This window comes from Solibacillus sp. NPDC093137 (assembly GCF_050280445.1).
GTDB classification, from domain to species: Bacteria; Bacillota; Bacilli; order Bacillales_A; family Planococcaceae; genus Solibacillus; species Solibacillus isronensis_B.
This window is the reverse complement of record NZ_JBNNVH010000001.1, coordinates 1,908,410-1,966,080: the sequence shown is the minus strand read 5'-3', so window position 1 is coordinate 1,966,080 and position 57,671 is coordinate 1,908,410. Positions and strand designations below refer to the sequence as shown.

Here is a 57,671-nt window from a genome sequence, read left to right as displayed (position 1 = left end):
CCCAATCTGGAAATGCGGCAGAGCTTTATAACCACGCTTATAAGGAGCAAATGCAACCCAGGAATCTTTTGGCGGGTTTACAGTACGGCGGGCATGTTTCGCAACATGACCGAAAAACTCTTCACCTGTTTGTGCACTGAAATACCCTGTAAACGTTTCTGATAGTTCATTAAACTTCGGTCGGATAATTGTTGTTAAAGCTTCCATACGTTCATCTAGACCGTCAATATCAAATACTTGGAAGTCTTCTTTAGTCCATTTGACAATACTCATTTTTATAATTCCTTTCGATTTAATGTTTATTTTATTAATTTTTTGGGAAAAAATCTTGTAATAGAAACTTTATACCAATGGAAAACATTAAGGGTGAGGCTAGAAGTCTTAATGAATTACTCATATTATCCAGTTTGGTTAAAGTCTGAAAAATTATGATGAGGAAGTGATTTATTATGAAACAGATGATTAAGATTATACGCAAAGTTGATATTGAAAAGCAATACGAAGAGATTTTAATGTTGGAAATGGATTATGAACTAGCAACACTCTATGCGGCGATGAATGACAAAAATCAATCTGAAATTGATAAATCTAAAAAACGATTAACAGAAATTCAAGAGGAATTAAAGGGTTTACATGCATATGCGTAACAAAAAAACTTTTCCAAAATAAAAAATCACTTGCCGACGTAAGAAAGCAAGTGATTTTTTGTTATAATAAGGATACTTTAGAAATGCTCAACATTTTTACATATATATAAACTAGCGATTGTTGTCGGAAGGTGGATGAACGATGGATATAAGAAAACTGGATGAATTTGCAAAAGAAATAATTTTTGAAGCAGGAAAAAATATTCGAGCAGCATTTTCCTATAATATTGAAATCGAAACAAAGTCGAATCCCAATGATTTAGTAACGAATATAGATCGGGAAACGGAATTATTTTTTATTGAAAAAATAAAGGCATTTAATCCGGACCATCGTATTTTAGGTGAAGAAGGAATGGGCGAAAAGGTTGAAAATCTGGAAGGTGTTGTATGGATTATTGATCCAATTGACGGCACGATGAATTTTGTGAAGCAGCATCGTCATTTCATGATTACAATCGGTATTTATGTTGATGGTATCGGGGTATTAGGTTACATATTTGATGTAATGAGGGAAGATTTATTTAATGCAATTGCAGGTGTAGGGGCATGGTATAATGATTCTCCCCTGCGTAGGTTGCAGCCGGTGAAAATCGAAGAGGCGGTAATCGGCATCAATGCAAACTGGGTTACGCCGAATAGTCGCATCAATCATGAAAAAATTATCGAACTTGTTCGTACGGTGCGCGGTACACGTTCTTACGGTTCGGCTGCTATGGAAATCGCCTTTGTTGTAAGCGGGAAGCTGGATGCCTATATGTCCATGCGCCTTGCACCTTGGGATATTGGCGGGGGAGTCATTATTGCAAAAGAAGTAGGGGCCATTGCGACAAACTTAGAAGGCAAAGATTTCGATTATTTATCGAAAGATACATTCCTAATCGCCAACCCTTCTATTCATCAGTTAATTTTGAATAAATATATTGAAGAAAAAAATAAATAAGTAGGTATGACAGAAGTAGAAATTAATCGGAGAAGATAAAAACTCTCTGTAAGAAAAAGATATTTTATAAAATTGATTGAAATGGAGGGCGACTCCAGCGGGAATAGCGTGACGCCTGAGACTACAGGCGTCACGCCCGCGGAAAGCGTCCCGGAATGGAAATCAATTTTGAAGCACAGCAAAAAACCCCCATTTTTCTCGCAGAGAAAGATGGGGGTTTTGGATTATGTCACCGAAGTTTTTATTTCTATAGTAAACCTTGATCTCGGAATTTACGTTTTGTCTTAAATGCCATACCGAAAATTCCACACATAACGATAACACCTAAAATAACACCGATCCAGCCTGTTGTTTCATATTTTGGCCCTGTCATGAAAACAAGTGAAAATGCAAAACCAATACTAATCATTGAAAGAATCGCAGCTAATGCGTAAATAAACATTACAAATTTTGCTTTATTCATCGTTCATACCTCCATATACTTTTTATATGTGACAATAAATGTAATTAATTATTGTGAAAAGACATTTAATCTTTCATGTGCTATAATATCACAGTTAAACAATTGAAAAAAGAATATGGAGTGGAATAATGACAAATTTACGTCAAGATATTCGTAATATCGCAATTATTGCTCACGTTGACCATGGTAAAACAACGTTAGTAGACCAATTATTAAAACAATCAGGGACTTTCCGTTCAAACGAACGTGTTGAAGAACGTGCAATGGACTCTGGTGACATAGAGCGCGAACGTGGAATTACGATTTTAGCAAAAAATACTGCAGTAGATTATAACGGTACTCGTATCAACATCCTTGATACGCCTGGACACGCAGACTTCGGTGGAGAAGTAGAACGTATCTTAAAAATGGTGGATGGCGTTTGTTTAGTTGTCGATGCGTATGAGGGTTGTATGCCTCAAACACGTTTTGTATTAAAGAAAGCATTGGAACAACGTTTAACACCAATCGTTGTAGTAAACAAAGTAGATAAAGATTCAGCTCGTCCACTGGAAGTAGTAGATGAAGTTTTAGAATTATTAATCGAGCTAGGTGCAGATGAAGATCAATTAGAATTCCCAGTTGTTTATGCTTCTGGTGTAAATGGTACAGCATCTTTAGATCCAGACCCAGCAAATCAAGAAGAAAACATGACTTGCCTATTCGAGAAAATCATTGAAGCAATCCCAGCACCAATTGATAACTCAGAAGATCCATTACAATTCCAAGTAGCATTACTTGACTATAATGACTTCGTTGGTCGTATCGGTATCGGTCGTGTATTCCGCGGTAAAATTTCAGTAGGTCAACAAGTTTCTCTAATGAAATTAGACGGTACAGTGAAAAACTTCCGTGTAACAAAAATCTTTGGTTTCTTCGGTCTTAAGCGTGAAGAAATCGAAACAGCAATAGCTGGTGACTTAATCGCGGTTTCAGGAATGGAAGATATCAACGTAGGTGAAACAGTTTGTCCAGTTGACCACCAAGAAGCGTTAACACCATTACGTATTGATGAGCCAACATTACAAATGACATTCTTAGTAAACAACTCACCATTCGCAGGTCGCGAAGGGAAATGGGTAACTTCTCGTAAAATTGAAGAGCGTTTACTTGCACAATTACAAACAGACGTATCTTTACGTGTAGAAGATACAGAATCACCGGATGCATGGACAGTTTCTGGTCGTGGTGAGCTTCACTTATCGATCTTAATCGAAAATATGCGTCGTGAAGGTTATGAATTACAAGTTTCTAAACCACAAGTAATCATCCGTAACATCGATGGCGTTAAATCTGAGCCGATCGAGCGCGTACAAATCGATGTACCTGAAGATTCAGTAGGTTCTATTATTGAATCAATCGGTACTCGTAAAGGTGAAATGCTAGATATGATTAACAACGGTTCTGGACAAGTACGTTTAATCTTTAACGTACCAGCACGTGGTTTAATCGGTTATACAACTGAGTTCATGTCAATTACAAAAGGTTTCGGTATGATGAACCATACATTCGATCACTACGCTCCAGTAGTAGCAGGTAAAGTTGGCGGCCGTCACCAAGGTGTATTAGTATCTATGGAAAACGGTAAAGCTACAACTTACGGTATGATGGGAGTAGAAGACCGTGGTACATTATTCATCGAGCCAGGTACTGAAGTATACGAAGGTATGATTGTTGGTGAAAATACACGTGATGCTGATATTACTGTTAACATTACAAAACAAAAACAAAAAACAAATATCCGTTCAGCGAATAAAGACCAAACGAATGTTATTAAAAAACCTCGTATTTTATCACTTGAAGAAGCATTAGAATACTTAGGTGATGACGAGTATTTAGAAGTAACTCCAGAATCAATCCGTTTACGTAAACAGATTCTTGATAAAGGTGAACGTGAACGTGTTGCTAAAAAGAAAAAGAACGCTGAGTTAGAAGCTTAATTGGCGTCATTAAGGAAAGGTTGAGTGATGTTGAATATTACGGCTGTGTTTGGTAGCTATTTAAATTTAGTATTACTGGCAACGGTATCTACAAATGAAAGTGATTACGTGTTTAATCGTATGTCTGGAATTACAAGATATTTATACGGAAATTTACCGAGCTACGAAATAGCTGGCTATGCAACATTCGTTCTTGTATTCCTTATGTCGGCAATTGTATACAAACTTGGTTTTGCAAAAAAACTTTCATTCGGCAGAAATGTCATCATCTATACTTTCCTGTTTATAGGGTGTATGGTGTTAACGTTTTTAGCTCTATTTTTACCGATGATTGAAGGTTTAATTGTAGCTGCGTTAATTCTGATCATTTATAAATCACGTTTATGGCGTGAAAAACGAGAAGAAGCGAAACAGCTAAGTTAATAGAGAGGGGGATGTGTTAATTTGGACACATTCCCTTCTTTTTTAAGTCGGTTTAATTGAAAACACTTTATTCGGAGCGTTATAATTCATTACTGGGGATAATAACTAAAATGGAGTAGAAAAAATGAACCTTACTAAAAAGCAAATTTTTATCATTGTTGGATTAGCGCTAATTATTATATCTTGCGTTATTTTTATACCTGCAGTATTATCGGCGAAAAATGAAGATAATGCAGCAGCGGAATTAAGTGAAATTTATAACGATCAATTTGTCGTTACAAAATCTACGGCACCTGCAATCGGTGATGATTTTGAAGTGACGGTCCAGTCTGAAACATCAAAAACAGTGTATGATTTTGAAGTAAAAGACGGTAAATATTTTGGCGAATATTTTGGTGAAAATGTAAACATGCAGGTGAATGAACTGATTCAACCAATCGTTGGGGAAGAGATATTAGTTATGTCGAATGTCTTCCAGGAAGGCTTGGAAGAACAGACAGCACTTGAAAATGTGAAAGCGGAAAAAGCTACTGTGCACTTATTAGTGGACGCTGAAGTTTCAGAAGCAACAGCACAGCAAATTGCAGATGCTGTAAAAGCACAATTCGGCGAAATACCAGTGACTGTTGAAGCGTATGTTGTTGATGAAGAGCGTGTTTTTGAAGGGGTAAAAACAGAAGTATTAAACTTCTTCCAGTTAAGCAAAATCAATGGAAAAAGCTTTGTCGACTTTAAATTCCACGAACAGTCTTTTGAATATTAATAAAAATGCGACGAGCTCTTTATGAGCCCGTCGCATTTTAAAATTCTTCATCAAATTTCGATGATGTTCGGAAAAAGCGGAATTTTCCTGTTGCTATTCGTTTACGGGTGTTTTCGGAAATACGTTCCGAACATGTTGGGCACATAAACGTATGGATTGGACGATTGCGTAATTTTTTTGCTAAAGGTAAATCGTTTGGTAGTTCATGTAGTGTATCGCAAATGACACATTTTACACGCATGACGAAATCCTCCTATTGAATACGAATCGCACGCACATTTTTTATTGGATTTTCAACATTTGAACCATCAGCAAATAGCACATGTACTGGTCCATCTTCTAAAAGTGGCTTTCCTTCTTGGCTGAATTTAAAAATGAAACTTTCAGCCTGCTGTAATGGAAATGCAAATTCCTCGTCTGTTGTACATTCAAAAACAACTTCATTTGCTCCATCAGCAAGTTCGGCATTTTTCAAAAATGGTTTGATTTCCATTCCGAATGTGCCCGTCATCATGCCTTTACGGTCAAATTTACGTTCTGTTTTCAATGTAGGCGGAAATACTGCACCTTCCATAATTTCACGCGACCAGTGTGCACCCATGTCACGTAAATATTTTTCGTTATTTTCTTCAACTTTTTCTGAAACAAAATATGTATTCAGATCCAGTTTACGATCATCAAAAATCCATACAGTAGGATCTAATGTTAGTTCAAATTTAACCGCGCCTTTAATTGGAATGATTGTTTCGGTCATTTGTAAGTCCCCCTTCACTATGTTCCTTCATAATTATAACGCGATTCCTCATAGAAAGAAATATAATTGAATTGAATGCAAAACATACAAAGACACTTGCATTTTTGAATGTAAAAAGATACACTTTACTAAGATAGAATCGAAGAAATATCATAGATGGGGGCGTCCTCATGGATACGAAAGCACAAGCTTCCTTTCAGGAAAAAGCATTAGAGCTGTTAACTGCGGATGCAGATAAAATTGCTCGATTAATTCGCGTACAAATGGATAATTTGACAATGCCATCTTGTCCGTTATATGAAGAAGTTTTAGATACACAAATGTTTGGTTTATCGCGTGAAATTGAATTTGCCGCGAGACTCGGGCTGATCGAACGTGAAAAAGGCAAGCAAATTCTTGATTCGTTAGAGAAAGAGCTTTCTTTATTACATGATGCGTATACAGACAAATAAAAGAAAACTCAAACGCTACATTGCGGTTTGAGTTTTTTTTTCAAAGATGAGGTTTATAACATGAAACAATATTTTAAAAATTATTTTCGCAATTTTGATTATGGGTTGATGTTCGTTTACATTTTGTTAATGTTATTTGGACTTGTCATGATCTACAGTTCGAGTATTTGGGTTTCTATTATTCAATATGATGCAAATCCGAACTTTTATTACAATCGGCAGCTCGTCAATATAATTTTAGCGCTGATTTTGTTTACGGTCGCTGTCATTACGCCATATAAAAGATTATCCAATAAATCTATATTAGGTCTTTTGCTGGCAATTATGTTTATACTAGAGTTATGGCTTTTAATAGCCGGCAAAAATGTTAATGGTTCCAGAAGTTGGATCAGCCTGTTCGGCCTTATGAATTTCCAGCCGTCAGAATTTGCCAAACTCTTTATTATTATTTTCTTTGCGGGAACTTTTTACCGTAAAAGTATGAACAGGGGTTCGATGCAGCTGTTAACATTTGATGATGTGTCGTATCCGCTGGGTATGTGGTTATTTATCGTACTTGTTGTCGGTTTTGAAACCGATCTCGGTGCACTAGTTATCATTGTAGCCATTGCACTTGTTGTTGTAATTACGAGCGGACTTAGAGGTAAGACGCTCGGCAGAATATTTGGACTGCTTTCGGCTTTAGGGGTTGTCGGAATAATCGGGATTTTAATCTTTAAATGGGACACGGTTTTTAACGCAAGTCGAAGAGGCCGTATTACTTCCTTTATAGACCCTTTCAGTGATCCGCTTAATTCCGGTTATCATGTAGTCAACGGATATTATGCAATCGGAGCAGGAGGTTTGGAAGGTCGAGGGCTCGGGCAGTCGATTCAAAAGCTGGGGTATGTACCGGAACCGCAAACCGATTTCATTATGGCGATCATTGCCGAAGAGTTAGGGATTTTTGGTGTATCAATTGTTATTCTTGGTTTAGGCTTTATTGTGATGCGCGGTTATTATATCGCGATGTCAACAAAAGATCCGCTTGCACGAATGTTAGCGGCGGGCATTTCTACATGGATAGGATTACAGACTTTTATTAATTTAGGTGGATTATCGGGACTTATCCCGTTAACCGGAGTAACGTTACCTTTTATAAGCTATGGCGGTACTTCTATATTATTGCTCTCAGTGGCAATGGGGATACTTATTAATGTATCCACACATCACAAATTGGAAAAAAGAAAGTAATTGGGGGTTAAGGAGAAATGAAGTCGATTCAAAAGATTTTAGTTGCAAACCGAGGCGAAATTGCAATCCGTATTTTACGCGCCTGTAATGAGTTACATATTAAAACAGTGGCAATTTATTCTCGTGAAGATAGCGGATCTTATCACCGCTATAAAGCAGACGAGGCATATATCGTTGGCGTAGGTAAAAAACCGATTGATGCTTATTTGGATATTGAAGGCATCATTAAGATTGCAAAAGAGGCAAATGTGGATGCGATTCATCCTGGTTACGGTTTTTTATCGGAAAATGTTGATTTCGCGCGCCGTTGTGAAGAAGAAGGTATTCAATTTATTGGACCGACTTCTAAGCATCTTAATATGTTTGGCGATAAAGTTAAAGCGCGTGAACAGGCAGTTTCTGCGCAAATTCCGGTTATTCCGGGTACAGACGGTCCTGTAGCAAACTTGGAGGAAGTAGAACAGTTCAGTGAAACATACGGCTTCCCGATCATGATTAAAGCGGCTCTTGGTGGTGGCGGACGTGGAATGCGTTTAGTAAATTCCAAAGAAGAACTGCAATCAGCTTATGATCGTGCAAAATCTGAAGCAAAAGCGGCATTTGGCTCGGACGAAGTATATGTGGAGAAGGCGATTATTAAGCCGAAGCATATTGAAGTTCAAATTATCGGAGATACACACGGTAATATTGTGCATCTATATGAACGTGACTGTTCAATTCAACGACGTCACCAAAAGGTAGTGGAAATTGCACCTTCAAATTCTATTTCTGAACAGCTCCGCAATGAGATTTGTGATGCAGCTGTTAAGTTGATGAAAAATGTCGGCTATATTAATGCAGGTACTGTAGAATTTTTAGTTGCAGACAATCAGTTTTATTTCATTGAAGTAAATCCGCGTATTCAAGTTGAACATACGATTACAGAAATGATTACCGGACTTGATATTGTGCATGCACAAATTAAAGTAGCAGAAGGGCTTGACCTTCATTCGAAAGAGGTCGGAATTCCTGTACAGGACAAAATTCCGCTGTTCGGTTACGCGATTCAGTCTCGAGTAACAACGGAAGATCCTGCAAATGACTTTATGCCGGATACAGGGAAACTGATGGTATACCGTTCAAGTGGCGGTTTTGGTGTTCGTCTGGACGCAGGAAATGGTTTCCAGGGCGCTGTTGTAACACCATACTATGATTCCTTGCTTGTAAAAATTTCGACATGGGGAATGACGTTTGAAGAAGCCGCGGCAAAAATGGACCGTAACTTACGTGAGTTCCGTATTCGAGGTGTGAAAACGAATATCCCGTTTTTGGGTAATGTTGTAATACATGAAAAATTTATAAAAGGTGAGTTTGATACGAGCTTTATTGATACGACACCGGAATTGTTTGAATTCCCGGAACGTAAAGACCGTGGAACAAAACTATTAAACTATATTGGAAATGTCACATTAAATGGATTCCCGGGTGTTGAAAAACGTACAAAGCCGATTTTTGTACAGCCTGATAAGCCAAAAGTAGATATTCTAATTCCTTCACCAGAAGGTACAAAACAAATTCTTGATGCACGAGGTGCAGACGGACTTGTGAAATGGATTAAAGAGCAAGAAGATGTATTACTGACAGACACGACATTCCGTGATGCCCATCAATCATTGCTTGCAACGCGTGTACGTACGCAGGATATGCTTGAAATTGCAGACGAAACATCTCGTCTAATGCATGACTATTTCTCGCTTGAAATGTGGGGTGGGGCAACATTTGATGTTGCATACCGTTTCTTAAGCGAAAATCCTTGGGACCGTTTGGAAAAACTTAGAAAGAAAATTCCGAATGTTCTGTTTCAAATGTTGTTACGCGGAGCGAATGCGGTAGGTTATACGAACTATCCGGATAATCTGATTCGTGAGTTCATTCAGGAATCTGCATCTTCAGGTGTGGACGTTTTCCGAATTTTCGACTCGCTTAACTGGATTAAAGGAATGGAAGTAGCAATCGATGAAGTGCGTAATAGCGGAAAAGTAGCGGAAGCGGCAATCTGTTACACAGGCGATATTTTAGATGACAGCCGCGCGAAATATACGGTTCAGTACTACAAAGATATGGCACGTGAACTAGAAGCGACGGGCGCTCATATTTTAGCAATTAAAGATATGGCGGGACTGCTTAAACCACAAGCTGCATATCGACTTATTTCCGAGCTTAAAGATGCGACTAGTTTGCCAATCCACCTGCATACACATGATACGAGCGGAAACGGCATTTACTTATATGCGAAGGCAATTGAAGCAGGTGTTGATATTATTGATACAGCACTAGGTTCAATGGCCGGTTTAACATCACAGCCAAGCGCCAATTCATTGTACTATGCAATGAAGGGTTCTGAGCGTACTGTACGGGCAGATATCGATAGCCTGGAAAAATTGTCTTACTACTGGGAAGATGTTCGCAAATATTATGTTGATTTCGAAAGCGGCATGAATGCACCACATTCTGAAATTTATGTACACGAAATGCCGGGCGGTCAATACAGTAACCTGCAGCAGCAAGCAAAAGCAGTCGGTTTAGGCGACCGTTGGGATGAAGTGAAGACAATGTATTCCCGTGTAAATCTAATGTTCGGTGATATTGTAAAAGTAACACCGTCATCAAAGGTAGTAGGGGATATGGCGTTATTCATGGTACAAAATGATTTAACGGAAGATAATATTGTTGAGCGTGGACAAACGATTGATTTCCCTGAATCTGTTATTGAATTTTTCCAAGGTTATTTAGGACAGCCGCATGGCGGATTCCCGGTGGAAATTCAGAAAGTTGTATTAAAGGATCGTACGCCTATTACAGTTCGTCCTGGAGAATTGTTGCCGCCGGTTGATTTCGATCAGCTGACAGCAGAATTAACTGAAAAGTGTGGACGAGCACCGTCTAAACAAGACGTTCTCGCATATGCGCTTTACCCGAAAGTATTTGAGCAATATACTGATGCTGTGAATGCATTCGGCGATGTTTCTGTACTCGATACGCCTACATTCTTCTATGGATTGAAAATTGGTGAAGAAATTGAAGTAGAAATCGAAAAAGGAAAGACACTGATTGTTAAGCTTGTATCAATCGGCGAACCGCAGCATGATGGAACACGCATTATTTATTTTGAACTGAATGGCCAATCTCGTGAACTGGTAATTCAAGACTTAACGGTAGAAGTAGACGGCAGCATTGCACTGAAAGCCGATCCGTCAAACCCGAACCAAATCGGTGCAACAATGCCGGGTACTGTTCTAAAAGTCGTTGTTAATAAAGGAAGCACAGTAAAACGTGGCGAGCACTTATTAATTACTGAAGCGATGAAAATGGAAACAACAGTCCAAGCGCCGAAAGACGGTATTGTAAAAGAAATCTATGCAAAAGCAGGAGATGCAATTTCAACAGGCGATCTGCTTATTGAATTAGAATAGGACAAGTAACCGAGTCTAAATGAAAAGAGCCGGAAATTTTGGATTCAAAATTTCCGGCTCTTTATTTTATATATACTTTATCGACGTGAGCTTTACAGTGGAGTAACGAAAGGGAGAGTGCTAATTGCATTCTCCCTTTTCTAGTAACTATAAACCTAATTAATTTATTTCGACCTTGAAACTAGCATAATCAAATAACATAATAAACCGAATAGAAGTGTAATTAATAACGAGTGCATTAATGAAACGAATAAGTGAAGTTTTAACAGGACTACAAGCATGCCGGCAATCACTTGTAAAATTACAAGTGAAAGAGCGATTGTCCAGCCCCAGAAAATAATCCGCTGGTTTTTGTAGTTTCTGATAACATGGATAGCAATATAGGCAATCCAAATTACGAAGATTAACACTGCAAAACGGTGCCCCATCTGAACCCACTCATACATATTGTACGGCATCGTCATTGGTTGATCGTTACGGCAGAACGGCCAATCTGGACAGACTAGACTTGCATCGGTATGACGTACAAGAGCCCCGCTATAAACAACTATATATGAATATAAAGTAACGCAAATAGTATGTATTTTTAATTTCCTGCTCATGTACAATCGATCGGCATCAAACTTTTTGTCGACTTCAAATACAATCAAGGTAAGCAGCAGTACAGCCGCAAATGAGATTAATGAAATCCCGAAATGTAACGCTAAAATAAAGTCACCTTGTCCCCATAATACTTGGGCAGCCCCAATAAGTGCCTGAAGAGCAAGGAAGAACAGTGCTAAAAACCCTAAAAGCTTAACTTCACGAATATGGCCTAGTGCGCGCCATGTCCAAATAACAAGAATTAGGATAAAAATGGATACTGATCCTGTTACAAGACGGTGAGAAAATTCAATTAATACTTCTGTTGTAATTTCTTTCGGTATTAATGAACCGTTGCAGTCCGGCCAGTTTCTTCCACAGCCCAAACCGCTATCGGTCTTTGTAACAAGTGCTCCACCTTGAAGGATGAGCAACATGCCGAGGGTAGACAAAACAGCAAACCATTTTAAAAATTTGTAATATTTTTGATGCATAAAATGAGCTCACCTACTTTAATTTTCGCTTCGCTACAAAGAGCGTCTCTAATTTTAGATAATAGCGAAAATAACTGAAAAATACAACCATAATAGGGATTAGGTTGTAAACGCAACCATTTTTTCACAAATTGTTCATAAATTCGTCTTCTTGTATTCACAAATATTGGCAAAAAATACATTACTATATAGTTGTTGATAAAGATTTCTGCATGTTTCGTCAAGTTTGTCGTGAAGTAGTTTGAAATTTCATGAAACGTCTAGAAATCCTATCCAAATTTAGATATAGTTATGGTAACGGAATATGCTTACAAATTTGAAAGGAGAAGTAAGTTATTGGACCTTTTTGCCAAAACCCCGTCGAACTATAGATATTTTTAGCACAATTACTCTTTAAGTTTTCTTGCACTTATAAAGATAGGAATCTGTACTTCACATTACTGAAGACTTAAAGAAGAATCGAAGTTTTCTAGATATTTTGCTTATTTTTCTAGCAAAATAGTATAAACTAGAATTTAGCAGTAAAATGGGATATAAGTAAAAATGTCTCAGTAATTTCAAAATCCTACTTATTGCGTAAGCGGATTTTTGTAACCGATACCAGTGACTGCTGTCAGCATGTGAGGACTTATAAATTTCTGAACCGTATCATTTAAGTGAAACTTTACTCAAATATATTAGAATTTTTCCAATCGAATCTGTATTTGACTTAACGCGATTAGAAGAACAGGAGACTAATCAATATTTGAATATAAAGGGAAGCAGCAAGTAGTGGGCGGCTAAAAGATCGGGATTCTTTCCAGTACAGTATTGCACTGTACAAGAATTCACATAGACATAACCGCAGTCATGGTTACACATGAAAATACAACAAAGAAAGAGGGGTTTATTAAGCTATGATGAAAGGGCTTAAAAAATGGCGTTTATTCTCGTTATTAACAGTAATGACAGTATTCCTTTCAGCATGTGGTGAAGAGTATATCTCGACGCTTCGTCCATCTGGTCAAGTCGGTAAAGAGCAATTAAACATCTTATATTTATCCATAGCTATTATGGCATTAGTCGTTATTGTCGTATCGACAATTTATTTAGTTGCTTTCTTTAAATTCCGCCGTTCAAAAGTTGGCGAAGACCATATGCCGAAGCAAGTGGAAGGCAGCCATACTTTAGAGGTGATTTGGACAGTTATTCCAATTATTTTATTATTAGTCTTAGCTGTTCCAACGCTGCACTATACGTATAAATTTTCGAATGTTGCTGCAATGGACGAAGTAGACGAAAGCGGTAACAATACTGCACTTACAGTAAATGTTACGGCAAAGTTATACTGGTGGGAATTTGAATATCCAAACCAAGGAATTATTACAGCACAGGAACTGGTTGTTCCAACTGATGAAAAAGTATACTTCAACTTAATCGCATCTGATGTAAAACATTCATTCTGGATTCCGGCTATTGGCGGAAAGATGGATACAAACGTTGATGGCATTAACAAATTCTATTTACAGTTTGATAGAGAATCAGCCGGTTTAAACGATGGTGAAGGCGTATTCTATGGTAAATGTGCGGAGTTATGTGGTCCTTCACATGCTTTAATGGACTTCAAAGTAAAAGCACTTGAGCCGGAAGCATTCAACGCATGGGTTACAGCAATGCAGGCTACTGAAGGTGCCACAGCAGATAAAGAGTCATCTAATTTAGGTGAAGCAACATTTGCCAACTCTTGCTTAGGATGTCACGCAGTGTCCGGAGTTGCAGGCAATGGATTAGGTCCTAACTTAACAACTTTCGGCGACCGTAACCGTGTTGCTGGTTACATGGAACATACAGTAGAAAATACGGCAGACTGGATTTATGAACCTTCTAAATACAAACCAGGAAATACGATGCCGGATAAACTTGTGACAGAAGAGGAAGCACAAGCAATCGCTGACTATTTAATGTCATTATCAGTTGAAAAGTAATATTTACATTAGAGAGAAACATTGAAGGAGGTTAAAGGTGTGAGCTCTGTTACACAGAAAAAGGGCTTTGGAGCACATGTATGGGACTATTTAACAACGGTCGATCATAAAAAGATCGCAATCATGTATTTAGCAGCCGGTACTCTGTTCTTCGCAATTGCAGGATTTGAAGCGTTACTGATGCGTATCCAATTAATGTTCCCTGAAAGTACATTCATTTCTGCAGGCCTATTTAACGAACTATTAACAATGCACGGCACAACGATGCTATTCTTAGCAGCAACACCAATAATATTTGCCTTTATGAATGCGGTCGTACCACTTCAAATTGGAGCGCGTGACGTTGCATTCCCGTTCTTAAACTCATTAGGATTTTGGCTATTCTTTATTGGTGCAGTATTCCTTCACCTTTCATTCTTTTTAGGTGGAGCACCTGATGCAGGTTGGACTTCTTATGCATCATTATCTTTATATTCACCGGGCCACGGTATTGACTTCTATATTCTTGGTCTGCAAATTTCGGGTGCAGGTACGTTAATTTCAGGTATTAACTTCATCGTAACAATCATTACGATGCGAGCACCTGGTATGACGTTCATGCGTATGCCTTTATTCACTTGGACGACTTTAGTAGCAAGTTCACTAATTTTATTCGCATTCCCTCCACTTACTGGCGGATTGTTCTTAATGTTAGTTGACCGTATGTTTGGGGCAAACTTCTTTGATCATACAATGGGTGGTAATACAATTATTTGGGAGCACTTATTCTGGATTTTCGGTCACCCTGAAGTATACATCTTAGTACTGCCGGCATTCGGTTTATTCTCGGAAATTATTCCGGTTTTCGCTCGTAAACGTTTATTTGGATACTCATCAATGGTATTCGCTACAATTTTAATCGGTTTCTTAGGGTTCATGGTATGGGCCCACCACATGTTCACAGTTGGTTTAGGTGCTACTGCGAACGCCATTTTCGCTGTTGCTACAATGGCGATCGCTGTTCCGACTGGGATGAAAGTCTTCAACTGGATCCTTACAATTTGGGGTGGTTCGATTAAAGTAACGGTACCGATGCTGTATGCACTTGGATTTATTCCTTCATTCGTTGCTGGTGGAGTTACAGGGGTAATGCAGGCAACTGCACCACTTGACTATCAGCTGCATGATTCATACTTTATCGTAGCGCACTTCCACTACGTTATCGTAGGTGGTATCGTAACAGGTTTATTCGGTTCAGCGCATTTCTACTGGCCAATTATGTTTAACCGTGCATTAAATCCTAAACTGGGAATGATTACTTTCTGGATGTTCTTTATCGGATTCCACTTAACGTTCTTCATCCAGCATTTCTTAGGATTAATGGGTATGCCACGTCGTGTATTCACTTACATGGAAGGTCAAGGTTGGGATTTATTCAACTTTATCTCGTCAATCGGTGCTATTATGATGGGAATCGGGGTAGTATTATTAGTAATTGATGCAATATTATCGATTAAATCAGAACCGGTTAACCGCCGTGATTACTGGGGCGATGGTCGTTCACTTGAGTGGGCGCTTGAAACACCGCTGCCATTCTATAACTTTAAACAAACACCACTAATTCGTGGTTATGATCCTTATTGGATTGAAAAAGAAGAAGGCAACAAAGAAGGTATGGTTTATGCTGAGCCGTTAGGTGAAATCCATATGCCAAATAATTCAATTCTGCCATTTATTATGTCAATCGGAATGATGATTGCCGCATTTGGTGCTCTATACAGCCCGTGGGGAGATCAAGTTCAGGCTGGTACAGCGACAGGAACAACACCTGCCATTTCTTTAGCATTGATTATTGGTGGTCTAGGATTAACAATTGCATGTATGATCATTCGATCGTTCAAAGACGATTTAGGATTCCACGTAACAGTTTCTGAAATTGAACAGGTGGAAGCGGATTTAGCTCACTACCGTGCAACAGGTAATAAAGGGGGTAACAAGTAATGGATCTTAATCAAAAATTTACTCCACAAACTTGGCCGAAACACCCTGAACAAGCTACTTTAGAAGGGAAAAACAAGTTAGTTGGACTTTGGATTTTCCTGGCATCGGATACAGTATTATTCGCGAGTGTATTTGCTACATATATCGCGCTTAAAGACAGCGGTCCGGCAGGGATGGAATTCTCGGCAAAGGAACTTTATGAATTACCGTTGGCGTTTGTAATGACAATGTTATTATTAACATCTTCATTAACCTCTGTATATGCGATGTACCATATGAGAAACTTTAACTATTCCGGTGTTCGTACATGGATGGGGATTACAGTTTTATTAGGGTTAGGCTTTCTTGCATTGGAAATCTATGAATTCCAGCACTATATACACATCGGGTTTGGTTATACACAATCGGCGTTCTCTTCTGCGTTCTTTACGCTCGTAGGGATGCACGGTTTGCATGTTATTATCGGTTTAGTTTGGATTACGGGATTAATCATCCGCAATAGTAGCCGTGGATTGAACCTATACAACGCACCGAAGTTCTTTGCAGCTTCACTGTATTGGCACTTCATTGACGTTGTATGGGTATTCATTTTCACAGTAGTCTATCTGATGGGAGTGGTTGGATAAAATGGGACACGAAACTCATGTAGAAGTACGTACTCAGGCGCAATTCGAATATGACAGAGAACATGCCAAAGCGCATATGCGTAAACAAGTAGTAAACTTTGCGATCATGATTTTCCTGACTTTTATCGCATTTGCCGCTGTACTGGCTGACTTTGCTCCAACATTTATCATTCCGATTATTTTATTATTGGCTGGAGTACAAGTAGTACTGCAACTTTATGCTTTTATGCACTTGGAAGATCGCACAACACATATGGTTGGTGTAATTGAGTTCTTCATCTGGAGTGCAGCCTTCATCGCGTTCACGTTCTTCCTGGCGTTTACGACAATTATTTGGTGGGGGAATTAAGCGCATAACAATTGACGTCCTTAGCAAATGCTGGGGACGTTTTTTGTTTATAGGTATGTTTGCAAAGTGAGCTATATAGTTACATAAGAAATTTGGGAGTTTAAGCGGAAGGTGCAGACTCCTGAGAATCAGCAAATTTAAATTTATGACGAAAGCAAAAGACACAAGCGCCTAGCGGAAAATCCACTTAATAGGGACGAGTCCCAATGCCCACGGAAAGCGTCCACCCACCATGGAAATTAACCTCTTAATTAGATGGGAAGGTTGACTTAGCTTCATATTAAATAATGTACGGTCTAACCTATATGTAAAATACATGTTTGATTCAAACAATTGTCATAGTTCTTTCATTGATGTTGGAGAAATTGCCATCTATAATAAAATTACTGATGTTTAAAGGAGCATGGTCATATGCCAATAAGTATATTCGGTTTTCAAGCATTATGGAGCCCATATTTATTCGGGTGTTTACTATTTGTAACGGCTTTCTATTTTTTACTGACTGTTACATGGCGAGATAAGTTTAAATTGAGTGAACCGTTAAAGAAAAGTGAAGCAGCTTATTTTGTACTGGGAATTATTTCTTTTTATATAATTAAAGGTTCTCCAATTGATTTGCTTGGTCATATTATGTTTACGATGCATATGACGCAAATGGCATTTTTATTATTATTAGTGCCGATATTCTTTATTAAAGGAATTCCTTGGTGGGTTTGGAAAGTGGTTGTGGAAGCACCTGTTATGCGGACAATTTTTAAAATTTTTACAAAACCGCTCGTTTCGATTATCGTCTTTATTGGCTTATTTTCGGTATATCATTTACCATCTGTATTTGACACGATTAAATTAAACGAAATATACCACCTGGCTTATACAGCGATTTTGTTTATTTCAGCTATTTTTATGTACTGGCCATTATTGAATAATGTTGATGGACAGCATGAAATGAAGAATATGACTAAATTGGCGTATATTGCCTCGAATGCAGTGTTAATAACACCAGCCTGTGCGCTTATTATATTTGCTTCGAGCCCAATGTACGGTACATACAGTGATAGTGACATGTGGCTGAAGGCGATGGAATTATGTGTTCCTTCCACTACATTATCAGGACTTACATTATCTGGTCCGGAGTTGTTCTCAAGTATGGATTTATTGAGCGATCAGCAGGTTGGCGGAGTATTGATGAAAATTATTCAGGAAATTATATTTGGCGTTATCTTATTTAAAATTTTCCGTAAGTGGTGGAATACAGAGCGTTCAAATCAGCAGGAAATTACAGATAATGCTTTAAAAGAGTTTCAAAATAGAACACAGTACTAATAAGATGTTAAACTGTGTACAAATGGAGCAATCAACATAGTAATGTTGTTCATATTGATAGATTAAGTAAGAATGGAGATTTGAAAATGAATTTACCTATATTACCCACTATAAGCACGACGTTTATTGTCCTTAGTGCAGTGCTCGTAGCAATTGGCTGGGTATTGATCGCGAAGAAAAATGTGGAAGCACATAGAAAAGTAATGTTGGCAGCGGGTGTTTCGGCACTGGCATTCTTTATCATTTATGTATCACGAACTGTGTTCATTGGTAATACGGCCTTCGGTGGACCGGATGAGCTGAAAATATATTACACAGTCTTTTTAGTTTTCCATATTACATTAGCAACAGTTGGGGCAGTATTCGGTCTGACTAGTATAGTTTCTGGTCTTAAATCAAAGCTGAAATTACACCGCAAAATTGGTGCGATTACAAGTATTATTTGGTTCTTCGTAGCGATTACTGGGGTTATTGTATATTCACTGCTTTATGTTATTTATGAAGGCGGCGAAACGACGTCTGTCTTTAAAGCAATTTTAGGATTTTAAATTTGAAGGCTTCCTATATTTAGATATAGGGAGCTTTTTTGGCAAATAAAAAAAGCTGGGTTGGGTTGCCAGCTTTTAAAGGGATTAAATACCGTATGCTGATAGCTCTCTGCGAACATCTGCCAGTACTTTTTCACACTCTTTTACAAGATGTCCCGGGAATACCTCATCTGTGTATTCAACACCGTGTGGATAATAGTATTTTCCAATTGCAGGTTTGTTGATATTTAAAGTTGCATTATGTGCACCTACATCACCCGATACTGCATTACAAAAAACACGTAAATAAAAACGACCTTCACGTACATCATAGCAGCGGTCAAATGTCATTCGGTCATAGTCCCATGCACCGTGGCACTCTAAACCGAATTTGCCCATTACTGTCGTTAAAACTTCTTGATCAACTTTAACATGTTCGAGTTGTGTGTTTTCAAAATACATTTCTTTATCCTCCCTTTGCCTATCGTACATAAGTTTACGGTCAATTCTAATAATAGAACAAAATGGTAATTGATGCAATGACAACATTGTGTCATAGTGTCCAAAATTGGTATAATTATACTACCCAAAATAATGGTGGAGGATTTTAATGAAAGTTTTATTTCGCATATTAATTATTGCAACTTGCATCGGGATTGTTCTTTATTATTCAAATGAAGAATCCTCTCAAACCGAATTATTGGAAGGCCCGCCAAGCATTACGAAACCTGTAGTCGAACTGGAACCTTCCATGCCGACTGAACAGTTTCTTCCGCGACCAGCTACCGGTATTTCTACACTAATAGGGAAAACATCGAAGGAAGTATTGGAAACATATAGTACTCCGAAGCGAATCGATCCAACGGAATATGGGTACGAATGGTGGATTTACGAGGCAGACAATGGGCTGTTAATGGTCGGTATGAAGGAAGATCGAGTAAATCAGATTTATACAAATAATAGTGAATTTGATATCACACCGTTTGTAATCGGTGAGCCATTGGACGATATTTATCGTACGACAGTATTGGGGCAGGAAATAACAGTTGAACTCGAGGAGAATATTTATATATTTGCAATGAATGAACAAGATTTACATGATCGCATTCTAGTAAAATATGATAATCTGTATGCGCAATTATACATAGATCACGATACGAATCAATTATACAGTGTCCGTTTTCTCGATGGGGAAACACTCGTATTACATAAGCAGTATGAAATGCAATTTATAGGAGAGCTCTTTGAAGCAAGTACCCCTTCCAGCTATATGCAAATTGATATTAATTTGGCGAACCGGAGACAATTGACGGATTTGGCAAACTCCTTGCGTGTGCAATTTGGATTGCCTGCTTTACTCCCGTCTGATACGCTCGCTTCCTTGGCGGATTATAATAGTGAACATATGTTTTTAGGGATGATGGATTCCCAAGTGACAGATGATGAATATAAGATTGAAGACCAGTTGAATGAAATGCAGCAGGGTTATGAGCAGCATGGTGTCAATGTGGCAACAAATTATAAAGATGCCATTGAGGTGATTCATGGCTGGATGAACTCGAAAGAACATCGCACATTGCTTACGGATGAAGAATTTACGCATATCGGTTCTGGAGCATTTATGAATTACTATACACAGCTGTATGTGAAACAAAAATAAAAATAAATAAAAATTAAACGCTGCGATATGTAGCGTTTTTTTTTTGTCTTCATAAAGTATGGTAAGGAGTGAAACCGTGCAAATTGGAGAATTGATTAAAGATTGGCCGTGCACTATGAAGGGCTCCATTAGAGTGGAAATAAAACGAGTGGAAGACGATGCGAATCTTATTTTGCCTGGAGATGCTTTTATCGCCAGGAAGGGAAATAAGTCGAGTGGTATTTCGTATATTGATAGCGCTTTGGAGAAGGGCGCAGCAGCAATTGTAGTAGATGATGAAAATTACTTTAATGAAGCCGATTTACCTGTACCGATTATTTGGGTACCGAATTGTTTGAGTTTTATCGCCTATGCGAGTGCAAAAATTTATAATTTCCCCGCAGAAGCATTGACCGTGATTGCGGTAACAGGCACTAACGGCAAAACAACTGTTACGCATTTTATCGGCCAAATTCTAAACCAGTTAGATAAGCGCACTATGGTAATCGGTACGAACGGTGTTTTTATCGACCAGGAAAAATGTTATCCGGAAATGGAAGCATTGACAACATTACAGGCGAAAAATATTCAATTTTTGTTTAAAGAAGCAATCCGTCTTGATGTACCTTACGTTGTTCTGGAAGCTTCGTCCATTGGTCTGGAAAAGCACCGTCTGGATCATTGTGATATTGATATCGGTATTTTCTTGAATGTGACAGAAGATCACATTGAAGACCACGGTAGTTTTGAACGCTACAAACTATCCAAACAGATTTTATCGACCTTGGCGAAAAAAAATATTATAAACAGTGATGACAGTGTTTGTCGTTCCATAGGTTTGGCGACGAAAGGCAAGCGTATTTTTTTCGGCAAGGGGAGCCATGTCGACTACTTTTTCCAAACGCTAGTTGACGGACCAGCATCAACAACTTGTTGTATTCAGCATAAGAAAGAGAAGCATATAGTGAACATTCCGTTAGTGGGGGACTATCAATGCAGCAATGTGCTTGCAGCGATAAGCTGTGTTGCACAGCTTGATTTTCCGTTAATTAACATATGCAAAGCAATCGGAAATTTAGAATTGCCTGAAGGGCGGTTTGAGCATGTGCAAAATCAGTTAGGCTTATCGATCGTTGTCGATTATGCCCATACACCGGATGCGATGAAAATGATTTTGCAAACATTAAAAAAACATACAAAGCGCAGGCTAATTGTCATGTTTAGCTGCGGTGGTAACCGAGACAAGGCAAAACGACCGAAAATGGGAATGATCGCATCGATATATGCGGATTATATTATTTTAACGACAGATAATGCGCGCAGTGAAAGTCCGCAACAGATCAATAAGCAGATTCGTGAAGGCTTTTCTTCTTCACAGGAGTATATTGAGTGTCTCAACCGAAAAGAAGCGATTGAACATGCACTTAATTATGCGGAAGAAGGCGATACAATCGTACTGCTAGGAAAAGGTCATGAAAAAACACAGCAAATTGGAGACAAACAAAAATACTTTTCCGATTTAGTATTTGTTCGGGAGATGGTAAGGCAATTGGAAAAACGTCGGTTGAACAATCATTGATTTTCCCTTCAATTCTGTTATGATAAAGTGAGATTGGAGGAATAAACAATGCTCATGACTTCTGATTGGGTTTTTATTTTAGATGAGGTCGATGAATTAAATGCGATGATCCTTTCCTCTGAGCAAGCCGAAAACCTTCGTCTTGCGAAAAAGGCAGTCTACGAGGATGCGGAATTAAGCGCACAAATTATGGCCTTTCAACGATTAAAAGACCAATATGAGGATGTACAACGCTTTGGCAAATATCATCCTGATTACAATATAATTATGAAAAAAATTCGAACAGAAAAGCGTCTGATCGATATGAATGAACAAATTGCGGCACTTAAGGTGGCGGAGAATGAATTTCAGGATTTACTTGATGAAATCAGCCTGCTCATCGGCCATTCTGTTTCGGAAGCTGTAAAAGTTCCGGTAAGCAACCCGTTTTTTGCAAGCAGCTCTTCTTGTGGCAGCGGATGCGGTACAGGCGGCGGTTGTTCGTGTTCAGCTTAATGTAATAAAAAAGCTCCCGAAAATTTCGGGAGCTTTTCTTGTTATTGCGATACTTTTTGAATGAGTACTTCTGCGATATCCGGACGGTTGGTCACGATTCCCTTTGCCCCTTGTCGGATGACACGGTTCATTGTTACGAGATCATCAATGTCGCTGTAAATCGTCGGTACATTAAGTTCCGATAAAAACTTAACAAAGCGCGGTGAATCATAATTGAAAACACCTTGTTTTAATGGAACGATGAACAAATCTACTTTTGGGTGATACAAATGACCGAATTGACTTGTGAATGAAGTCATCGCCTTTTTAATGTCGCCTTCACCGGCACCAAGAGCGATACGGTTTTGTGCATATAAGTTGAAGCGGTCGATTTGTTCGCTATACGGACTTGTAACGATGACCTGGTATTGAATATTCAATTCTTCGATTAAACGCCATAGTTTAGAAGGCATTAAACTACCTTCATATGTGTCTGGGCTATCTTGAATGTTTACGATAAATAGTTTATCCGGATAAGTTTCGATTAATTGGCGTAATGTCACGGCCAGTATATGCTGTTCTCTGTAAGGGAAAGCACCTTCTAAATCTTCAAAGTTATAGCCGATATTGAGTTCTTTTAATTGTTCAAATGTAAAGTCTTTAATAAAGCCAGAGCCATTTGTTGTGCGGTCTACCGTTGCATCATGAAAAGCGATAATTTCTTCATCTTTTGAAAGGCGGACACTTACTGTAAAGCCATCCACACCGATTTCCGCTGCTCGTTCAAAAGCAAGTAACGAATGTTCAGGTGCCAGACCCGCGCCTCCATGTTGTGCGATAATAATTGGACGTTCAAATTGTAATGCTTCTTTTGATTCACGTTTTTGCGGCTTTGAAATCGCTTTTGTTCCTGCCCATGCCGCCGCACTAGCCGCCGCGATTGCTAAAGCTACTTTTGTTTTCTTACCCATTAAATTCGTCCTCCTCTAACCGTACATTGTTTCGTTGAAAGCTATGTGCAATAAATGAGTTTTGAAAGCTTAAAATAGTATGAAGTGTATATCTCACTCTACTATTTTCCATTATAACGGAAAAGAAGTGGAACTGTCTAAACTCTGTTGCTAACAATTTGCACATTTGGTATGCTTTTAGTGAAAAAGACGGCATGAAACTGAGGAAATTTACAGGAATTTGTTGCATGATTTAGCTGAATATAAATTTTTTTATGAAGAAACGGGGAGTTTTCCATGAATGAAAGACAAGGTTTAATTATATACGTTCATCAATTAAAACATGCGAAGTCGTTAAGAAAGTATGGTCACGTGAATTTCATCTCCAGGAGATTAAAATATGTTGTGATTTATTGTAATCGAGACGAGATCGAAACATTGAAAAATAAAATACAACGCCTTCCATTTGTGAAAGACGTTGTTGAATCATACCGTCCATTTGTTAAAAATGAATTTGAAAATGCAAAGCCGGATAAAGCAAAAGAGTATGATTATAAAATAGGTTTATAATTTTTACTTATTGCATCGGTGGTATGTAACGATTTAATCTCAAAATACCAATTAAGTATTGATAATATTGATTTTTTTCCGAAAAAACAGATGAGTGTTTAATTTCAAGAATGTTTTCTTGCTGCTTAACATCTTGAATCGTTTGTTTAAATATCTCAATTCGCTTTGACAGTTTTTCCTCGCTATATGGAATCCCTTCGCGGCAAATATATATTGGCATGAATTTGCTTTCACCTGATGGTTTAAAAGCCACGGCTATTGAAGCGACAGAATTGCCATCATGAGTTGCAGTGAAAATAAATGCGTTATGGAATCGATGCTCATTTGTTTTGACCAGTTCGCAAAGCTCATATATATCGCCATAGCCTTGACCGAGTTCGATAAATTGTTGAATCATTTTTTTAGCACATCCTTTCTTTATAATAGTAACATGATGCAGGAGGTCAGGCACTTGAAAATTGCCGTTAGTATTTTTTCATTTTTAACGATACTAATCGGAACTATACTTTTTATGCAGTTCCAAGTTTATTCGGATAAAGTGGACTCGACTGAAAAAGGCTATCGTTATTCTCAGGAAATTGAAATTGTGTATCATGGCGAAAGCTTGGACATTCGCCAGCATTTCAAAAATTTGCCGAATGAGGAACTGACGATTGAATGGCCGAAAGCATCCATTAATCCTGATTGTTTTATAGAAAATGAACATAGCTGTGCACGTTTAAGGGAAGATTCCAATAAGTTTGAAGCCGGAGAAACACGGGCACAATCGATTTCCTATGTCATTCCATTAAAGAACGGCTTACAGTCTCGTAAGCTTATGAAAAATGTCTTTGCTACATTAAAAAACGGTGATGTTCAGTTCTCTACGGTGCACATTTCCACTGAAAAAGAAGTGAAAGGGCAGTGGGTAACAGGTTTGCCGTTAATCGGTGAGCAAAATTTGTCACTTGTCAACTATTCAATGTTTAGTGGGGAAGGCGCGGTGAAAGATCTGTTTTGGCAAGATGGGGACTTTGCGCTGCAAAATGAAGCGGGCGTTGTTTCCGTTTATTCTAGAACCCCATTAAAAACAGCATTTTATGAAAAGCTTGAAAAAGTCAACTTTTTAAGCGATGAACATCTTGCAATCATTAACGGTACAAATATAGATGGGGTCGATGGGTTCCGTATGCTTTTTGTGCCTAATGTAACGGTGGCGAAAGTGCAGCGGAATGTCCTGATTACACAACTGGAAGAATCCTATGATTTTGGTGACAGTCCGTATTGGCTGAAAGAATTAATGGCATCATTTTTGACGGGTACGGTATTTGGTGGCGAGAAAACAAAAGAAGTCACTGCAACAATTACAGCCCAACTAACGGATGTGCAACTGACGGATTGGCGAGAACGTTTACGGGCATTGGAAGGTAAAAAGATCAGTGGAGAACTGCTCGACAAGGAGCTGTCTGAAGTATTGGGAGCTTCTACGAAATATATTTCAATGAACGCACAATCAGAAAAGTCATATCCGTTTTTATATAATGACCCACGGAATCTTTACGTCAATTCGGAAAAGCAGCCTGCCGTTCAAGTTGTATTAAAGGATGGCGAAGTATTGTACGGGGCAGATTTGCTGCTGGAATCGATCGATTATGATGTAAGTATAGGAAAACATGGGTATTATGCAGTAAGTGAAACGCGTGAATTCAGATTCCCAAATGAACCTGGTTTTTATGTATTTAATCAGCGACGCTATGATACGGCATCTTTACCGGTTAAACAAGTTGCGGGCCAATATTTCATTGAAGAATCATGGTTAAAGCGTTTGTTTATAGTTGAAATTGAAAAGACGGAAGACCGAATTAATATTTCGGCTCCTTAAAAAAATTACGAACACGATGTAGTAGGAAAGTTTGGTGAAAATCATGCGCGTTGTTGCAGGAGATAGAAAAGGGATGCCTTTAAAGGCGATTACAGGAAATACAACACGACCGACAACAGATAAAGTAAAGGAATCCATTTTTAATATGATTGGGCCATTCTTTAATGGTGGTTTGGCGGTTGATTTATTTGCCGGGAGTGGCGGGCTAGGGATCGAAACACTAAGTCGCGGTGCAAATCATGCGCTGTTTATCGAGAAAGATGCCCGTGCTTTTCAAGTGCTTCAGGAAAATATAAAAAAATGCCGTTATGGGGATGTATCTGAACTTTTCCGGACAGATGCGACGCGTGCGGTGAAGGCTTTATTAAAAAGAGATATTGTCATTGACTATTTATTTCTGGATCCGCCTTATCACAAAAAAGAATATTATGATTTAGTCGAAACACTTGTTGAAGGCGGGAAGCTGGCGGATGATGCAATTATTATGTGCGAACATTCAACTGAAGTCACATTGCCGGAAAACTATGGCCGCTTTAACCTAGTAAGACAAGAAGAATACGGCAGTACGATCATTTCAATTTATCGTCATGAAGAGGAAGAGGGAGAAACCGTTTGACAGAAAAAATCGCAGTAGTACCTGGAAGTTTTGATCCGATTACGAATGGTCATATTGATATCATTCGTCGGGCAGCCGATGTTTTTGACACAGTATATGTCGCAGTATTAAATAACTCAGCTAAAAAACCATTGTTTACAATTGAAGAGCGCACAGCCTTAATTAAAGAAGTGACAAAAGATTTGCCGAATATTCAAATCGAAACTTCTTCGGGACTGCTGATCGATTATGCCCGTGAAAAGAAAGCGAAAGCCATTGTACGTGGTTTACGCGCAGTTTCCGACTTTGAATATGAAATGCAGATTACTTCGATGAACCGAGTGCTTGATGAAAATATTGAAACATTTTTTATCATGTCAAAAAATCAGTATTCATTCTTAAGTTCAAGCATCGTTAAAGAAGTAGCCAAATACGGCGGAAAAGTAAGTGAACTCGTACCAGCTCATGTTGAAAAAGCACTAAACGAAAAATTTGCCAAATAAAGAAGAGCTTCTGTGAAGGATAACGCCCTTACACAGAAGCTCTTTTCTGTATTCACACTGGAACTGTACCCGTAACAAAGCGTCTGGCCGTAACGGTAATTAACGGACTTCCTTAAAATACTTATTCTACAAAAACAGCAGGAAAAATAATATTGGAATGACGATGCTGTAAACAACACGTGTGAAAATATATGGCCGAATCGCAATATTGGCAGATCGGGCAATTACGATTACTTGCAGGTGAATACTTAAACTCTGAGTTGTCAAAAATACGACAGTGAAAAATATGAGCATGTCGCCATATAGCTGCTGGTGAAGCAAATGTAACCCGTTCGTCACTTCAAGAAAGCTGGCAATTCCAATTTCTAAATAGGTAGGAATTGATTTAAAAACCATTTCGACACTATGTAGAAACACTTGGTAAATCGTCGTAAAAAAAATGATCGTTGTTGCCACAATTAATATTGTAGGGGCACTTTCCTTGATACTTGACGTAAATGGTGTCGGGTCTTTAGGTGTTCTATGCACTTCTTTTGAAAGCGGAGGAGAAAATTTATATACGGCAATCAGTAAAATAAATGAAAAGCTATGTAATAAAATTAAATATTGCCAGCTGAATGTTGTAGAGTTTAATAAATCGCTTCCGACAAAGCCGAATAAAAAAAGCGGGCTTGGACAATGGCAAATGCCGAGCAAATAGGCGGCTTGCTGCTTTGTGATTGAATTACGTTTCACGAGTTGCGTAATTGTAGCAGCACCTGTAGGATACCCTCCGATTGCACTAATTCCATAAGTTTGTAAAAAAACGATAAAGGGTGAATTATTATAAGAATGCGTCAATTTTAAAAGCCATGTTGTCAATACTAAATACGGCAGTAAATATGGAAATAAAGCTTCCATAAATAGCGATACACCAATGTCTGCACCTACATGTGTCATTTCCGGAAAGAATAATAATAAACTAATTAATGTAATACATAAAAGGATTGTCCAAATATTTTTCATCCTTTTCAATATTTTGTCATTCGCTCGTTCAAATGCTACACTAATTGTATGCAATTGAAGTTTAAATTAGTATTTCAACTAATCGGCATGTAATTTTTAAGGAACGAATTTTGACATAAAACCGTCTTATAATTTGGTAGCTGACAGAAATTAGTCCTGATACAATTACGCCAATGCGAAATCGATTAATTATAGAGGAGTCTAAAAAATGGGGAATAAAGGGAAAATAGCATTTGGCCTGTTTCTAATTATATTAATGGGTTTGTCTTTCTATAGGTTGGATTATTATATTACAAAACCGGGTGGTACATATAATGTAAGCGAATTTTTGGCGATACAAAATGGGGACCGGGACGATGAAGGTTCATTTTATATGACGACCGTTGCAATGGGGCAGGCAACTCCGTTAACTTATGCAATGGCAGCTGTTGCGGATTATTATGATATTGTAAAATTAACAGATGTACGCCAAGAGGAAGAGGATGACGAAGAGTATAATGTTCGGCAATTGAAATATATGACGGACTCCCAGTTTAACGCAACGTATGTAGCGTTCAATCGCGCAGGGCTTGATTATCAAGTGACGTACAAAGGACTCTATGTATTGAATGTGCTTGCAGATGGTGCTGCAGACGGACATTTAAAGCCGGGAGATGAAATTGTGGAAGTGGATAATGAGCGTATTGATAGTTTGGAAACGTTTCTTACTCTCATTACGCCGAAAGTAAAGGGAGATACGATTAATCTGGTTGTAAAACGTGAGGATAAACTTATTGACGAAACGCTGGAGATTAAAGAAATACCCGGTTCTGAAGGGCGTATTGGTATCGGTATTACCTATTCAGAAAGTAAGTCAATCAAAACCGATCCGAAAGTTACCGTCAAAACAGAAGATATTGGCGGACCGTCTGCCGGATTGATGTTTACATTAGAGTTGTTAAATCAGCTAATCGATGAAGATTTAACAAAAGGCTATGAAATTGCAGGTACCGGTGAAATGCTGGAGGATGGAACGGTAGGTCGAATTGGCGGTATTGAGAAAAAAGTTGTTTCTGCGGATAAGGAAGGCGTTGATATTTTCTTTGCACCGGATGACGAAATTACAAAAGAAATGCTTGAGTATAACCCAAGCATTACTTCAAATTATGAGGTGGCAGCCCAAACAGCAAAAGCCATTGATTCCGACATGAAAGTCATTCCTGTTAAAACAATAGACGATGCTCTGAATTATCTAAATCAACTACAACCGAAAAATTAATAGCGAATAGGCGGAGTTTTATAATCTTCGTCTATTTTTTTATTTGAAAATTGCTGTATGCCTAATTGGTACATTTGCGTAGCGTGCAGATCGATGGCCAATATAGGATCACTGACAGCTGCAACTCGGCTGATGAGCGGCAGGGAAAGGCACTTTTTAATACTTGAAATATATTGTTGCCCTGCAGATGTCATGCCCAATATCCGAATATATGTAGGGCTTGAATAGGCATGCAACTGCTCTTTCGTGACGCCTGTATAAATATGTGTCAGCATTCGCTGGAGTCTTGTCCATGTATAGCGCTTCGATTTCAATGCGTTCATAAATTCCTCAAAGTCCGAACTCGTTCTTGCATATTTTATGAGTGAGTTTTCAAGCCCTTCTGATACGTCTGCATACAGTTTTAACTGCTGTGGGGTATGTCTTAAAATAGCATACTGTAAAAGCGGCCAAAAGCCTTCCCAGCTTGCAAAACGACCATGTTCTGCCTGCCATTGTCCAAGTTGATCAATACTTGGCTCGGGTAAATATTGTGTAACCTGCTCGAGAGACTTACCGCTGAACAATGCCTGACGTATCCCGGTAGCGCTGGCAATTTCGCTGTCTGTATCTATCGCGTCATGATATCCTGCAGCAATTCGCTGAATGGTAGCAGGTCTCATAACCGTCTGTAGCTTCTCCATTGCTTCGACGTAATGGAAGCCTAGTATATTATTTGGTTGCCCTAAATCAATGTATGCATTCGGGGAAAGTTGTTTAAGCTGTTCATATGCCGTAAAAAGAGCTTGCGGATAGCTTTTGCCTTGCTGAATTGTTTCTTTAATAATGGAGTTATAGAGTGTACGGTTACTTTCAATTAAGTGATAAGTGTTGAGAAACGGTGTGATGCTTCCTTGTTCGCTCCCAAATGCTAATGTCGTGCATTGCATTGCTTCCAATAGTTGTACAGCACCTGAAGCAAAACCAGTTGCCTGAGCGGTGCTGAAAATATAAGGAAGTTCGATTACGACGTCAACTCCGCTTGCGAGTGCCATCTTTGTCCGATGCCATTTGTCGACGAGTGCGGGCTCTCCTCGCTGTAAAAATTGACCGCTCATAACAGCAACCGCAACATCACTGTTGGTTGTGCGTTTTGCTTCATTTACGTGATGCAGATGGCCATTGTGAAATGGATTATATTCAACAACTATACCGACGGCTTGCATAAACTTCCCCCTTACGCTAAAATAGTTTTTTGTTCGCATCAATACGTTCGAAATGAATGTATCTATGCAATATGTTAGAATTAATTTGATTATAAGCACGTTTTGTAATAGTGACAAGAAATTATCTTGACATCTTTTTTTATGGGCTATATAATAAACAGTGTTGTCTCGAGGTGATTAACGAATGAAATGGTCAATTCATCAATTATCAAAGTTTCGAAAAGACGGAATGCCAATTGATACAGTTGTTCAGTTGGATGAAGTAAAAAATCGTAACACCGATATACGTAACGTTTCACCCGTTCATGTAAAAGGGCTTTGTACTTTTGGTGCATCGCAAATGACTTGTCAATTAACGATTAGCACTACGTTGACGCTTCCATGTGCACGCACGTGGGAAGATGTTGAATATCCTGTGAACATTGAAACGGTAGAAGTTTTCAGCTGGACCGATGAAAGAAATCGCGGGGATGTTGAGAGCGAAATCCATTATGTTGATGGTGACGTTGTTGATATGAAACCAGTCCTGGAAGAATTAATTCTTCTGGAAGTACCGATGCAAGTATTCAAAGAGAATACCGAAGGACAAGTGCAAGGCGGTAAAGGCTGGGACTATTCAACGGATGAAGATGTAGAAAATGCTAAGGAAGTTGACGAACCAAAATTGGATCCAAGACTGGCTGCTTTAGCTAAGTATTTTGATCAAACAGATGAATAAATATCTGTAAGGAGGTGCCATCAATGGCTGTACCATTTAGAAGAACTTCTAAAACTGCAAAAAGAAAGCGTCGTACGCATTTCAAACTATCTGTACCTGGTATGGTAGCTTGCCCAAACTGTGGAGAAGCTAAACTATCTCACCGTGTTTGCAAAGCTTGCGGACAATACAAAGGTAAAGAAGTAGTAGCGAAATAATTCAGTATTTGCGCTATATAAAGACTAGTTAAGAGACCATGGCTCTTAACTAGTCTTTTTTCTGTTTTTACATAGAAGCATTGTCAAAACAATAGCGCTCAACTATTATTAGAATAGTTTGATATATCGAAATAACTACTAAAGGGGATGGGCAAGTGGATTACTTAATTCAGAATGAAGATGGGATTCTAACATTTACGATTAATCGCGAAGAAAAAAGAAATGCTATAAACTACGCGGTGATGGATGGTTTAAAGGAAGTTATTACATACATAAAAGAACATAATGATGTGCGCTTCTTAGTTATTACAGGTGCCGGGGATAAATCGTTTTGTTCGGGCGGGGACTTGTCAGAGTTTCATAGTTTGGAAACGGAAGAAGAAGCGTTTGGCATGCTGAGTAAAATGGGGAATATTTTATATGATTTAGCGACATTGCCTGTACCGACAATTGCTTTAATAAACGGAACGGCTGTAGGAGGGGGTTGTGAAATTGCAACAGCTTGCGATTTTCGCCTGATTTCCTCACATGCAAAAGCCGGATTCATCCAAGGGACACTGGCGATTACGTCTGGATGGGGTGGAGGAACTTATTTGTTTGAACGTGGTCTGCGCCATGACCGTGCATTAAAAATGCTCGTAGACGCAAAACCATATGACGCGCAAACGTTATATGAAATTGGTTGGGCAATGCGTGTCTATATTGAAGGAACGAAAGAGCAGGCTCTTGAGGAATTCATTGAGCATATGGCAAAAATCCATCCTTCTGTCCACCAGGCGTATAAAGAAATTGAATTAAGAAAATGGCGTGAGCGCAATATGTACGAGCGAGTGATGGAAGAAATCAGACTATGTGCAAAGCTTTGGGAATCCGAAGCCCACCACAAAGCAGTACAGAATTTCCTCGAGAAGAAAAAGTAATCCGTTAACAGATTGCTTTACTAATAATTTATATGAAGACTGTTGATGGGAATGAAGGGAGATGGAGTGAATACTAAAATCGTTCCTTTCTGTAATAGCGTATTTGTGACCAACATCGTGTTGGCCACTGAACCGCACTGAAAATCAACCTCCCCTAGTTACGATGAAAACTATTTTTCTCGTAACTTTTTTTGTTTTTAAGTCTATTTTGTTCATCATGGCATATAGTAGTAAAAAATATGAGGTGGTGCAACTGTGGAGCAAAAAAGAAGGAAAGATCAATGGACAATTGCAGATGATGAAAAGTTAGCTGAAATTGTGATTCAAACAGTTCAAAACGGACGTACACAACTAGAAGCTTTTGAGCAGGCAGCACAGGAATTAAACAGGACGAAGCAAGCTTGCGGCTTTCGCTGGAATAAAACATTGCGGGCGCAGTATGGACAGGTTTTGAACAGCGTCAGAAAGCGCCCGAAGCAGTTGATGCGCAGTCACTTAAAGTTGGCGTTATCTAGTTTTGAAGAATTGACAGAAGCTTATAACGAACTAGAAATGAAATATTCGGAATTACAATCAGAGTACGACAAAATTGCGAAGTGGTTACAACAAGGCGTAGCCTTAACAAAAGGGAAACCGAGTTGAAGAAAAAATAACTATAAATAGAAATAAAATAATTTTTCGAGAAAATAATTGTAATTAATTTTAAGGCTACTTACAATAGAAGTAGAAACATAGCGCGAGTAGCGCAAATATCTTCTAACAAGGGGGCCTTTTGCATGGCAGAAGTAAAAGCACAGATGGCAGGGACTGTATTCGAGGTAAGTGTTAAAGAAGGGGACAGTGTGACAAAAGGGCAAACACTCATCATTTTGGAATCGATGAAAATGGAAATCCCGCACGAGGCAGAAGCGGATGGGACAGTAGCAAAAATTACTGTTGCTGAAGGAGATTTTGTTGAAGAGAATGATATTTTAGTAGAATTAGCTTAAGTGATGGAGGAAAGATAATGACACAGCCTACTTATAACGAGCACTTACAGCAAAAAATAGAAGAAATCTACGCGGGCGGGCAACCAAAATATCACGAAAAGTTAAAAGAAACGAATAAACTTTTTGTCCGGGATCGCTTGAAACGATTATTTGATGATGGAATTTATGAGGAAGATGCCCGTTTTGCAAATTGTGAGGCCGGAGATTTGCCTGCAGATGGCGTTGTAACAGCTATTGGGCAAATTGATGGTCAAACCGTTTGCGTTATGGCGAATGACTCTACTATCAAAGCTGGGTCATGGGGTTCGCGAACAGTTGAAAAAATAATCCGTATTCAAGAAACAGCGGAAAAGATGCAAGTACCAATGCTTTACTTAGTCGATTCTGCAGGGGCGCGCATTACAGATCAGCTTGAAATGTTCCCTGGGCGACGAGGGGCAGGCCGGATTTTCCATAATCAGGTACGTATGAGCGGAATGATTCCTCAAATATGTATTTTATTCGGTCCATCTGCTGCAGGAGGAGCCTATATTCCGGCCTTTTGTGACATCGTTATAATGGTGGACGGAAATGCTTCAATGTACTTAGGATCACCGAGAATGGCTGAAAAAGTAATCGGTGAAAAAGTTTCGCTCGAAGAAATGGGTGGAGCGCGTATGCACTGTACCGTTAGCGGCTGTGGAGATGTATTGGCTGCAAACGAAGAAGAGGCAATACGTGAGGCGAGACGTTATATCAGTTATTTCCCTGCAAACTTTGCAGAATTCCCGCCGATTGATGAAACGAAGGCACCGAAAAGCGGGAGAACGCTGGAAGAGATTATTCCGGAAAATCAAAATGCACCATTTGATATGTATGAATGTATCGAAAAGCTGATTGATGAAGACAGCTTCTTTGAAATTAAAAAGCTTTTTGCTTCTGAACTGATAACAGGGCTAGCCCGCATTGATGGGCAAGTTGTAGGAATTATTGCCAATCAGCCGAAAGTAAAAGGTGGCGTATTGTTTATCGATTCTGCCGACAAAGCGGCGAAGTTTATTACGCTTTGTGATGCATTCTCGATTCCGCTTTTATTTTTAGCGGATGTACCGGGCTTTATGATCGGTACAAAAGTAGAAAAGGCGGGCATTATTCGACATGGTGCGAAATTTATTTCGGCGATGAGTTCAGCAACAGTACCGAAAATTTCAGTTATCGTTCGTAAAGCGTATGGAGCTGGCCTTTATGCGATGTGCGGACCGGCATTTGAACCGGATGCAGTCATTGCATTACCAACTGCCCAAATTGCAGTAATGGGTCCGGAAGCGGCTGTAAATGCTGTTTATTCAAATAAAATTGAGGCGATTGAAGATCCGAAAGAGCGAATGCAGTTTGTGAAACAAAAAATCGAAGAATACAAAGAAGAAATCGATTTATACAAATTGGCTTCCGAAATGGTAATTGATGATATTGTCGCACCAAATCAACTGCGACATACATTAATTCAACGCTTTAATTACTATAATTCGAAACAAATTGTTTTACCATATCGAAAACATCCGGTATATCCAGTATAATAAATTTAGCTAAAGGTCTGTCTTGAAGGCAGACCTTTTTAATTCGAAATAAATTTGAGGTATAATATAATGCGAATTGAAATCATTGGTGCAGGTGCAGTTGGTTTATTAGTAGCAAGCTATTTTGCTGAAAAGAATATGGATGTTTACATTGTCGGGAAACCTGCAGAGGAAACTGTATTTAAGGACATTCAGATTGCTAGAACAAACTTGAATCAATCTGTTACGACCGTCAACGTTAAATATATTTCGGCACTTTCAAATGATGCGAATTTAATCATTGTAGCTGTAAAATATGGACAACTTTATGAAGTGTATGCAAGTATGGAGCATGTAAAGGAATCTATTCCGTTATTATTTTTGCAGAATGGTTTAGCACATTATGAGGAAGCTCTTGCATTAACTAAAGCCCATATTGCATTTAGCTCGGTTCAATTCGGGGCTCTTAAACTGTCGCAGAATCATGTCGCCCATAAAGGGGAAGGTTTGATGAAAGTTGCTGTAGCAAAAGGGGATCACAGCAAGTTTGATTTCCTGAACGAACTTTCATCGTCCGGACTGCCGATTGTATTCGAACAGGATGCCGAAACGATGCTGATGGAGAAAGCGCTGCTGAATTGTTTTATCAATCCGTTAACCGCGATTTTGCAAGTGAAAAATGGACAGCTAATAACACATAGCTATACATTGCAATTATTGAATAATTTATATAACGAACTCATGACGGCATTTCCGCAATTTAAAGAATCGTTCCAATTTGAACAAGTTGTTGCACTTTGTGAAAGAACAGCAGAAAATACATCGTCTATGCTGGCGGATCGTCTCGCAAATCGCAAAACCGAAATTGATACGATAGCGGGAGCAATTTTAAAAAAAGCGGAGCAAAATGAGAAAGAATTACCTGTGTTACAAACACTTTATCATCTAGTGAAAGCATTTGAAGAGAGCGGTGAACAACTGTGATATTATTTTTTCAATATTTGGTGGCAGCGATTATTGTATGTCCGATTATTGCTTTTATCACTGTGCTGCTCATATGCCGTAAGCTTCGAATAAAAAAACATAAGGCGATTGGCATGGCGGCGGATATTACAACATTTCTTTTGTTTTTTTCGATACCAATTGCGTTACAAGGACTATGGAATATTGGTATATTAATGCCGATGCTAATTATCGTACTCGTAATTGCGATTGTTTTTACATATGTTGATTGGCGAACGAAAAAAGAAATTGAAGTAAAGCCATTACTGAAAAAAGTTTGGCGCTTTTACTTTTTATTGTTCAGCATCACTTATTTTATAATTTGGATCGTTGGAATTACCCATTCAGTTATGATGTTTATGAGGGTTGATTAGGTGGCTAGACTTTTCTTTTACTGTAAACTAGTATCCGGAGAAAAATAAAGCAACGCAGTGATAAAGGTAATTTTCAAAATTGAGTAAAGAGAAGTAGAGGAGAATTTTCATGGAGCTAGAACAAATAAATTCACCAGTAACGAATAAGCTATTAGCGGACTATTGGTCGGAGAATGCCGATATCCATTCGTTTTTTGAATATAAATATAATGAGGGAGCTTTTGATCAACGCTTTGCCTATTTAAAAAATCGTTCATATCGTTCGAAAGAGCTTGCTCAAATTATACGCAGTTATATGGAGCAGTATGGCATCTCGGAAAAAACGGCGCATCATTTAGATGAACTTGAACAAGGTGCTGTAGTTGTAGTAGGTGGTCAGCAAGCTGGTTTGCTGACGGGACCTCTCTATTCTGTTCATAAAGCGATTACAGTTATTCTGCTGGCGGAACAACAAAGAGAAATACTAAATGCACCGGTCGTTCCAATGTTTTGGATTGCGGGTGAAGATCACGACATAGAAGAGATCAATCATACGTACACAATGGCGAACGGCGAAGTGAAAAAACGAGGATACAGTGAACGTTCTAAGCTGAAGAAAATGGCTTCGACTACAGAATTGAATAAAGAAGCACTACAACAGTTTATTTTAAATGTATTTAAAGATTTTGGTGAAACAGAACATACAGCAGACTTACTGAACAATGTTTTGAATCATGCAGAAAATAGCGAAACATTTACAGATTTCTTTACGCTGCTGATGAATGATTTATTTAAAAAGCACGGCTTATTAATGCTTGATGCAACATATGGGCCATTTAGACAATATGAAAAAAACTATTTTGTACAATTGATTGAAAACAACGAATCGATTGCAACAGGTGTTGTAGCGCAGGAAAGAAAGCTTGCCGAGAAAGGCTATGCAATGCCTATCGAGGCTACGGAGCAAAATGCGAATTTATTTTACATTAAAGAAGGCGAGCGGTTTCTGCTGGAGCGCAGGGGCGACCATTTTAAAAATGGCTCAGCCCATGCGAATTTTTCAAAAGAGGAATTAGTGGCTATTGCGAATGAGTCTCCTGAATGTTTAAGTAATAATGTTGTTACCCGACCATTAATGCAGGAAATGGCTCTACCGGTACTGGCTTTTGTTGGCGGTCCTGGTGAACTTGCTTATTGGGCTACGTTAAAACCTGCATTTGATACGTTGCAACTGCAAATGCCGATATTTGCACCAAGGCTCAGCATTACGCTTGTAACACGTCAAGTTGGTGCATTAATGGAACAAAAAGAGCTGTCTGTAACGGATGTGCTGACAGGCAAGGTTGATGATCATTTAACGCAATTTGTGGAAAGTGTGAAAGACGAACAAGTAACGCGTGCAATTGAGCAAATGCAAAAACAGATGGAAGAGCAGTATGAACAGCTGACGAGCTATCTGCAGCATGGTAACTATCATGTAGAAGATTTATTGGAGAAGAATAAAAATTACCATGAACGTCAATTCCAATATTTACGCTCGAAACTGGAACAGCAAAATATAGAAAAGCATGAAGTTGCAATTCGCCAATACAAAACGATCCAGTCGCTATTATATCCAAATCATAGTTACCAGGAGCGCTTGTACAACCCTTATTTATTTCTAAATACCTATGGGGAAAAGCTGATTGATGATTTATTAGAGTTACCTATGAGTATTTCCATGAAACACCAACTTATTACCTTATAAAAAACAAGAGTTATCTCATATGCAGATAACTCTTTTTTGTGTCTTTTGGCACCGAACGTATGTGTGAGAATATGCTCATTTACGTAATTTCGATTTATTGTTATGAGAAGCAAGGAATTTGGTGGTAGAAAGTGGGGGGATGTGGTACATTATTTATTAAAGTGGGGTGAGTAGCATGTTCATGGGAGAATATCAACATTCTATCGATGCAAAAGGCCGTATGATTGTCCCAGCAAAGTTTCGAGAATCACTTGGAGAACACTTTGTAATAACTCGCGGGCTAGATCAATGCATTTTTGGATATCCTATGGATGAATGGCGAAAACTCGAAGATAAATTAAAGGATTTACCGATGACCAAAAAAGATGCACGTGCATTTGCGCGATTCTTTTTTTCTGGGGCAACAGAAGTAGAAGTGGACAAGCAAGGCCGAATTAATATTCCGTCTACACTGATTGGATACGCTAATCTTGAAAAAGAATGCGTGATATTAGGTGTATCGAGCAAAATTGAAATTTGGGCGAAAGAATCTTGGCAGCAATACTTCGAGCAATCGGCAGAATCATTTGATGAAATCGCAGAAAATCTGATTGGCTTTGATTTTTAAATTTAGTAGAAGTTGAAAAATTTAAACCAATGGTCACTATTACAGAACCGACATGAACTTTTAATCCGGGTGTAATAGTACCGACACGTAATTGAATTAATATTAAGAGGTGCTTCAAACTATGTTCGATCATACAACTGTATTATTGCAAGAAACTGTTGATGGGTTGAACATCAATCCGGATGGTATTTATGTAGACTGCACATTAGGTGGTGCAGGCCATAGTGAGTACCTTGTACAACAATTGTCAGAAAAAGGCCGTTTAATTTGCTTTGACCAAGATACAACGGCTATTGAAAATGCAAAAGTACGATTAGCCGATTATTTGGATCGCATTATATTCGTACACTCAAATTTCCGCTATTTAAAAGAAGAATTACACAAACTGAACATTCATCAAGTAGATGGGATTTTATATGATTTAGGTGTTTCATCACCACAACTTGATACACCTGAACGCGGATTTAGTTACCACCATGATGCACCGCTCGATATGCGAATGGATCAGACTGCAGAACTGAGCGCATATCATGTTGTGAATGAATGGTCATACGAAAATCTTGTTCGTATATTCTTCCGTTACGGAGAAGAAAAATTTTCGAAACAAGTTGCGCGCAAAATTGAACAAGCCCGTGAAATTGCTCCTGTCGAAACGACGGGTCAATTAGTAGAGCTTATAAAAGATGGTATTCCAGCCCCAGCACGTCGCAAAGGTGGACATCCTGCAAAACGAATCTTCCAGGCTATTCGAATTGCTGTAAATGATGAATTAGGTGCAGCGGAAGATTCTTTAGTAGATGCAATCGATTTATTGAAAATTGGTGGTCGTATAAGTGTGATTACATTCCACTCATTAGAAGACCGCTTAACAAAAACACTTTTTAAAGAGGCTTCATCATTGCCGGATTTACCGCCAGGATTACCGGTTATTCCAGAGCATATGAAACCAATACTTAAATTAGTGACAAGAAAACCGATTTTACCATCAGACGAGGAGTTAGCTGCGAATAATCGTTCACGTTCAGCAAAATTGCGCATCGCTGAAAAAATTAACGATAAAGGACGTGGGTAAAAAATGGCAGTAAGAGCAAGACAAAATTATATACAACAACAGCCAGAACTACCTCAACATCAGGAACAAAGACTGCCGGTCCAGCCGAAAAAACGCAAACCAAAGTATTTTTCGGCACAGGAAAAGTTTTTGTTCCTAGTACTTGCAATCGTAGTAGCATCTTTCGCTATTTCCATATTACATACTCAAGGAGAAATCCAAACGCTCAGTATGGAAATCCAAAAAATCGAACGCGACATAACTGAAGTCAATAATAATAATACAGATTTAAAAGTACAAGTAAGTGAACGCTCCACTCACCAACGTATTTGGGAAAAAGCGAAAGAACTCGGATTAACACTAAATGAGAAAAATGTGAAAGTAGTGCCGGGAGAATGAAAAAGAGAAGATTTCGTTACCAGATAGGAGCCTTTCTAATGTTTATATTCTTTGGAGGGCTCTTTTTACTATTATATTGGCGTTTTGCAACAATCCAGGCGACAGGAATGGTAAAAGGGCATGAATTGGAAGAAGAAGCATTATCAAGGTACGAAACTGGATATGTGTTATCTGCAGACCGTGGGAAGATTCTGGACCGCAATGAAAATGTGATTGCCGAAGATACATTAAGCTACCGTCTTGTAGCGGTAATTAAAGAATCGGCAACAGAAAATAAAAAAAATCCAAGGCATGTCGTCGATAAAGCAAAAACAGCAAAATTATTGGCGCAATACCTTCCGATGGAAGAAGAAAAAATTTATGAAAGACTAAACCCTTCCAAAGATTTATATCAAGTCGAGTTTGGACTGGCAGGGCGCGGCATCAGTCATGAAGTGAAAAAGAAGATTGAAGAGCTTGATCTGCCTGGCATTCTATTATATAGCGACAAAAAACGCTATTATCCGAACGGCGCCTTTGCCTCTCATCTTATAGGTTTTGCATTGCGTGAAACCGATGACGACGGAAATTCTTCGGTTGTCGGGAAAATGGGGCTTGAATATATTTATGATAAGCAGTTAACAGGAACCGACGGTAAGTTAACCTACCAGCGTGATGCACGTAACTATTTATTGCCAAGCAGTGATAAAGTCATACAGGAAGCACAGGATGGAAACGATATTTATTTAACAATCGATAAAACAATCCAAAACTTCCTGGAAGAAGCAATGACACGTGTTAATGACAAATATAATCCGCAGTCAATGGTTGCTGTCGTTGCGAACCCAAAAACAGGAGAGATTTTGGCGATGTCACAACGGCCAACGTTCAATCCTGACACACGTGCAGGGTTAGATGGCAACTGGCTAAATGATGTTGTGGAAAATACGATTGAACCGGGTTCCACATTTAAAACATTTACGGTTGCAGCCGCAATCGATTCAGGGAATTGGCATCCCAATGCCGAATACCAGTCAGGCCAGTACAAAGTTTATAAAAACACGGTACGTGACCATAATACACACGGCTGGGGGAGAATTTCCTATTTAGAAGGCATTCAGCGCTCTTCGAATACAGCAATGACGAACTTGCTTGATATTATGGGATGGGAAACGTATGAGAGCTATTTAAAGGATTTTGGTTTCGGCCAAAAAACAGGTATTGACTTACCAAATGAAGCGAGCGGCATTATTAACTCACGCTATCCTTTAGAAAAATATACGACAACATTCGGTCAAGGTTCGACTGTTACACCGATTCAGTTAATTCAAGGGGTAACGGCAGTTGCAAATGACGGGAAAATGATGCAGCCATACGTAATTGATAAAATTGTCAATCCGAACACAGGTGAGATTGTAGTAGATTCAAAACCTACTATAAAAGGTGAACCAATTTCGGCAGAGACGGCACAGAAAACACGTGAAGTTTTAGCTTCGACTATATACGGTGAAGCAGGGAATGCGAAGCGTTTCCAAATTGAAGGTTATAAAGTAGCGGGGAAAACAGGGACTGCCCAAATGCCGAAAGCAAATGGTATCGGTTATGACTGGGGGAAAAATGAATTCCTTTATTCATTTTTAGGAATGGCACCTGTAGAAGATCCGCAACTGGCGGTATTTATTGCCGTTGCAAAGCCAAAACTAGGTGCAACCGAAATAGGTTCTGACCCAGTTTCACAAGTTTTCAATTCAGTTGTATTGAACAGTTTGAAGTATATGAATATCAATCCGTCGGACGTAGCGGAAGTTGAAACAACAAAAATTGAGGATTATGTAGGGAAGCAGACAGATACGGTCATGACTCAACTGGAAGCAGAAGGGCTGGTTCCTGTAATAATCGGTCAAGATGGAGAAATTACAGAACAGTTCCCTGCAGCAGATGCATCATTAACAAGTGGGAGCATCGTTTTCTTAAAGACAGATGGAGAAATTACATTACCATCGTTTAGTGATTGGTCACTACGTAATTTACTTGTTTATAAGTCACTATCAAAACTGCCGATTGAAATTGTCGGGGAAGGTTATGTTGAAAGCCAAAGTGTTTCTCAAGGGACGCCGATAACAGATGATTCACCGATCGTCGTCAAGCTAAAAACCCCTGAGGAGAAGCATTTGACCCCTCCGGCAAAGGATATGGAGCTTGAAGAAGAGGAAGACGAAGAATTTAGTGAAGAACTTCCACAAGATTAGTGAGATTTGAATACAAACTTCATCTTTAACATACGTTGTTTTAGGTGAGGTGTCATATTATGAAATGGGTAACTACAAAATCTAAAAAACGTTTAACATGGATCGCCATCGCACTTGTACTATACGGCGTGGCGATTTTTGTTAAATTAGTATCCGTTCAAATTATTCAGTATGATGAGCTTTCGACAAAGGCAAAAGAAAACTGGGACAGGGAAATTCCGTTCCATACACAGCGAGGCGAAATTACTGACCGAAACAATGAAGTAATTGTAACGAACAAACTTGCCCCGACTTTGTACTTCATGCCTTCACAAAACGAAGATAAAGAACAAGCAGCAGATGCCATTGCAAACGTGCTCAATAAGGATCGAGCCAAAATATTGGAAAGACTGCAGCAACGGGTATCCCTGGTAAAACTTGCTCCGGAAGCTAAAAACATCACTTATGAGGAAGCGGAAAAAATTCAGCAGCTCCAAATTCCGGGTTTATACAGTGGTGTCGATTATGTAAGATCTTATCCGCACGGTAATTTGCTCGCACGCTTTTTAGGGTTTACAGGTGCAGATAACCAAGGTTTGGCAGGAATCGAATACGAATATGATGAATTATTAAAAAGTTCGGATGCAGCTATTCGGTTATTTACTGATGCAAAAGGGAATGCATTGGAGCATGTGGATGATGAATGGAAAGACGGAAAAGACGGTGCGACAATTCAGCTGACAATTGATTTAAAGCTTCAGAAAATTGTCGAACGTGAATTATCGCAGGCGATGCTGGAGTATGATGCAGATCAGGCATTGGCCATTGCCATGAATCCAAATAGTGGTGAAATACTGGCGCTTGCATCATTCCCGACATACGATCCGACGAAATTTTCGGAAGTAGAGCCAAGTATATATAACCGTAATCTTCCTGTATTTATGTCTTATGAGCCGGGTTCAACATTTAAAATTATTACGCTCAGTGCTGCTATTGAAGAAGGTGTAGTCAACATGGAGGAAGAACATTTTCATGATCATGGCTATACAATGGTCGAGGGGGCACGATTGCGCTGTTGGAAACGTGAAGGACATAAAGATCAGACTTTTTACGAAGTTGTACAAAATTCCTGTAACCCTGGATTTGTAGAACTAGGGCAACGAGTTGGTTCAACAAAGTTGCTTGAGTATATTCACAAATTCGGATTCGGGAAAAAAACGGGTTCGAATATTTCCGGTGAATCAACAGGCATATTATTTTCAAAAGAAGCATTTGGTCCGGTAGAGCATGCTACGACCTCGTTTGGTCAGGGTGTTTCTGTTACGCCGATTCAGCAGATGCAGGCGGTCTCAGCAGCAATTAATGGTGGTACATTATATACACCGTATACGGTTTCGAAAATACTGGATTCCAAAACAAACGAAGTCATTATGGAGCAAAATCCGGAAGCGAAAGTGCAGGTTATCAGTGAAGAGACATCGGAAAAAGTGCGTCATGCTCTGGAGCTTGTAGTTGCAAAAGGTTCTGGTCGCCAGGCATTTCGAGACGGCTTACGCATTGGGGGCAAAACAGGGACAGCACAAAAGGTGGAAAATGGACGCTATAAGGACGGAGACTATATTGTATCGTTCATCGGTTTTGCGCCGGCCAATAATCCGGAAATTATCGTTTATGTTGCGATTGACAATCCGAAAAGTTCTTTGCAATTCGGAAGTGTTATCGCTGCACCGATTGTAGGCCGCATTATTGAAGATGCAGCACCGCTGTACAATATCGAAAAGCAAAAAGATCAAATAGAACGGAATTACGTTTGGGGCGATGAATTGACGGAGCGTACACCAAACTTTATTGGAATGACAAAAGAAGAAGTAATTCCACATTTATATCCTTATAAGATTGAATGGCACGGAGAAGGCGAAAAAGTAATTCAGCAAGTCCCATCAGCTGATAGTCTCATTCTCCAAAGTGGTAGTGTCCATTTATATTTAGGAAATTAAATTGAAATTCCATCTTTCAAAATGCAACTAAAACAACTATTATAGTGAAGGACGTTTTTTCACAATAATATCTTAAGGTCGTAATCGTTGAAAATCAAACGTTCCACCATATTCAGACAGAAGTTTTAAAGGAGATATATTATGACATTATCAACAACATTGACCATACTCTTTTCATCATTTTTAGTAACGGTCATTTTAGCACCAGTAGGAATCCCTCTTTTACGCCGATTAAAATTCGGGCAAAGTATACGTGAAGAAGGCCCTCAATCACATATGAAAAAAGCGGGTACACCTACAATGGGTGGTTTAATTTTCTTGTTAGCCATTATTATTTCGACAATTATCGTCGCAATGATTTTCGACTTGTTTACAACACAAACGATTGTATTATTACTTGTTTTAGTTGGATTTGGCGTAATTGGCTTTTTAGATGATGGGCTAAAAGTTATATTTAAACGTAATTTAGGATTGACTTCTCTTCAAAAATTAATTGGTCAAATCGCAATTGCAATTGCAGCATTCTTACTATTACGTTTAGGTTCATTTGATACATCTGTAGGGATTCCGTATACCGATGTATCGATTGATTTAGGAATTCTTTATGTTGGGTTTTTAATTTTCTGGCTAGTAGGTTTTTCAAATGCAGTCAATTTAACAGATGGTTTGGATGGGCTCGTATCAGGAACGGCTTCAATCGCTTTTGCAGCATTCGGTGTCATTGCATTATTTAACGAGCAAGCCGATATCGCCTTATTTGCATTTGCTGTAACTGGTGCATTACTTGGATTTCTGATTTTTAATGCAAACCCGGCAAAAGTGTTTATGGGAGATACAGGTTCCCTTGCGCTTGGCGGTGCATTGGCAATGATTTCGGTACTGGTAAAACAAGAATTGTTGTTACTGTTAATCGGTCTCGTATTTGTTATTGAAACATTATCCGTTATTTTACAAGTAGGTAGCTATAAACTCCGTAAAAAGCGTATATTCAAAATGAGTCCGATTCACCACCATTTTGAATTATCTGGCTGGTCAGAATGGAAAGTCGTACTAGTATTTTGGTCAACAGGGTGTATCGTAGCACTTATAGCAGTATTAGCGGAGGCGTTATTATGATGGAATATGAAGGATTACAAGCTAAAAAAGTACTCGTTTTAGGATTGGCGAAAAGTGGTGTTGCGGCTGCTGAACTTTTGCATCGGTTAGGTGCATTTGTAACAGTCAATGATGCAAAGCCATTTGATGCAAATCCTGAAGCGCAGGAGCTTTTGTCGAAAGGAATTACCGTAATTTGTGGACGACATCCAGAAGATTTGCTTGATGAAGGTTTTGAGCTTATCGTAAAAAACCCTGGGATTCCATACACAAATCCGATCGTTGCCGATGCGATAACAAAAGGTCTGCCTGTTATTACAGAAATGGAACTTGCCTATTTAGTAAGTGAAGCGCCATTTATCGGTATTACCGGTTCGAATGGTAAAACAACAACGACAACATTACTTTACGAAATGCTGAAAGTAGGCCGTTTAAAACCATTAATCGCCGGGAATATTGGAACCGTTGCTTGTGGTGTTGCAGCAGAAGCAAACGCAGATGAGGTCATCGTTACCGAATTATCATCGTTTCAGTTAATGGGGACACGTGAATTCAGACCACATATTGCAATTTTGACAAATCTTTATGAAGCCCATCTAGATTATCATGGGACATTTGAAGAATATGCTGAGGCTAAATTTGGGGTCACACGCAACCAGACAGCTGAAGATTATTTTATTTATAATGCGGATCAGGAAGTTGTGGCGAAATATGCCCAAAAATCAAATGCTCAACTCGTTCCATTTACGACAAAAGGTCATGCAAAACAAGGAATCAGTGCTGATAAAGAAAACATTTATTGGCAAGGCGATGTGATCTTAAAACGTGATAATATTGTATTGCCGGGCGAGCATAATTTAGAAAACATTTTATGTGCTGTAGCAGCAGCGCTACTGCAGCAATGTCCTGTTGAAGCAATTGAAGAAGTTTTATCAACATTTGCAGGGGTACGTCACCGTACGCAGTTTGTCCGTGAATGGCAAGGACGTAAAATTTATAATGATTCAAAAGCAACAAATGTACTGGCAACGAAAAGTGCCTTGGCTGCATTTGAGCAACCGATTGTATTATTGGCCGGCGGATTAGACCGTGGGCATTCATTTGAAGAGCTTCGTAAAGAAATGACACGTGTAAAAGCAGTTGTCGCGTTTGGCGAGACTGCACTTCGCTTTATCGAATTTGCAAAATCATGTGGCATTACGAATATTGTGCGTGCAATTGATGTAGAAGATGCAGTCGGTTACGGAGCAAAAATGTCTGAAGAAGGTGACATCATTTTACTGTCACCGGCATGTGCAAGCTGGGATCAACATGCGAGCTTTGAAATTCGGGGCGACTTATTTATAGATCGTGTTATGAAACTTTCATAGGAAAGGATAGTTACACTGTCGCAAAAAAATCAACAGTATTTTATGATCACTGCGATTGTATTGTCGCTTATTGGTATTCTCTTTATTTATTCTGCAGGTACATATTGGGGGAATGTTCACTATGATGGACAAACCCCGTTTTACCTGAAGCAGTCCATTTATTTCGTCGTTGCACTTATCATTTGTGCAGCCATTATGAACTGGGAGTTTCTACAGCAACCGAAAGTGTGGAAGATTTTTTATATCATCTCGCTTGGCTTACTTGTTGCTGTTCTTATTCCGGGTATCGGGATTGTCCGAAATGGTTCGCAAAGTTGGATTGGAGTCGGTCCTTTAACGATACAACCGGCTGAAATTGCGAAAGTAACGACAATTATTTATATTAGTGCATTATTAACACAGCGGAAATCGTATGAGCGCATTGTTCAATTGAAGCATTTTCTCATATTGATCCTTCCGGCAGCCTTAATTATGCTTCAGCCTGATTTCGGTGCTGTCTTTATTTTAGTTGTAGTTGTTTTAATTATATTTTTTATTGCACAATATCCGTTGCGCTTATATGTTGTCCTCATCACTTTAGGTATAGGGGGCCTAGCCGGGTTAATTATCGCGGCTCCATATCGTCTTAAACGGATCGAAGCGTTTATCAATCCTTGGGCAGACCCGTTAGGAAGCGGCTTCCAAGCTGTACAATCTTTATTTGCGATAGGTCCGGCAGGCTTGTTTGGACATGGATTATTAAAAAGTAGACAAAAGTATTTATACTTACCGGAACCGCAGAACGATTTTATATTTGCAATTATTTTAGAAGAAATCGGCCTTGTCGGTGGAATGGGACTGCTGCTTATTTTTGCGTGCTTTTTAATTCTTGGATATCGCTTGGCATTACAATGTAAGCATGTATTTCATTTTTATGCAATATGCGGGCTTACAACGATGATTGCTGTACAGGCAGCGCTGAACATAGGGGTAGTTATTAATTTACTGCCTGTAACAGGTGTAACACTGCCATTTATAAGCTATGGCGGAACATCGCTTGTTGTTGTCTGGGTAACAGTAGCGCTTATTTTAAATTTCTCTTATGAAAGAAGGAAGGAGTAAGGATAATGGAAAAAGTAATCGATATTACAGAACGAGTACCAGCTATGAAAAAACGCAGAAGACGCCGTACAAATTTTAAATTTTTAGCACTAGTGACGATTTTTCTTTTTATCATTATCATCCTTCTTTATTTTCAATTACCTTATAGTGATATAAAAAAGATTGATATTAAAGGGGCAGCCCTTAAGGAAGATACGTACTATATCGAACAGTCAAATTTAAAAATTGATGATTCGTTATGGGGCTTTAAAATTTCGGAAGTGGAGCAGGCAATTGCTCAGCACGAATGGGTAAAATCCGTAAATGTCGAAAGAAAATTCCTGAATGAAGTTCAAATTACAATAGAGGAATGGCAAAAAGTAGCCTATATTTCACAAGACGGGGAATTTTACCCTATGCTTGATAATGGCATTGTTTTTGAAGAATCCAATGAAATTGTTCCGATCGATGCCCCGATTTTTCGGGACTTTGAAAATGAGTCACTTCGAAAAAAGCTGTTAAAGGAACTTGCGAATCTAAAACCGGAAGTACTGTCGCTCATTTCACAAATTAATGCAAATCCTACAGAAGCGGACCCGTATTCAATTACGCTATTTATGAATGATGGCTATGAAGTACGCGCAGATGCGAATACTTTAGCAGAAAAGTTAAATTACTATCCATCGATCATTGCGCAAATTGAAAGCGAGGACGTTTCTGAAAAAGGAATTGTAGATATTGAAGTCGGTTCATATTACCGACCTTTTTCAGGAGAGTATTCATTAATAAAAGAAGACACTGAAGAAACTACAGATGAAACAGAAAATGCGGGAACTGATGAAGGGGGGCAACTGGAAGAACAAAATGAAGAAGAGCCAGAATGATAACAGAAGGCAGCCGAGGAAAAGTTCAACTTTATTTTCAAAAAAGTATGGCGCTATACTCATTGTATGCGTGATCACAGGATTTATTATCGGCTTTTCCTATAATTTATCAAAGGACAAGCGTACATTAAGTTCTGCCTCTCCCCAGTTTGAACAGGAAAACCGGTACATGGAAGATTTGATTGAAAAACAGGAAAGAAACAAAGAGCTTGCAGATGAGTTGGCCCAATTAGAGGAGAAAATTCGAACGTATGAAAAGCAGTTCTCTTCGAACGAAACGCAATATGAACAGAATCGGCAGGATGCTGAGCAATTGCGACTGTTACTAGGAATAACAGATGGAATGGGACAAGGGATCAAAATAACACTGCAAGATGGGAATTATAATCCAAATTCTACTAACCCGAATGAGTATATTGTGCACGAAAGTCACATATTTAAAGTATTAAATGAACTAAAAATTGCAGGTGCCGAGGCAATTTCGATTAATGGGCAACGTTTAAAACCGAATTCTTACATTGCCTGCAATGGTCCTGTCATTACAATTGATGGACAACAGTACCCAGCACCATTTGTAATCGAGGCGGTAGGTAATCAGGATGTACTTGTTTCTTCGTTAGAATTGGCAGGGGGAGTATTTGACCAATTATTAAATGAACAAATTGTTGTTACTTTGGAAAAAGATGACCTAATAGAAATGCATACAGTCAGCGATGAATAAGGCATAAGATCGGAGGGAGGATGATGACGAAAAAAATGTACCGCAATATTACAATTATCTCGTTTATCATCGGCTTTATGCTCGCAGTGCAGTACAACACTATTCAAAATCCGACCGAAAGAAATACAGTCGATGTTTGGGAAATTCGCCAGCAATTATTTGCGGAACAGGAGCAGCATTCCGAACTGTTGAGAGCAATAAGCGAATTAACCGAAACTGTCAATAAATACGAGGATGCAGAATTTGATAATCCGGAAATACTATTGCAGCAAACTGTTGATCAACTTAAAGAACGTGCAGGGATCCTTCCGGTTGAAGGACCGGGGTTAACGTTATCAGTTGGTTCTTCACCTGAATTAATGGGCTTAGGCTATGAAATAAAGCCTGTATCTCCTGAACTGTTAATTCGGCTTATAAATGATTTAAATCGCTATAATGCCCGGGCAATTGAAATCGATGGCAAACGTTTAAGCTACAATTCAGCCATTCGAGATATTAATGGGAAAACGACGATCAATAGCGAGCCGATTCAAAATACGGATATCGAAATAAACATCATTACATTTACGTATGAGCAAGCCGAAAAGATGAAAAACCATTTGCTGGCATCTACGTTCCAGAATGAGTTTTATATTGATAATCTAGTATTGACGATTCATGAAGCAGAGCAGAATATACAAATTGATTCAGTTGCGCCTGTACAAAAAATTAAGTATTTATCAGAAAAGTAGAAGGGGATGCGAATATGTGGTTACCACTTTTAGGTCTTATATTAGGTGTGGTATTAGGGATTTTAACAGATATTCAAATTCCATCTGTTTATGAAAACTATTTATCCATTGCTGTACTGGCGGCTCTCGATACAATGGTCGGCGGTATCCGTGCATTATTGCAACAAGTTTACGATGACAAAGTATTTATTTCCGGTTTTTTCTTTAATATAATTTTAGCAGCAGGATTGGCTTTTCTCGGTGTTCATATAGGTGTCGATCTTTATTTAGCCGCTATTTTTGCATTCGGAGTTCGACTGTTTCAGAATATCGCAGTCATTCGTCGGTTATTATTGACAAAATATGAGAACAGAAGATTGAAAAAGGAGGAAAACTCTTAACAATCACGTTAAAATATCATTACAATTTATCGTTTTACTTAGACAATTAACGAAATTTACAATAGAATGAACTATAGGAGTAATCGAAGGAGGTGCAGAAAGTTGAATCATCAAGAAATTTATGTTTCTCTCGATATTGGATCATCTTCAATAAAGGTCCTGATCGGAGAAATGAACGGTGATCAATTGCACGTAATTGGTGTAGGTCATGTGAAATCAACAGGGATAAGAAAAGGTGCAATAGTTGATATAGATGCAACTGTACAGTCCATTAAAAAAGCTGTAGATCAAGCAGAGCGAATGACTGGTATTAATATAGAAGAAGTGGTGCTTGGAGTTCCTGCAAACCAGACAGTTCTACAGCCTGTTAAAGGGGTTGTAGCGGTAAACGGTGAAGACCGGGAAATCACGGACGATGATTTAGCTAGAGTAATAGACTCTGCACAGGTAATGTCGATTCCACCAGAGCGAGAGTTAGTAAATTTGATTCCGAAACAATTTATCGTAGACAACCTAGATGAGATTAAAGACCCGCGTGGTATGATTGGCATTCGTTTAGAGATGGATGCGACAATGATTACGACATCCAAGACGCTTGTACATAATGTTTTAAGATGTGTAGAACGTGCAGGCTTGCAAATTCGCGAAATTTATCTACAACCATTAGCAGCAGGGAATTTTGCGCTGACGGAAGATGAGAAAAATCAAGGAACTGCTTATATCGATTTAGGGGGCGGATCGACAACTGTTGCGGTATTCCAAGACGGACTGCTGACAAATACAGCTGTTATTGCGGTAGGTGGAGATCATATTACGAAAGATTTATCGATTGTATTAAAAACACCGACAGAACAAGCCGAAAAAATCAAAAAGCAGTATGGACATGCCTTTTACGATGATGCTTCCGATGAACAAACGTTTGATGTTCCTGTTGTTGGTACTGATACAACAGATCAATACAGTCAACGCTTCATCTCGGAAATTATCGGAGTACGTTTAGAAGAGTTATTTGAATTAGTATTGGATGAATTAGCACGTATGGGGGTACAGGATTTACCGGGTGGTGTCGTCATTTCTGGCGGGGTAGCACAGCTTGAAGGAATTGCTCAGCTGGCGCGACAAGTAATGTTAACGCGTGTTCGCATTTATACACCTGATTACATCGGTGTACGTGAACCGGCCTTTACAACGTCAGTAGGTTTAATTCGTTATGCACATGCAGAAGACGAATTTTACGGAAGAAGCGAGCCGGTACCAGCTTCTTCATATGCAGCACCTTATCCTACTCAACCAACTCCTTCTAAAAAACAATCAAATGTGCCGGAGAGAGTAGATAGCGCAAATAAAGTAAGTGTGATTGATCGCGCGAAAAACTTATTAAACAAATTTTTCGATTAATACGAAAATGAATGACGTGAACAATTAGGAGGAGAAGAGTATGTTAGAATTTGAAACGGATGTTGAACAATTAGCCGTTATTAAAGTAATCGGCGTTGGCGGAGGCGGTAACAATGCCGTAAACCGCATGATTGAACATGGTGTACAAGGTGTAGACTTTATCGCTGTAAATACAGATGCGCAAGCTTTAAATCTGTCAAAAGCTGAGTATAAACTACAAATTGGCGGTAAATTAACACGTGGACTAGGTGCAGGGGCAAACCCGGAAGTAGGAAAAAAAGCTGCTGAGGAAAGTCGCGAACAATTGGAAGAAGTATTACGTGGTGCTGATATGGTATTCGTAACTGCCGGTATGGGCGGTGGTACTGGTACGGGTGCAGCACCGGTAATCGCATCAATCGCACGTGACTTAGGTGCATTGACAGTAGGTGTTGTAACACGTCCGTTTACATTTGAAGGCCGTAAACGCCAAACTCAGGCAATCGGCGGTATTACTTCAATGAAAGAAGCAGTTGATACATTAATCGTCATTCCAAACGATAAATTACTGCAAATTGTTGATAAATCAACACCAATGCTGGAAGCGTTCCGTGAAGCGGACAATGTATTGCGTCAAGGTGTACAAGGTATTTCAGATTTAATCGCAACACCTGGTTTAATTAACCTGGACTTTGCCGATGTAAAAACAATTATGTCCGATAAAGGTTCTGCATTAATGGGTATCGGGATTGCTGCTGGTGAAAACCGCGCAGTAGAAGCTGCTAAAAAAGCAATTTCTTCTCCATTACTTGAAACATCAATCGATGGAGCAAAAGGTGTCATTATGAATATTACAGGCGGAACGAACTTAAGTTTATTTGAAGTTCAGGAAGCTGCCGATATTGTACAGCTCGCTTCAGATGAAGAAGTAAATATGATCTTCGGTTCTGTAATTAACGATAACTTAAACGATGAAATTATCGTAACGGTAATTGCAACAGGTTTTTCTGATGACTTTATTATCCAAAAGCCGCAGCCTGTGCGTCCGTCAATCGGTGCTCGTCAACAAGCTGCAACAAGCACAAATCAACCGCAACAACAGCAGCCTGTACGCCAGCAAGATCCGGTGCAGCAAGAAGCGCCACGTCATACGCAACAAACAAACTATCAGCAGGACGATGCATTGGATATTCCGACATTTTTACGCAATCGTCGCAATCGCTAATAGTACAAACTTCAATTATATGAAAAACGGTTATTTACATGTATATGTGAATAATCGTTTTTTTAGTTTAAGAGATGTTGTGAAAAGTAGCGTGGCTATGCATGTATAGGCAAGAAAAAGTAGATTCACAGATTCCCACCATCACATTAATACCTCCCCCTATGCCCCTATGATTCTTTAACTTTCCTGCTCCCAACTTTTTGTCGATTGGATTTGAATGTCGTAACAATATGTCATACGATTCTTCCAAATTTATGCAACAGTTAGACAAAAAACTCTGGGGGGGTTTGATAATCTTATTTACAGGAGGACAATACATGTATGCAGAGTGGATTCTTTTAATGAATTTTTTAATGAATCTCGTACTACTAAAATTTACCGCAACAATAACATATACCATCATTCCAATTTGGAGATTACTATTAGGGGCCTTTTGTAGTGCGCTGATCGCTGTTTTATTTATGGGAAACATATTCATGTTGCTTGTAAGTTTCATCGTACTATTAGGCATTGCCTTTTCATTTAAATGGAAAATATTTTACGAGCAAGGGAAGTGGATTGTTGTCGCTACTTTGCTCGCAGGTGGGTTAATAACAGCATTACAACCATTTTTGCTTGCATCTCCGTTTTTCGTTTATATTTTTTTATGTTTCGGCATAGTATGTATTAGTTTGACAGTGATGAAACAAGGCTGGTTTCAAAAACTGCAGAATGTTGCACAAAGTCGGTATGTAACGACAAGCAAAGTGGAACTGTTCGAACAACAAATGGAGCTCGTCACATATATCGATACCGGAAATGAATGCACTGAACCTTTAAGTCAGGCACCGGTCCATTTTATTTCGTTTAAAACAGTTCAATCGATGTTACCAGATGAATTTAGTGAATGCCTGCTCAAATGGAATGAGCAGGAGCCTTACTCACTGACAATGTTTTCTAAGGAAATACAGAAAAGAATACGTATTGTTCCTATTACAACGGTTCAAAAAGGCACATTACTCGTACCGGCCTTTCGCGCCACAATTGTCATTCAGAACAAGACGTATCCAAATCACTATGTTGTATTTACGAAAAATGATGCGCGCTTTCCGCAAAATGCACAAATGATTGCACATGTGTTTGTCCTAACGAATTCATAAGGGAGGATCGATATTGCTTAAAAAAATTCAATCGATAATTTTAAACATACTAAGCTACTTTAGAAGAAAAAAAGGGACATACTATATAGGGGGACATGATTCATTGCCTATTCCATTAACTAGAGAAGAAGAAGTTGTCGTAGTCGAAGCATTTATGAATGGTGACTTGCATGCCAGAGATATGTTAATTGAAAGAAATTTACGTTTAGTCGTTTATATTGCAAGACGTTTTGATAATACAAGCACGCCGATTGAGGATTTAATCAGCATCGGTTCCATTGGCCTTATTAAAGCGATTGAAACATTTAATTTGGATAAAAACATTAAATTAGCGACGTATGCATCGCGCTGTATCGAAAATGAAATATTGATGCATTTACGAAAGACGAGCCGCATGAAAGGCGAAGTTTCCTTTGATGAACCGTTAAATGCGGATGCAGACGGCAATGAACTATTACTTTCAGATATATTAGGGACAGAAGAACATATTATAACACTTGATGTAGAACGTAAAATTGAGCGTCAGCATATGTTTAATGCCATTAATCAGCTGACACCTCGTGAAAAATATATTATGGAATGTCGTTTTGGCCTAAACGGAAAAGAAGAAATGACGCAAAAGGAAGTAGCGGACCATTTAGGTATTTCACAATCTTATATTTCAAGATTGGAGAAAAAAATTATTATGGATTTACGTGAATTCTTGAACGAACCAATTGCATAAGATGGTTAAATTTGGCGCGCATAGCGATGACCATTTCGGACAAAATGATTGAAAAGACAAAAGACAATCAAGTTCGGAAGGTGAAGTTGGATGCGTACAAAAGTGGAATTGTGTGGTGTGGATACATCTACATTACCAGTACTGAAGCCAGATGAAATGAAAGATTTATTTATACGATTACAGCAAGGAGAATGGATTGTTCGTGAGCAGCTTGTTTTCTGCAATTTACGCTTAGTGCTCAGTATTGTCGGCCGATACGCTTATCGTGGCGAACAGGCAGATGATTTATTCCAAGTAGGATGTATTGGTTTATTAAAAGCAATTGATAATTTTGATTTGAAGCATAATGTTCGATTTTCAACATATGCTGTACCGATGATTATGGGAGAAATCCGCCGACACCTGCGCGATCATCATGCACTGCGTGTGTCTCGTTCATTGCGTGATATTGCGTATAAAGCGATGAAAGCGAAAGAACAATTTATTGCGGAACATTTAACAGAACCCACAATCGAGCAATTGGCACAGGCAATTGAGATGAAAAAAGAAGATGTATTGTTTGCTCTTGATGCAATTCAAGACCCGATGTCACTGCAGGAACCGATTTATTCCGATGGTGGCGATGCGATCTTTATGATTGACCAAATTAAAGATAAAGTGACAGAAGAGCATTGGGTCGGCTCGATTTCATTGCAAGAAAGTATGAAAAAGCTAAATAGCAGACAAAAAATGATTATAGAAAAGCGCTTTTTCCTAGGAGAAACTCAAACGGAAATTGCCCAGTCTTTAGGTATTTCACAAGCGCAAATATCAAGATTGGAAAAAAGTGCGGTAGAATTGATGAAGCGGGATTTCCGTTAATTAGATAGAAATTCTGAGGGACTGTCCAACACGTAGGGCTGTCCCTTTCATCATAATTTCACAATGTTTGAATACTTATAATGAGGTAAAAGTAAATTAATGATACAGAGAGGATGGAGGAATGCGATTTTCATCCGTTCAGGAAAAGGAAATCATTGAGGCAACAAGCGGAAAATTTATCGGTTATATTGTAGATGCGGAGGTGGATGAAAAAGAAGGAGCCATTACTGCATTTATAATTTCCCCGCCAAAAAAGTTTTACCATTTATTTCAAGGGGAAGAGTTAGTTAAGAAAATTCTCTTTAGTAATATACTCACAGTCGGAAAAGATGTCATCTTAGTGAAATCACCGGATGAATAGTTCACGCTATTCATTGAAAATTAAACTATCACTTGATACAATGAGAGAAACTATTGTTGTAAAGTTGGGAAAAAAGTGACGAAAATCATAGAAAATTTAAAACAGATTCAACATCAAATAGAAATTGCAAAACAACGTGTCAATGCTGAACAGGCAGTCCAGATTATTGCTGTGACGAAAGAAGTAGATGTCAACCGGACAGAAGAGGCAATTGAAGCGGGTCTTGTCCATTTAGGAGAAAACCGTCCTGAAGGCTTATTAAATAAGCTGGATTCGATTAACTCAGCTGTTTCCTGGCACTATATAGGTTCAATACAGACGAGAAAAGTAAAGCAAGTAATTGATCAGATTGATTATTTACATTCTCTTGATCGATTAAGCCTGGCAGAAGAAATTGAAAAAAGAGCAACAAAACGAGTGAAATGTTTCTTGCAAGTAAATGTTTCTGGTGAAGAATCGAAACATGGCTTAACGAAAGAACAAGCGCTGGATTTTGTAAAGCAGCTTGAGCAATTTTCAAAAATTGAAGTAGTAGGTTTAATGACAATGGCTCCTTTTACTGAAGATGAAGCGATGATTAGACAAGTGTTTAAACAGTTAAAACAATTGCAACAAGAAGTGTCACAATTGAACATTCCAAATGTACCTTGTACTGAATTATCGATGGGCATGTCAAATGACTACGAAATTGCAGTTGAAGAAGGGGCAACATTTGTTAGAATTGGAACAGCTCTTGTTGGCTAAGGAGGATTAATATGAGCATTAAAAATATTTTTGACAAGTTCTTTTATTTAGAAGAAATAGAAGAAGATTATGCTCCTGCCCAAACGCAAACAGTGCAAAAACAAGCACCAAAAGCAGTTCAAAATGAACCACAGCAATTTTACCAGGATTATGGACAAAAGCAGCAACCACAACTCATTCAAAACCGAATGAAGAAGGAGCGTAAAATGCAACAGCAACCACCACGCAATGAAGTCGTGATGCAAAATCATAACAATGTTGTGAGCCTTCAAGCTGCGTCTTCATCGAAGAATTCCAAATTAGTATTATTAGAACCACGCGTGTATGCAGAGGCGCAGGATATCGCAGAACATTTGAAAAATAAACGTGCTACCGTTGTTAATTTACAGCGCATCGACCGAGATCAAGGGAAGCGAATAATCGATTTTCTGAGCGGAACAGTGTATGCTTTAGGTGGAGATATTCAGCGTATTGGAAATGATATTTTCTTATGTACACCAGAAAATGTAGAAGTATCAGGAGAAATTTCTAATTTAACGTTCGAGTAATTAAATTTTGTGAGGTAAAAATATGATTATATTTTCAATTGTATCAACAGCATTTCTTGTATACCGTTTTATGCTGATTGGATACATATTAATGTCTTGGGTTCCGGCATTGCAAGAAT

General features: G+C 38.7%; 62 protein-coding genes (2 of these 62 running past the window's edge). 52 read left to right on the top strand and 10 right to left on the bottom strand.

Features of this window, described 5'->3' with window-relative positions:
- Positions 1-273 carry the beginning of a YktB family protein gene (locus ACQKN3_RS10015; protein WP_427711093.1) on the bottom strand. It extends 351 nt beyond the left edge of the window, so only the first 273 of its 624 coding nucleotides appear in the window; the start codon lies at positions 271-273; its stop codon lies off the left edge, out of view.
- 176 nt (positions 274-449) lie between these two features.
- Here ACQKN3_RS10015 and ACQKN3_RS10010 point away from each other — a divergent pair, with 176 nt between their 5' ends.
- Entirely contained in the window at positions 450-647 is a 198-nt protein-coding gene (locus ACQKN3_RS10010) for a hypothetical protein (protein ID WP_008403454.1), read from the top strand.
- A 142-nt stretch (positions 648-789) separates the two neighbouring features.
- On the top strand, positions 790-1,587 hold the full coding sequence (locus ACQKN3_RS10005) for an inositol monophosphatase family protein (RefSeq protein ID WP_427711091.1): 798 nt from the start codon (positions 790-792) through the stop codon (positions 1,585-1,587).
- 247 nt (positions 1,588-1,834) lie between these two features.
- Here ACQKN3_RS10005 and ACQKN3_RS10000 read toward each other — a convergent pair whose 3' ends face one another.
- The gene (locus ACQKN3_RS10000) at positions 1,835-2,050 is read right to left on the bottom strand and encodes a DUF5325 family protein (protein WP_008403452.1); all 216 of its coding nucleotides are present in this window, start codon (positions 2,048-2,050) and stop codon (positions 1,835-1,837) included.
- A 128-nt stretch (positions 2,051-2,178) separates the two neighbouring features.
- On the opposite strand from ACQKN3_RS10000, the gene typA reads away from it, so the two are divergent.
- From typA to ACQKN3_RS09985, 3 genes are all read left to right on the top strand, one after another.
- Complete coding sequence (gene typA / locus ACQKN3_RS09995; protein ID WP_251689565.1) at positions 2,179-4,029, top strand: translational GTPase TypA; 1,851 nt, start codon at positions 2,179-2,181, stop codon at positions 4,027-4,029.
- A 24-nt stretch (positions 4,030-4,053) separates the two neighbouring features.
- Positions 4,054-4,452, top strand: coding sequence for a YlaH-like family protein (locus tag ACQKN3_RS09990; RefSeq protein WP_427711088.1), 399 nt, complete (start codon positions 4,054-4,056; stop codon positions 4,450-4,452).
- Between the two features lie 124 nt (positions 4,453-4,576).
- Positions 4,577-5,215, top strand: a complete 639-nt coding sequence (locus ACQKN3_RS09985) for a fucose permease (protein WP_251689562.1) — start codon at positions 4,577-4,579, stop codon at positions 5,213-5,215.
- 37 nt (positions 5,216-5,252) lie between these two features.
- On the opposite strand, the gene ACQKN3_RS09980 is transcribed toward ACQKN3_RS09985, so the two are convergent.
- Positions 5,253-5,456 carry a YlaI family protein gene (locus ACQKN3_RS09980; protein ID WP_251689561.1) on the bottom strand — a complete coding sequence of 68 codons (204 nt, stop codon included), beginning with the start codon at positions 5,454-5,456 and terminating at the stop codon, positions 5,253-5,255.
- A gap of 12 nt (positions 5,457-5,468) precedes the next feature.
- A complete protein-coding gene (locus ACQKN3_RS09975; RefSeq protein WP_251689559.1) occupies positions 5,469-5,969 on the bottom strand; it encodes a peptidyl-prolyl cis-trans isomerase in 501 nt (166 codons plus the stop codon).
- A gap of 170 nt (positions 5,970-6,139) precedes the next feature.
- Here ACQKN3_RS09975 and ACQKN3_RS09970 point away from each other — a divergent pair, with 170 nt between their 5' ends.
- The 3 genes from ACQKN3_RS09970 to pyc are packed head-to-tail and all read left to right on the top strand — an operon-like array spanning position 6,140 to position 11,106.
- On the top strand, positions 6,140-6,421 hold the full coding sequence (locus tag ACQKN3_RS09970; protein WP_251689557.1) for a YlaN family protein: 282 nt from the start codon (positions 6,140-6,142) through the stop codon (positions 6,419-6,421).
- Between the two features lie 60 nt (positions 6,422-6,481).
- Positions 6,482-7,654 (top strand): FtsW/RodA/SpoVE family cell cycle protein, encoded by a 1,173-nt coding sequence (locus tag ACQKN3_RS09965; protein WP_251689555.1) that lies wholly within the window; start codon positions 6,482-6,484, stop codon positions 7,652-7,654.
- 17 nt (positions 7,655-7,671) lie between these two features.
- Entirely contained in the window at positions 7,672-11,106 is a 3,435-nt protein-coding gene (gene pyc, locus ACQKN3_RS09960) for a pyruvate carboxylase (RefSeq protein ID WP_427711085.1), read from the top strand.
- A gap of 164 nt (positions 11,107-11,270) precedes the next feature.
- Here pyc and ACQKN3_RS09955 read toward each other — a convergent pair whose 3' ends face one another.
- Entirely contained in the window at positions 11,271-12,182 is a 912-nt protein-coding gene (locus ACQKN3_RS09955; protein ID WP_427711083.1) for a COX15/CtaA family protein, read from the bottom strand.
- 896 nt (positions 12,183-13,078) lie between these two features.
- Between ACQKN3_RS09955 and coxB the strand changes: the two genes are divergently transcribed.
- The 6 genes from coxB to ACQKN3_RS09925 all read left to right on the top strand — a co-directional run bounded on the left by coxB (position 13,079) and on the right by ACQKN3_RS09925 (position 18,972).
- On the top strand, positions 13,079-14,146 hold the full coding sequence (coxB, locus tag ACQKN3_RS09950; protein WP_251689550.1) for a cytochrome c oxidase subunit II: 1,068 nt from the start codon (positions 13,079-13,081) through the stop codon (positions 14,144-14,146).
- Between the two features lie 39 nt (positions 14,147-14,185).
- Positions 14,186-16,126: a cytochrome c oxidase subunit I gene (locus ACQKN3_RS09945; protein ID WP_251689548.1), complete on the top strand. Its 1,941-nt coding sequence runs from the start codon at positions 14,186-14,188 to the stop codon at positions 16,124-16,126.
- Positions 16,126-16,752 (top strand): cytochrome (ubi)quinol oxidase subunit III, encoded by a 627-nt coding sequence (locus ACQKN3_RS09940; protein ID WP_251689546.1) that lies wholly within the window; start codon positions 16,126-16,128, stop codon positions 16,750-16,752. Before ACQKN3_RS09945 ends, ACQKN3_RS09940 begins: the two co-directional genes overlap by 1 nt.
- A gap of 1 nt (position 16,753) precedes the next feature.
- Positions 16,754-17,101: a cytochrome C oxidase subunit IV family protein gene (locus tag ACQKN3_RS09935; protein WP_251689544.1), complete on the top strand. Its 348-nt coding sequence runs from the start codon at positions 16,754-16,756 to the stop codon at positions 17,099-17,101.
- A gap of 411 nt (positions 17,102-17,512) precedes the next feature.
- Complete coding sequence (gene ctaG, locus ACQKN3_RS09930) at positions 17,513-18,424, top strand: cytochrome c oxidase assembly factor CtaG (RefSeq protein ID WP_251689543.1); 912 nt, start codon at positions 17,513-17,515, stop codon at positions 18,422-18,424.
- Positions 18,425-18,510: 86 nt separating this feature from the next.
- Positions 18,511-18,972, top strand: a complete 462-nt coding sequence (locus ACQKN3_RS09925) for a DUF420 domain-containing protein (protein ID WP_427711079.1) — start codon at positions 18,511-18,513, stop codon at positions 18,970-18,972.
- An 84-nt stretch (positions 18,973-19,056) separates the two neighbouring features.
- On the opposite strand, the gene ACQKN3_RS09920 is transcribed toward ACQKN3_RS09925, so the two are convergent.
- Positions 19,057-19,413: a YugN family protein gene (locus ACQKN3_RS09920; protein WP_008403436.1), complete on the bottom strand. Its 357-nt coding sequence runs from the start codon at positions 19,411-19,413 to the stop codon at positions 19,057-19,059.
- Between the two features lie 148 nt (positions 19,414-19,561).
- Here ACQKN3_RS09920 and ACQKN3_RS09915 point away from each other — a divergent pair, with 148 nt between their 5' ends.
- From ACQKN3_RS09915 to ACQKN3_RS09905, 3 genes are read left to right on the top strand one after another with little or no spacing between them, the layout of a single operon-like run.
- Positions 19,562-20,611 carry a CAP domain-containing protein gene (locus ACQKN3_RS09915; protein ID WP_427711077.1) on the top strand — a complete coding sequence of 350 codons (1,050 nt, stop codon included), beginning with the start codon at positions 19,562-19,564 and terminating at the stop codon, positions 20,609-20,611.
- Between the two features lie 58 nt (positions 20,612-20,669).
- On the top strand, positions 20,670-22,169 hold the full coding sequence (locus ACQKN3_RS09910) for a UDP-N-acetylmuramoyl-L-alanyl-D-glutamate--2,6-diaminopimelate ligase (RefSeq protein WP_285848812.1): 1,500 nt from the start codon (positions 20,670-20,672) through the stop codon (positions 22,167-22,169).
- A gap of 48 nt (positions 22,170-22,217) precedes the next feature.
- A complete protein-coding gene (locus tag ACQKN3_RS09905; RefSeq protein ID WP_251689535.1) occupies positions 22,218-22,664 on the top strand; it encodes a YlbF family regulator in 447 nt (148 codons plus the stop codon).
- Between the two features lie 41 nt (positions 22,665-22,705).
- On the opposite strand, the gene ACQKN3_RS09900 is transcribed toward ACQKN3_RS09905, so the two are convergent.
- Positions 22,706-23,614 carry a glycerophosphodiester phosphodiesterase family protein gene (locus ACQKN3_RS09900; protein WP_427711074.1) on the bottom strand — a complete coding sequence of 303 codons (909 nt, stop codon included), beginning with the start codon at positions 23,612-23,614 and terminating at the stop codon, positions 22,706-22,708.
- Positions 23,615-23,890: 276 nt separating this feature from the next.
- Between ACQKN3_RS09900 and ACQKN3_RS09895 the strand changes: the two genes are divergently transcribed.
- Positions 23,891-24,163 (top strand): YlbG family protein, encoded by a 273-nt coding sequence (locus ACQKN3_RS09895; protein ID WP_008403430.1) that lies wholly within the window; start codon positions 23,891-23,893, stop codon positions 24,161-24,163.
- Between the two features lie 7 nt (positions 24,164-24,170).
- Here the strand turns inward: ACQKN3_RS09895 and ACQKN3_RS09890 are convergent, their stop codons facing one another.
- Positions 24,171-24,560: a DUF7147 family protein gene (locus ACQKN3_RS09890; RefSeq protein ID WP_251689531.1), complete on the bottom strand. Its 390-nt coding sequence runs from the start codon at positions 24,558-24,560 to the stop codon at positions 24,171-24,173.
- A 54-nt stretch (positions 24,561-24,614) separates the two neighbouring features.
- Here ACQKN3_RS09890 and ACQKN3_RS09885 point away from each other — a divergent pair, with 54 nt between their 5' ends.
- From ACQKN3_RS09885 to coaD, 3 genes are read left to right on the top strand one after another with little or no spacing between them, the layout of a single operon-like run.
- A complete protein-coding gene (locus tag ACQKN3_RS09885) occupies positions 24,615-26,024 on the top strand; it encodes an RNA polymerase II (protein WP_427711072.1) in 1,410 nt (469 codons plus the stop codon).
- A gap of 43 nt (positions 26,025-26,067) precedes the next feature.
- Positions 26,068-26,640, top strand: coding sequence for a 16S rRNA (guanine(966)-N(2))-methyltransferase RsmD (gene rsmD / locus ACQKN3_RS09880; RefSeq protein ID WP_427711653.1), 573 nt, complete (start codon positions 26,068-26,070; stop codon positions 26,638-26,640).
- Entirely contained in the window at positions 26,637-27,122 is a 486-nt protein-coding gene (gene coaD / locus ACQKN3_RS09875) for a pantetheine-phosphate adenylyltransferase (protein WP_251689527.1), read from the top strand. Before rsmD ends, coaD begins: the two co-directional genes overlap by 4 nt.
- 126 nt (positions 27,123-27,248) lie before the next feature.
- Here coaD and ACQKN3_RS09870 read toward each other — a convergent pair whose 3' ends face one another.
- Positions 27,249-28,127 (bottom strand): hypothetical protein, encoded by an 879-nt coding sequence (locus tag ACQKN3_RS09870; RefSeq protein ID WP_251690040.1) that lies wholly within the window; start codon positions 28,125-28,127, stop codon positions 27,249-27,251.
- 208 nt (positions 28,128-28,335) lie between these two features.
- On the opposite strand from ACQKN3_RS09870, the gene ACQKN3_RS09865 reads away from it, so the two are divergent.
- Positions 28,336-29,385: a SepM family pheromone-processing serine protease gene (locus ACQKN3_RS09865; protein WP_251689525.1), complete on the top strand. Its 1,050-nt coding sequence runs from the start codon at positions 28,336-28,338 to the stop codon at positions 29,383-29,385.
- Here ACQKN3_RS09865 and ACQKN3_RS09860 read toward each other — a convergent pair.
- Positions 29,382-30,590 (bottom strand): nucleotidyltransferase, encoded by a 1,209-nt coding sequence (locus tag ACQKN3_RS09860; protein WP_427711069.1) that lies wholly within the window; start codon positions 30,588-30,590, stop codon positions 29,382-29,384. The genes ACQKN3_RS09865 and ACQKN3_RS09860 overlap by 4 nt on opposite strands.
- A gap of 184 nt (positions 30,591-30,774) precedes the next feature.
- Between ACQKN3_RS09860 and ACQKN3_RS09855 the strand changes: the two genes are divergently transcribed.
- The 30 genes from ACQKN3_RS09855 to ACQKN3_RS09710 all read left to right on the top strand — a co-directional run.
- Positions 30,775-31,308: a YceD family protein gene (locus tag ACQKN3_RS09855; RefSeq protein ID WP_014824552.1), complete on the top strand. Its 534-nt coding sequence runs from the start codon at positions 30,775-30,777 to the stop codon at positions 31,306-31,308.
- 23 nt (positions 31,309-31,331) lie between these two features.
- Entirely contained in the window at positions 31,332-31,505 is a 174-nt protein-coding gene (rpmF, locus tag ACQKN3_RS09850) for a 50S ribosomal protein L32 (protein ID WP_008403415.1), read from the top strand.
- A gap of 155 nt (positions 31,506-31,660) precedes the next feature.
- Entirely contained in the window at positions 31,661-32,425 is a 765-nt protein-coding gene (locus ACQKN3_RS09845; protein ID WP_427711066.1) for an enoyl-CoA hydratase/isomerase family protein, read from the top strand.
- 255 nt (positions 32,426-32,680) lie between these two features.
- Complete coding sequence (locus ACQKN3_RS09840; protein ID WP_251689519.1) at positions 32,681-33,067, top strand: transcriptional regulator; 387 nt, start codon at positions 32,681-32,683, stop codon at positions 33,065-33,067.
- Between the two features lie 134 nt (positions 33,068-33,201).
- Positions 33,202-33,414, top strand: coding sequence for an acetyl-CoA carboxylase biotin carboxyl carrier protein subunit (locus ACQKN3_RS09835; RefSeq protein ID WP_079524997.1), 213 nt, complete (start codon positions 33,202-33,204; stop codon positions 33,412-33,414).
- Positions 33,415-33,431: 17 nt separating this feature from the next.
- On the top strand, positions 33,432-34,970 hold the full coding sequence (locus ACQKN3_RS09830) for an acyl-CoA carboxylase subunit beta (protein ID WP_427711064.1): 1,539 nt from the start codon (positions 33,432-33,434) through the stop codon (positions 34,968-34,970).
- A 69-nt stretch (positions 34,971-35,039) separates the two neighbouring features.
- A complete protein-coding gene (locus tag ACQKN3_RS09825; protein WP_427711062.1) occupies positions 35,040-35,933 on the top strand; it encodes a ketopantoate reductase family protein in 894 nt (297 codons plus the stop codon).
- Positions 35,930-36,325, top strand: coding sequence for a DUF3397 domain-containing protein (locus ACQKN3_RS09820; protein WP_427711060.1), 396 nt, complete (start codon positions 35,930-35,932; stop codon positions 36,323-36,325). The genes ACQKN3_RS09825 and ACQKN3_RS09820 overlap by 4 nt, the downstream gene beginning before the upstream one ends.
- 109 nt (positions 36,326-36,434) lie before the next feature.
- Positions 36,435-38,051 (top strand): bacillithiol biosynthesis cysteine-adding enzyme BshC, encoded by a 1,617-nt coding sequence (gene bshC, locus ACQKN3_RS09815; protein WP_427711058.1) that lies wholly within the window; start codon positions 36,435-36,437, stop codon positions 38,049-38,051.
- Positions 38,052-38,226: 175 nt separating this feature from the next.
- Complete coding sequence (mraZ, locus tag ACQKN3_RS09810; protein WP_014824545.1) at positions 38,227-38,658, top strand: division/cell wall cluster transcriptional repressor MraZ; 432 nt, start codon at positions 38,227-38,229, stop codon at positions 38,656-38,658.
- 121 nt (positions 38,659-38,779) lie between these two features.
- The gene (gene rsmH, locus ACQKN3_RS09805; protein ID WP_251689509.1) at positions 38,780-39,730 is read left to right on the top strand and encodes a 16S rRNA (cytosine(1402)-N(4))-methyltransferase RsmH; all 951 of its coding nucleotides are present in this window, start codon (positions 38,780-38,782) and stop codon (positions 39,728-39,730) included.
- Between the two features lie 3 nt (positions 39,731-39,733).
- Positions 39,734-40,108 (top strand): cell division protein FtsL, encoded by a 375-nt coding sequence (ftsL, locus tag ACQKN3_RS09800; protein WP_427711055.1) that lies wholly within the window; start codon positions 39,734-39,736, stop codon positions 40,106-40,108.
- 38 nt (positions 40,109-40,146) lie between these two features.
- Positions 40,147-42,336, top strand: a complete 2,190-nt coding sequence (locus tag ACQKN3_RS09795; RefSeq protein WP_251689505.1) for a penicillin-binding protein — start codon at positions 40,147-40,149, stop codon at positions 42,334-42,336.
- 59 nt (positions 42,337-42,395) lie between these two features.
- Positions 42,396-44,312 carry a penicillin-binding transpeptidase domain-containing protein gene (locus tag ACQKN3_RS09790; RefSeq protein ID WP_427711052.1) on the top strand — a complete coding sequence of 639 codons (1,917 nt, stop codon included), beginning with the start codon at positions 42,396-42,398 and terminating at the stop codon, positions 44,310-44,312.
- Positions 44,313-44,453: 141 nt separating this feature from the next.
- The gene (gene mraY, locus ACQKN3_RS09785; RefSeq protein ID WP_251689502.1) at positions 44,454-45,428 is read left to right on the top strand and encodes a phospho-N-acetylmuramoyl-pentapeptide-transferase; all 975 of its coding nucleotides are present in this window, start codon (positions 44,454-44,456) and stop codon (positions 45,426-45,428) included.
- Positions 45,425-46,777, top strand: coding sequence for a UDP-N-acetylmuramoyl-L-alanine--D-glutamate ligase (gene murD / locus ACQKN3_RS09780; RefSeq protein WP_427711050.1), 1,353 nt, complete (start codon positions 45,425-45,427; stop codon positions 46,775-46,777). Before mraY ends, murD begins: the two co-directional genes overlap by 4 nt.
- A 42-nt stretch (positions 46,778-46,819) precedes the next feature.
- Positions 46,820-47,878 carry an FtsW/RodA/SpoVE family cell cycle protein gene (locus ACQKN3_RS09775; protein WP_251689498.1) on the top strand — a complete coding sequence of 353 codons (1,059 nt, stop codon included), beginning with the start codon at positions 46,820-46,822 and terminating at the stop codon, positions 47,876-47,878.
- A 5-nt stretch (positions 47,879-47,883) separates the two neighbouring features.
- The gene (locus tag ACQKN3_RS09770; RefSeq protein ID WP_427711047.1) at positions 47,884-48,741 is read left to right on the top strand and encodes a cell division protein FtsQ/DivIB; all 858 of its coding nucleotides are present in this window, start codon (positions 47,884-47,886) and stop codon (positions 48,739-48,741) included.
- Positions 48,722-49,462, top strand: coding sequence for a DUF881 domain-containing protein (locus ACQKN3_RS09765; RefSeq protein ID WP_251689494.1), 741 nt, complete (start codon positions 48,722-48,724; stop codon positions 49,460-49,462). The genes ACQKN3_RS09770 and ACQKN3_RS09765 overlap by 20 nt, the downstream gene beginning before the upstream one ends.
- 23 nt (positions 49,463-49,485) lie before the next feature.
- On the top strand, positions 49,486-50,193 hold the full coding sequence (locus ACQKN3_RS09760) for a DUF881 domain-containing protein (protein WP_427711045.1): 708 nt from the start codon (positions 49,486-49,488) through the stop codon (positions 50,191-50,193).
- A gap of 14 nt (positions 50,194-50,207) precedes the next feature.
- A complete protein-coding gene (locus ACQKN3_RS09755; RefSeq protein ID WP_008403393.1) occupies positions 50,208-50,573 on the top strand; it encodes a small basic family protein in 366 nt (121 codons plus the stop codon).
- Positions 50,574-50,675: 102 nt separating this feature from the next.
- Positions 50,676-51,971: a cell division protein FtsA gene (gene ftsA / locus ACQKN3_RS09750; protein ID WP_251689489.1), complete on the top strand. Its 1,296-nt coding sequence runs from the start codon at positions 50,676-50,678 to the stop codon at positions 51,969-51,971.
- 40 nt (positions 51,972-52,011) lie between these two features.
- On the top strand, positions 52,012-53,175 hold the full coding sequence (gene ftsZ / locus ACQKN3_RS09745) for a cell division protein FtsZ (protein WP_251689487.1): 1,164 nt from the start codon (positions 52,012-52,014) through the stop codon (positions 53,173-53,175).
- 317 nt (positions 53,176-53,492) lie between these two features.
- On the top strand, positions 53,493-54,314 hold the full coding sequence (locus ACQKN3_RS09740; protein ID WP_251689485.1) for a sigma-E processing peptidase SpoIIGA: 822 nt from the start codon (positions 53,493-53,495) through the stop codon (positions 54,312-54,314).
- Between the two features lie 13 nt (positions 54,315-54,327).
- Complete coding sequence (sigE, locus tag ACQKN3_RS09735; protein ID WP_079525036.1) at positions 54,328-55,038, top strand: RNA polymerase sporulation sigma factor SigE; 711 nt, start codon at positions 54,328-54,330, stop codon at positions 55,036-55,038.
- Between the two features lie 90 nt (positions 55,039-55,128).
- Positions 55,129-55,899 (top strand): RNA polymerase sporulation sigma factor SigG, encoded by a 771-nt coding sequence (gene sigG / locus ACQKN3_RS09730; RefSeq protein WP_008403388.1) that lies wholly within the window; start codon positions 55,129-55,131, stop codon positions 55,897-55,899.
- A gap of 121 nt (positions 55,900-56,020) precedes the next feature.
- Positions 56,021-56,260 carry a PRC-barrel domain-containing protein gene (locus ACQKN3_RS09725; RefSeq protein ID WP_079525038.1) on the top strand — a complete coding sequence of 80 codons (240 nt, stop codon included), beginning with the start codon at positions 56,021-56,023 and terminating at the stop codon, positions 56,258-56,260.
- A gap of 75 nt (positions 56,261-56,335) precedes the next feature.
- A complete protein-coding gene (locus ACQKN3_RS09720) occupies positions 56,336-57,004 on the top strand; it encodes a YggS family pyridoxal phosphate-dependent enzyme (RefSeq protein ID WP_427711041.1) in 669 nt (222 codons plus the stop codon).
- An 11-nt stretch (positions 57,005-57,015) separates the two neighbouring features.
- On the top strand, positions 57,016-57,552 hold the full coding sequence (locus ACQKN3_RS09715; RefSeq protein ID WP_251689481.1) for a cell division protein SepF: 537 nt from the start codon (positions 57,016-57,018) through the stop codon (positions 57,550-57,552).
- Between the two features lie 22 nt (positions 57,553-57,574).
- Positions 57,575-57,671 carry the 5' end (the start) of a YggT family protein gene (locus ACQKN3_RS09710; RefSeq protein ID WP_079525044.1) on the top strand. The gene runs 164 nt beyond the window's last position, so the window shows 97 of its 261 coding nt (coding positions 1-97); its start codon is at positions 57,575-57,577; its stop codon lies off the right edge, out of view.

What these genes read in the sequence shown, in the direction of transcription:
- rpmF (WP_008403415.1), top strand. Translation starts at nt 31,332, where the DNA reads ATGGCTGTACCATTTAGAAGAACTTCTAAAACTGCAAAAAGAAAGCGT.
- ACQKN3_RS09915 (WP_427711077.1), top strand. Translation starts at nt 19,562, where the DNA reads ATGAAAGTTTTATTTCGCATATTAATTATTGCAACTTGCATCGGGATT.
- mraY (WP_251689502.1), top strand. Translation starts at nt 44,454, where the DNA reads ATGACATTATCAACAACATTGACCATACTCTTTTCATCATTTTTAGTA.
- ACQKN3_RS09965 (WP_251689555.1), top strand. Translation starts at nt 6,482, where the DNA reads ATGAAACAATATTTTAAAAATTATTTTCGCAATTTTGATTATGGGTTG.
- ACQKN3_RS09765 (WP_251689494.1), top strand. Translation starts at nt 48,722, where the DNA reads ATGAAGAAGAGCCAGAATGATAACAGAAGGCAGCCGAGGAAAAGTTCA.
- ACQKN3_RS09895 (WP_008403430.1), top strand. Translation starts at nt 23,891, where the DNA reads ATGAATGAAAGACAAGGTTTAATTATATACGTTCATCAATTAAAACAT.
- ACQKN3_RS09890 (WP_251689531.1), bottom strand. Translation starts at nt 24,560, where the DNA reads ATGATTCAACAATTTATCGAACTCGGTCAAGGCTATGGCGATATATAT.
- ACQKN3_RS09775 (WP_251689498.1), top strand. Translation starts at nt 46,820, where the DNA reads ATGATCACTGCGATTGTATTGTCGCTTATTGGTATTCTCTTTATTTAT.
- murD (WP_427711050.1), top strand. Translation starts at nt 45,425, where the DNA reads ATGATGGAATATGAAGGATTACAAGCTAAAAAAGTACTCGTTTTAGGA.
- ctaG (WP_251689543.1), top strand. Translation starts at nt 17,513, where the DNA reads ATGCCAATAAGTATATTCGGTTTTCAAGCATTATGGAGCCCATATTTA.
- ACQKN3_RS09790 (WP_427711052.1), top strand. Translation starts at nt 42,396, where the DNA reads ATGAAATGGGTAACTACAAAATCTAAAAAACGTTTAACATGGATCGCC.
- ACQKN3_RS09905 (WP_251689535.1), top strand. Translation starts at nt 22,218, where the DNA reads ATGCTCATGACTTCTGATTGGGTTTTTATTTTAGATGAGGTCGATGAA.
- typA (WP_251689565.1), top strand. Translation starts at nt 2,179, where the DNA reads ATGACAAATTTACGTCAAGATATTCGTAATATCGCAATTATTGCTCAC.
- ACQKN3_RS09955 (WP_427711083.1), bottom strand. Translation starts at nt 12,182, where the DNA reads ATGCATCAAAAATATTACAAATTTTTAAAATGGTTTGCTGTTTTGTCT.
- ACQKN3_RS09725 (WP_079525038.1), top strand. Translation starts at nt 56,021, where the DNA reads ATGCGATTTTCATCCGTTCAGGAAAAGGAAATCATTGAGGCAACAAGC.
- coxB (WP_251689550.1), top strand. Translation starts at nt 13,079, where the DNA reads ATGATGAAAGGGCTTAAAAAATGGCGTTTATTCTCGTTATTAACAGTA.
- ACQKN3_RS09925 (WP_427711079.1), top strand. Translation starts at nt 18,511, where the DNA reads ATGAATTTACCTATATTACCCACTATAAGCACGACGTTTATTGTCCTT.
- ACQKN3_RS09855 (WP_014824552.1), top strand. Translation starts at nt 30,775, where the DNA reads ATGAAATGGTCAATTCATCAATTATCAAAGTTTCGAAAAGACGGAATG.
- ACQKN3_RS09740 (WP_251689485.1), top strand. Translation starts at nt 53,493, where the DNA reads ATGTATGCAGAGTGGATTCTTTTAATGAATTTTTTAATGAATCTCGTA.
- ACQKN3_RS09980 (WP_251689561.1), bottom strand. Translation starts at nt 5,456, where the DNA reads ATGCGTGTAAAATGTGTCATTTGCGATACACTACATGAACTACCAAAC.
- ACQKN3_RS09870 (WP_251690040.1), bottom strand. Translation starts at nt 28,127, where the DNA reads ATGAAAAATATTTGGACAATCCTTTTATGTATTACATTAATTAGTTTA.
- ACQKN3_RS09760 (WP_427711045.1), top strand. Translation starts at nt 49,486, where the DNA reads ATGACGAAAAAAATGTACCGCAATATTACAATTATCTCGTTTATCATC.
- ACQKN3_RS09860 (WP_427711069.1), bottom strand. Translation starts at nt 30,590, where the DNA reads ATGCAAGCCGTCGGTATAGTTGTTGAATATAATCCATTTCACAATGGC.
- ACQKN3_RS09755 (WP_008403393.1), top strand. Translation starts at nt 50,208, where the DNA reads ATGTGGTTACCACTTTTAGGTCTTATATTAGGTGTGGTATTAGGGATT.
- ftsL (WP_427711055.1), top strand. Translation starts at nt 39,734, where the DNA reads ATGGCAGTAAGAGCAAGACAAAATTATATACAACAACAGCCAGAACTA.
- ACQKN3_RS09940 (WP_251689546.1), top strand. Translation starts at nt 16,126, where the DNA reads ATGGATCTTAATCAAAAATTTACTCCACAAACTTGGCCGAAACACCCT.
- ACQKN3_RS09935 (WP_251689544.1), top strand. Translation starts at nt 16,754, where the DNA reads ATGGGACACGAAACTCATGTAGAAGTACGTACTCAGGCGCAATTCGAA.
- rsmD (WP_427711653.1), top strand. Translation starts at nt 26,068, where the DNA reads ATGCGCGTTGTTGCAGGAGATAGAAAAGGGATGCCTTTAAAGGCGATT.
- ftsZ (WP_251689487.1), top strand. Translation starts at nt 52,012, where the DNA reads ATGTTAGAATTTGAAACGGATGTTGAACAATTAGCCGTTATTAAAGTA.
- ACQKN3_RS09910 (WP_285848812.1), top strand. Translation starts at nt 20,670, where the DNA reads ATGGTAAGGAGTGAAACCGTGCAAATTGGAGAATTGATTAAAGATTGG.
- ACQKN3_RS09825 (WP_427711062.1), top strand. Translation starts at nt 35,040, where the DNA reads ATGCGAATTGAAATCATTGGTGCAGGTGCAGTTGGTTTATTAGTAGCA.
- ACQKN3_RS10010 (WP_008403454.1), top strand. Translation starts at nt 450, where the DNA reads ATGAAACAGATGATTAAGATTATACGCAAAGTTGATATTGAAAAGCAA.
- ACQKN3_RS09975 (WP_251689559.1), bottom strand. Translation starts at nt 5,969, where the DNA reads ATGACCGAAACAATCATTCCAATTAAAGGCGCGGTTAAATTTGAACTA.
- ACQKN3_RS09985 (WP_251689562.1), top strand. Translation starts at nt 4,577, where the DNA reads ATGAACCTTACTAAAAAGCAAATTTTTATCATTGTTGGATTAGCGCTA.
- rsmH (WP_251689509.1), top strand. Translation starts at nt 38,780, where the DNA reads ATGTTCGATCATACAACTGTATTATTGCAAGAAACTGTTGATGGGTTG.
- ACQKN3_RS09970 (WP_251689557.1), top strand. Translation starts at nt 6,140, where the DNA reads ATGGATACGAAAGCACAAGCTTCCTTTCAGGAAAAAGCATTAGAGCTG.
- ACQKN3_RS09715 (WP_251689481.1), top strand. Translation starts at nt 57,016, where the DNA reads ATGAGCATTAAAAATATTTTTGACAAGTTCTTTTATTTAGAAGAAATA.
- ACQKN3_RS09920 (WP_008403436.1), bottom strand. Translation starts at nt 19,413, where the DNA reads ATGTATTTTGAAAACACACAACTCGAACATGTTAAAGTTGATCAAGAA.
- pyc (WP_427711085.1), top strand. Translation starts at nt 7,672, where the DNA reads ATGAAGTCGATTCAAAAGATTTTAGTTGCAAACCGAGGCGAAATTGCA.
- ACQKN3_RS10000 (WP_008403452.1), bottom strand. Translation starts at nt 2,050, where the DNA reads ATGAATAAAGCAAAATTTGTAATGTTTATTTACGCATTAGCTGCGATT.
- ACQKN3_RS09770 (WP_427711047.1), top strand. Translation starts at nt 47,884, where the DNA reads ATGGAAAAAGTAATCGATATTACAGAACGAGTACCAGCTATGAAAAAA.
- ACQKN3_RS10005 (WP_427711091.1), top strand. Translation starts at nt 790, where the DNA reads ATGGATATAAGAAAACTGGATGAATTTGCAAAAGAAATAATTTTTGAA.
- ACQKN3_RS09835 (WP_079524997.1), top strand. Translation starts at nt 33,202, where the DNA reads ATGGCAGAAGTAAAAGCACAGATGGCAGGGACTGTATTCGAGGTAAGT.
- ACQKN3_RS09795 (WP_251689505.1), top strand. Translation starts at nt 40,147, where the DNA reads ATGTTTATATTCTTTGGAGGGCTCTTTTTACTATTATATTGGCGTTTT.
- bshC (WP_427711058.1), top strand. Translation starts at nt 36,435, where the DNA reads ATGGAGCTAGAACAAATAAATTCACCAGTAACGAATAAGCTATTAGCG.
- ACQKN3_RS09865 (WP_251689525.1), top strand. Translation starts at nt 28,336, where the DNA reads ATGGGGAATAAAGGGAAAATAGCATTTGGCCTGTTTCTAATTATATTA.
- mraZ (WP_014824545.1), top strand. Translation starts at nt 38,227, where the DNA reads ATGTTCATGGGAGAATATCAACATTCTATCGATGCAAAAGGCCGTATG.
- ACQKN3_RS09830 (WP_427711064.1), top strand. Translation starts at nt 33,432, where the DNA reads ATGACACAGCCTACTTATAACGAGCACTTACAGCAAAAAATAGAAGAA.
- sigG (WP_008403388.1), top strand. Translation starts at nt 55,129, where the DNA reads ATGCGTACAAAAGTGGAATTGTGTGGTGTGGATACATCTACATTACCA.
- ACQKN3_RS09900 (WP_427711074.1), bottom strand. Translation starts at nt 23,614, where the DNA reads ATGGGTAAGAAAACAAAAGTAGCTTTAGCAATCGCGGCGGCTAGTGCG.